This window comes from Lysinibacillus sp. NPDC056185 (assembly GCF_047737915.1).
Classification (GTDB): Bacteria; Bacillota; Bacilli; order Bacillales_A; family Planococcaceae; genus Lysinibacillus.
Genome location: NZ_JBLLLQ010000001.1, coordinates 60964 through 117068, shown reverse-complemented (window position 1 = coordinate 117068; position 56105 = coordinate 60964). Strand labels below are relative to the sequence as shown.

The 56105-nt window shown below is 36.7% G+C and carries 52 protein-coding genes and 2 riboswitches; of the genes, 40 read left to right on the top strand and 12 right to left on the bottom strand.

Annotation, left to right across the window (positions count from 1 at the left end; genetic code table 11):
• Positions 1-126: 126 nt before the first annotated feature.
• Positions 127-552: a hypothetical protein gene (locus ACMZ42_RS00570; protein ID WP_415730202.1), complete on the bottom strand. Its 426-nt coding sequence runs from the start codon at positions 550-552 to the stop codon at positions 127-129.
• Positions 553-734: 182 nt separating this feature from the next.
• On the opposite strand from ACMZ42_RS00570, the gene ACMZ42_RS00565 reads away from it, so the two are divergent.
• Both ACMZ42_RS00565 and ACMZ42_RS00560 read left to right on the top strand, forming a co-directional pair.
• Entirely contained in the window at positions 735-2243 is a 1509-nt protein-coding gene (locus tag ACMZ42_RS00565; RefSeq protein WP_415730201.1) for an MFS transporter, read from the top strand.
• A gap of 18 nt (positions 2244-2261) precedes the next feature.
• A complete protein-coding gene (locus ACMZ42_RS00560; protein ID WP_415730200.1) occupies positions 2262-2870 on the top strand; it encodes a TetR/AcrR family transcriptional regulator in 609 nt (202 codons plus the stop codon).
• A 258-nt stretch (positions 2871-3128) separates the two neighbouring features.
• Here the strand turns inward: ACMZ42_RS00560 and ACMZ42_RS00555 are convergent, their stop codons facing one another.
• Positions 3129-3557 carry a DUF2621 domain-containing protein gene (locus ACMZ42_RS00555; protein WP_415730425.1) on the bottom strand — a complete coding sequence of 143 codons (429 nt, stop codon included), beginning with the start codon at positions 3555-3557 and terminating at the stop codon, positions 3129-3131.
• A 118-nt stretch (positions 3558-3675) separates the two neighbouring features.
• Here ACMZ42_RS00555 and ACMZ42_RS00550 point away from each other — a divergent pair, with 118 nt between their 5' ends.
• The 7 genes from ACMZ42_RS00550 to ACMZ42_RS00520 all read left to right on the top strand — a co-directional run bounded on the left by ACMZ42_RS00550 (position 3676) and on the right by ACMZ42_RS00520 (position 7235).
• Positions 3676-3891 (top strand): DUF1659 domain-containing protein, encoded by a 216-nt coding sequence (locus tag ACMZ42_RS00550; protein WP_370077541.1) that lies wholly within the window; start codon positions 3676-3678, stop codon positions 3889-3891.
• 12 nt (positions 3892-3903) lie between these two features.
• Positions 3904-4128, top strand: a complete 225-nt coding sequence (locus ACMZ42_RS00545) for a DUF2922 domain-containing protein (protein WP_415730199.1) — start codon at positions 3904-3906, stop codon at positions 4126-4128.
• 87 nt (positions 4129-4215) lie between these two features.
• Positions 4216-4338, top strand: coding sequence for a YvrJ family protein (locus ACMZ42_RS00540; RefSeq protein ID WP_082337366.1), 123 nt, complete (start codon positions 4216-4218; stop codon positions 4336-4338).
• 104 nt (positions 4339-4442) lie between these two features.
• Positions 4443-5051 carry an SCO family protein gene (locus ACMZ42_RS00535; protein WP_415730198.1) on the top strand — a complete coding sequence of 203 codons (609 nt, stop codon included), beginning with the start codon at positions 4443-4445 and terminating at the stop codon, positions 5049-5051.
• 110 nt (positions 5052-5161) lie between these two features.
• Positions 5162-5680: a sigma-70 family RNA polymerase sigma factor gene (locus tag ACMZ42_RS00530; RefSeq protein WP_415730197.1), complete on the top strand. Its 519-nt coding sequence runs from the start codon at positions 5162-5164 to the stop codon at positions 5678-5680.
• Complete coding sequence (locus tag ACMZ42_RS00525) at positions 5673-6587, top strand: hypothetical protein (protein WP_415730196.1); 915 nt, start codon at positions 5673-5675, stop codon at positions 6585-6587. Before ACMZ42_RS00530 ends, ACMZ42_RS00525 begins: the two co-directional genes overlap by 8 nt.
• 111 nt (positions 6588-6698) lie before the next feature.
• Positions 6699-7235, top strand: coding sequence for a DUF1572 family protein (locus tag ACMZ42_RS00520; RefSeq protein ID WP_415730195.1), 537 nt, complete (start codon positions 6699-6701; stop codon positions 7233-7235).
• 49 nt (positions 7236-7284) lie between these two features.
• On the opposite strand, the gene ACMZ42_RS00515 is transcribed toward ACMZ42_RS00520, so the two are convergent.
• Positions 7285-7839, bottom strand: a complete 555-nt coding sequence (locus tag ACMZ42_RS00515) for a delta-aminolevulinic acid dehydratase (protein WP_415730194.1) — start codon at positions 7837-7839, stop codon at positions 7285-7287.
• Between the two features lie 330 nt (positions 7840-8169).
• Here ACMZ42_RS00515 and ACMZ42_RS00510 point away from each other — a divergent pair, with 330 nt between their 5' ends.
• The 3 genes from ACMZ42_RS00510 (at position 8170) to ACMZ42_RS00500 (ending at position 14634) form a co-directional block, all read left to right on the top strand.
• Complete coding sequence (locus ACMZ42_RS00510; RefSeq protein ID WP_415730193.1) at positions 8170-9849, top strand: methyl-accepting chemotaxis protein; 1680 nt, start codon at positions 8170-8172, stop codon at positions 9847-9849.
• A 279-nt stretch (positions 9850-10128) separates the two neighbouring features.
• Positions 10129-12090 (top strand): methyl-accepting chemotaxis protein, encoded by a 1962-nt coding sequence (locus ACMZ42_RS00505; protein ID WP_415730192.1) that lies wholly within the window; start codon positions 10129-10131, stop codon positions 12088-12090.
• Positions 12091-12672: 582 nt separating this feature from the next.
• Positions 12673-14634 carry a methyl-accepting chemotaxis protein gene (locus ACMZ42_RS00500; protein WP_415730191.1) on the top strand — a complete coding sequence of 654 codons (1962 nt, stop codon included), beginning with the start codon at positions 12673-12675 and terminating at the stop codon, positions 14632-14634.
• Positions 14635-14686: 52 nt separating this feature from the next.
• On the opposite strand, the gene ACMZ42_RS00495 is transcribed toward ACMZ42_RS00500, so the two are convergent.
• Positions 14687-16081, bottom strand: coding sequence for an alanine/glycine:cation symporter family protein (locus ACMZ42_RS00495; protein WP_415730190.1), 1395 nt, complete (start codon positions 16079-16081; stop codon positions 14687-14689).
• Positions 16082-16356: 275 nt separating this feature from the next.
• Between ACMZ42_RS00495 and ACMZ42_RS00490 the strand changes: the two genes are divergently transcribed.
• From ACMZ42_RS00490 to ACMZ42_RS00420, 15 genes are all read left to right on the top strand, one after another.
• Positions 16357-16635: a hypothetical protein gene (locus ACMZ42_RS00490; protein ID WP_415730189.1), complete on the top strand. Its 279-nt coding sequence runs from the start codon at positions 16357-16359 to the stop codon at positions 16633-16635.
• Positions 16636-16805: 170 nt separating this feature from the next.
• Complete coding sequence (locus tag ACMZ42_RS00485) at positions 16806-17504, top strand: aspartate/glutamate racemase family protein (protein WP_402869081.1); 699 nt, start codon at positions 16806-16808, stop codon at positions 17502-17504.
• A 1-nt stretch (position 17505) separates the two neighbouring features.
• Positions 17506-18549, top strand: coding sequence for a P1 family peptidase (locus tag ACMZ42_RS00480; protein WP_415730188.1), 1044 nt, complete (start codon positions 17506-17508; stop codon positions 18547-18549).
• Positions 18530-19516, top strand: a complete 987-nt coding sequence (locus ACMZ42_RS00475) for a hypothetical protein (protein WP_415730187.1) — start codon at positions 18530-18532, stop codon at positions 19514-19516. The genes ACMZ42_RS00480 and ACMZ42_RS00475 overlap by 20 nt, the downstream gene beginning before the upstream one ends.
• 371 nt (positions 19517-19887) lie before the next feature.
• Complete coding sequence (locus tag ACMZ42_RS00470; RefSeq protein ID WP_402869086.1) at positions 19888-20580, top strand: M15 family metallopeptidase; 693 nt, start codon at positions 19888-19890, stop codon at positions 20578-20580.
• Positions 20577-21371, top strand: coding sequence for a M55 family metallopeptidase (locus ACMZ42_RS00465; protein WP_415730186.1), 795 nt, complete (start codon positions 20577-20579; stop codon positions 21369-21371). The genes ACMZ42_RS00470 and ACMZ42_RS00465 overlap by 4 nt, the downstream gene beginning before the upstream one ends.
• 23 nt (positions 21372-21394) lie before the next feature.
• Positions 21395-22459 carry a dipeptide epimerase gene (locus ACMZ42_RS00460; RefSeq protein WP_415730185.1) on the top strand — a complete coding sequence of 355 codons (1065 nt, stop codon included), beginning with the start codon at positions 21395-21397 and terminating at the stop codon, positions 22457-22459.
• A 165-nt stretch (positions 22460-22624) separates the two neighbouring features.
• A complete protein-coding gene (locus tag ACMZ42_RS00455; RefSeq protein WP_415730424.1) occupies positions 22625-24448 on the top strand; it encodes a peptide ABC transporter substrate-binding protein in 1824 nt (607 codons plus the stop codon).
• Between the two features lie 161 nt (positions 24449-24609).
• Positions 24610-25554: an ABC transporter permease gene (locus ACMZ42_RS00450; protein WP_402869093.1), complete on the top strand. Its 945-nt coding sequence runs from the start codon at positions 24610-24612 to the stop codon at positions 25552-25554.
• The gene (locus ACMZ42_RS00445) at positions 25554-26528 is read left to right on the top strand and encodes an ABC transporter permease (RefSeq protein WP_370077589.1); all 975 of its coding nucleotides are present in this window, start codon (positions 25554-25556) and stop codon (positions 26526-26528) included. The genes ACMZ42_RS00450 and ACMZ42_RS00445 overlap by 1 nt, the downstream gene beginning before the upstream one ends.
• Positions 26529-26542: 14 nt before the next feature.
• Complete coding sequence (locus tag ACMZ42_RS00440) at positions 26543-27598, top strand: ABC transporter ATP-binding protein (RefSeq protein WP_402869095.1); 1056 nt, start codon at positions 26543-26545, stop codon at positions 27596-27598.
• Positions 27588-28535, top strand: coding sequence for an ATP-binding cassette domain-containing protein (locus ACMZ42_RS00435; RefSeq protein WP_402869097.1), 948 nt, complete (start codon positions 27588-27590; stop codon positions 28533-28535). The genes ACMZ42_RS00440 and ACMZ42_RS00435 overlap by 11 nt, the downstream gene beginning before the upstream one ends.
• The gene (locus ACMZ42_RS00430; RefSeq protein WP_415730184.1) at positions 28532-29464 is read left to right on the top strand and encodes a S66 peptidase family protein; all 933 of its coding nucleotides are present in this window, start codon (positions 28532-28534) and stop codon (positions 29462-29464) included. Before ACMZ42_RS00435 ends, ACMZ42_RS00430 begins: the two co-directional genes overlap by 4 nt.
• A gap of 9 nt (positions 29465-29473) precedes the next feature.
• Positions 29474-30259, top strand: coding sequence for a serine hydrolase (locus ACMZ42_RS00425; protein ID WP_370077597.1), 786 nt, complete (start codon positions 29474-29476; stop codon positions 30257-30259).
• Complete coding sequence (locus ACMZ42_RS00420) at positions 30256-31113, top strand: C40 family peptidase (protein ID WP_415730183.1); 858 nt, start codon at positions 30256-30258, stop codon at positions 31111-31113. Before ACMZ42_RS00425 ends, ACMZ42_RS00420 begins: the two co-directional genes overlap by 4 nt.
• 195 nt (positions 31114-31308) lie before the next feature.
• Here the strand turns inward: ACMZ42_RS00420 and ACMZ42_RS00415 are convergent, their stop codons facing one another.
• On the bottom strand, positions 31309-32055 hold the full coding sequence (locus tag ACMZ42_RS00415) for a glucosaminidase domain-containing protein (protein WP_402869103.1): 747 nt from the start codon (positions 32053-32055) through the stop codon (positions 31309-31311).
• A gap of 313 nt (positions 32056-32368) precedes the next feature.
• Between ACMZ42_RS00415 and ACMZ42_RS00410 the strand changes: the two genes are divergently transcribed.
• The 7 genes from ACMZ42_RS00410 (at position 32369) to ACMZ42_RS00380 (ending at position 39565) form a co-directional block, all read left to right on the top strand.
• The gene (locus ACMZ42_RS00410) at positions 32369-33427 is read left to right on the top strand and encodes an AAA family ATPase (RefSeq protein WP_415730182.1); all 1059 of its coding nucleotides are present in this window, start codon (positions 32369-32371) and stop codon (positions 33425-33427) included.
• A 3-nt stretch (positions 33428-33430) separates the two neighbouring features.
• Entirely contained in the window at positions 33431-35230 is a 1800-nt protein-coding gene (locus ACMZ42_RS00405) for a DUF2201 family putative metallopeptidase (RefSeq protein WP_415730181.1), read from the top strand.
• 225 nt (positions 35231-35455) lie between these two features.
• Complete coding sequence (locus ACMZ42_RS00400) at positions 35456-36415, top strand: ABC transporter ATP-binding protein (RefSeq protein WP_415730180.1); 960 nt, start codon at positions 35456-35458, stop codon at positions 36413-36415.
• Complete coding sequence (locus ACMZ42_RS00395) at positions 36408-37922, top strand: ABC transporter permease/substrate-binding protein (RefSeq protein WP_415730179.1); 1515 nt, start codon at positions 36408-36410, stop codon at positions 37920-37922. Before ACMZ42_RS00400 ends, ACMZ42_RS00395 begins: the two co-directional genes overlap by 8 nt.
• 428 nt (positions 37923-38350) lie before the next feature.
• The gene (locus tag ACMZ42_RS00390) at positions 38351-38881 is read left to right on the top strand and encodes a TetR/AcrR family transcriptional regulator (protein ID WP_415730178.1); all 531 of its coding nucleotides are present in this window, start codon (positions 38351-38353) and stop codon (positions 38879-38881) included.
• Positions 38882-38886: 5 nt separating this feature from the next.
• Complete coding sequence (locus tag ACMZ42_RS00385) at positions 38887-39213, top strand: DMT family transporter (RefSeq protein WP_415730177.1); 327 nt, start codon at positions 38887-38889, stop codon at positions 39211-39213.
• Positions 39214-39229: 16 nt separating this feature from the next.
• Positions 39230-39565, top strand: coding sequence for a DMT family transporter (locus ACMZ42_RS00380; RefSeq protein WP_370077615.1), 336 nt, complete (start codon positions 39230-39232; stop codon positions 39563-39565).
• An 84-nt stretch (positions 39566-39649) separates the two neighbouring features.
• On the opposite strand, the gene ACMZ42_RS00375 is transcribed toward ACMZ42_RS00380, so the two are convergent.
• Together ACMZ42_RS00375 and ACMZ42_RS00370 are read right to left on the bottom strand one after the other, a co-directional pair.
• Entirely contained in the window at positions 39650-40714 is a 1065-nt protein-coding gene (locus ACMZ42_RS00375) for a DUF4179 domain-containing protein (protein WP_415730176.1), read from the bottom strand.
• A gap of 2 nt (positions 40715-40716) precedes the next feature.
• Positions 40717-41259 carry a sigma-70 family RNA polymerase sigma factor gene (locus tag ACMZ42_RS00370; protein ID WP_415730175.1) on the bottom strand — a complete coding sequence of 181 codons (543 nt, stop codon included), beginning with the start codon at positions 41257-41259 and terminating at the stop codon, positions 40717-40719.
• 512 nt (positions 41260-41771) lie between these two features.
• On the opposite strand from ACMZ42_RS00370, the gene ACMZ42_RS00365 reads away from it, so the two are divergent.
• Positions 41772-42203 carry a hypothetical protein gene (locus ACMZ42_RS00365; RefSeq protein ID WP_370077617.1) on the top strand — a complete coding sequence of 144 codons (432 nt, stop codon included), beginning with the start codon at positions 41772-41774 and terminating at the stop codon, positions 42201-42203.
• Positions 42204-42314: 111 nt separating this feature from the next.
• On the top strand, positions 42315-44615 hold the full coding sequence (locus ACMZ42_RS00360) for a YheC/YheD family protein (RefSeq protein WP_415730174.1): 2301 nt from the start codon (positions 42315-42317) through the stop codon (positions 44613-44615).
• A 94-nt stretch (positions 44616-44709) separates the two neighbouring features.
• On the opposite strand, the gene ACMZ42_RS00355 is transcribed toward ACMZ42_RS00360, so the two are convergent.
• Positions 44710-45915 (bottom strand): ATP-grasp domain-containing protein, encoded by a 1206-nt coding sequence (locus ACMZ42_RS00355; protein WP_415730423.1) that lies wholly within the window; start codon positions 45913-45915, stop codon positions 44710-44712.
• Positions 45916-46064: 149 nt separating this feature from the next.
• Between ACMZ42_RS00355 and ACMZ42_RS00350 the strand changes: the two genes are divergently transcribed.
• Together ACMZ42_RS00350 and ACMZ42_RS00345 are read left to right on the top strand one after the other, a co-directional pair.
• Entirely contained in the window at positions 46065-47459 is a 1395-nt protein-coding gene (locus ACMZ42_RS00350; protein ID WP_415730173.1) for a UDP-N-acetylmuramoyl-tripeptide--D-alanyl-D-alanine ligase, read from the top strand.
• A 132-nt stretch (positions 47460-47591) separates the two neighbouring features.
• Positions 47592-48980: a UDP-N-acetylmuramoyl-tripeptide--D-alanyl-D-alanine ligase gene (locus ACMZ42_RS00345; RefSeq protein ID WP_415730172.1), complete on the top strand. Its 1389-nt coding sequence runs from the start codon at positions 47592-47594 to the stop codon at positions 48978-48980.
• Positions 48981-49035: 55 nt separating this feature from the next.
• Here the strand turns inward: ACMZ42_RS00345 and ACMZ42_RS00340 are convergent, their stop codons facing one another.
• The 4 genes from ACMZ42_RS00340 to ACMZ42_RS00325 form a co-directional block, all read right to left on the bottom strand.
• Positions 49036-50397 carry a C40 family peptidase gene (locus ACMZ42_RS00340; RefSeq protein WP_370077625.1) on the bottom strand — a complete coding sequence of 454 codons (1362 nt, stop codon included), beginning with the start codon at positions 50395-50397 and terminating at the stop codon, positions 49036-49038.
• A 381-nt stretch (positions 50398-50778) separates the two neighbouring features.
• Positions 50779-51141 carry a VOC family protein gene (locus ACMZ42_RS00335; RefSeq protein WP_415730171.1) on the bottom strand — a complete coding sequence of 121 codons (363 nt, stop codon included), beginning with the start codon at positions 51139-51141 and terminating at the stop codon, positions 50779-50781.
• Between the two features lie 59 nt (positions 51142-51200).
• A complete protein-coding gene (locus tag ACMZ42_RS00330; protein WP_370077629.1) occupies positions 51201-51599 on the bottom strand; it encodes a DUF5367 domain-containing protein in 399 nt (132 codons plus the stop codon).
• Positions 51600-51611: 12 nt separating this feature from the next.
• Positions 51612-52187, bottom strand: coding sequence for a TetR/AcrR family transcriptional regulator (locus ACMZ42_RS00325; RefSeq protein WP_402869113.1), 576 nt, complete (start codon positions 52185-52187; stop codon positions 51612-51614).
• Between the two features lie 206 nt (positions 52188-52393).
• Positions 52394-52573, top strand: a riboswitch (cobalamin riboswitch).
• A 182-nt stretch (positions 52574-52755) separates the two neighbouring features.
• Here ACMZ42_RS00325 and metE point away from each other — a divergent pair.
• Positions 52756-55050 (top strand): 5-methyltetrahydropteroyltriglutamate--homocysteine S-methyltransferase, encoded by a 2295-nt coding sequence (gene metE, locus ACMZ42_RS00320; RefSeq protein WP_415730170.1) that lies wholly within the window; start codon positions 52756-52758, stop codon positions 55048-55050.
• Positions 55051-55247: 197 nt separating this feature from the next.
• Positions 55248-55439, top strand: a riboswitch (cobalamin riboswitch).
• A gap of 213 nt (positions 55440-55652) precedes the next feature.
• Complete coding sequence (locus tag ACMZ42_RS00315) at positions 55653-55835, top strand: hypothetical protein (protein WP_370077635.1); 183 nt, start codon at positions 55653-55655, stop codon at positions 55833-55835.
• Positions 55836-56105 lie beyond the last annotated feature (270 nt).

Genomic DNA, 56105 nt, shown 5'->3' with positions numbered 1-56105 from the left:
AAGACAGAAACGACGGAAAGAAGAATCAAAGTGACGGATAGAAATTAGAGCGACGGATGGAGTTGCTGGAGCGACGGAAAGAATCGACCAAGCGACGGAAAGAAGAGTCAAAGTGAAGGATAGAAATCAGAGCGACGGATAGAATTGCCGAAGTGACGGAAAGAGTCGTCCAAGCGACGGAAAGAAGAGCCAAAGTGAAGGATAGAAATCAGAGCGACGGATAGAATTGCCGAAGTGACGGAAAGAGTCGTCCAAGCGACGGAAAGAAGAGTCAAAGTGGTGGATAGAAATCAGAGCGACGGAAAGAATTACCGGAACGACGGAAAGAAGAGTCAAAGTGGTGGATAAGAATCCTGTACTTTTATAGTACGGGATTCTTTGCGCATGTACGTTTTTAAATTCACATTTCCCTCGCAAAGCGAATGATAGAGCAGTCAAGTATATCGCTGAACCGGCTTTTATTGAACTGAAGGAAATTTTTCTAAAAACGCTGCACAAATCAGTGTGCAGCATATTATCAATCAAATAGATAATCATATGGGGTGATGTCAATTGCATTTCCTCTAATTTTTTGCGTAAAAATTTATGGTCGCGTTTAAGGAAAGTGAATGCGAAGTTTGTGCAAATTTGCGAAGGATTTTCGAATTAAGGTGAAGCCTTGTGTAGCATTTTTTATCAACCACACATATAATGATACTATACAGTATCGTATTATAAATGGAGGGGTGTAGAAAATGAATCAAAAAAATGTGTATAAACGTAGATGGTGGGCATTATCTGTATTGATCATTGGTTTGCTAGTGATAGGGTTTGATACAACTATTCTTACTGTGGCTTTACCTGTGTTTGTGAAAGAATTGGATGCAAGTACAACGGATCTACAATGGATTATGAATATTTATATTTTGTTTTTAGCAGCATTTCTTTTGTCCGCGGGCAGTATTGGTGATAAGTATGGAAGGAAAAAGGTATTGCTTATAGGATTAATTCTGTTTGGAATTACATCCATCATGGCTGGAATGTCGGATAGTACAGAAATGTTAATCGTCGCAAGAGCTTTAATGGGAATAGCAGCAGCTATTATGTTGCCATTAACGATGTCTATTGTACCCACTATCTTTCCTAATAATGAAAGGGGAAAAGCCATTTCTATCTGGGCAGCCGGAATGGGAGTTGGATTGTTAATCGGGCCTCTAGTTGGCGGATTTTTACTTGAACATTACGCATGGGAATCTATTTTCTTTGTTAATTTGCCAATTATCGCTGTCACTTTAGTAGGTGTTATTTTCCTTGTACCTGAATCAAAGGATACCGCTAGTCCTAAATTAGATTGGAGTGGCATGATACTTTCCGGACTTGGCCTTATGCTAATCGTTTATGGAATAACAGAAGGACCTGAAAAAGGCTGGCTTAGTTGGGAAACGTTACTTTCCATAATTATTGGTCTAATATTATTGATCTTCTTTGTTATGTATCAAAGAACAATCAAACATCCGATGCTTGATTTATCCCTATTTAAAAATAAACGTTTTACGTGGGCGACTGTAGCCGGTTGTGTTGTTATGTTTGTTTTATCTGGTTTACTCTTTTTTGTTACACAATATATGGTATTCTTCTTTAACCTTACACCTCTCGAAACAGGTGTAAGACTGATGCCATTTATCGGGGCATATGTTGTTGGTACATTAATTAGTAATGGGATTACTAGTAAGATTGGAACGAAGTGGATAATCGTGGCTGGATTATTTGTGACAGCGGTCGGTTTGTATATCATGTCTATGCTTAATGGTGACAGCACATATAGTAATCTAGTCGTAAGTTTCATCGTCATAGGTTTTGGAATGGGATTAATGCTTGCCCCTGCAATGGATGCAGTGATGGAATCGATGCCACTTCAGGAAGTTGGAATTGGTTCAGCTGTGAATAATGCCCTTCGGCAGGTAGGTGGTACTCTCGGAATTGCCTTAATGGGAAGTGTCATTACCTATAATTATGAACGTGATTTAGCTAACTCACTAAATCAAATGCCTAATTCATTATTAAAACATGCACAACAATCAATCGGTGCAGCTAAACAAATAGCACTAAAACTTGAAATGCCGATGAAGGAACAGTTATTAACACATGCAGGAAATGCCTTTCTTGACGGGATGAAAATAGCTTTGATAATTGGTATCATAGTTACTATCGTAGGTATCATTACAACAATACTATTTCTGCCATCATTTAAAGAAAAAAAGTAACTTGTAGGAGACTAAAATATGAAAATATCTGATTATACGAAAAAAAGTCCGGGTCGGCCCCGTAGTAAAAAATCACATGAGGCTATTCTTGCGGCGACAAGAGAGATATTAAGGAATGAGGGTGTACATGGGTTAAGCATTGAGGGGGTTGCAAAGGCGGCTAGCGTTGGAAAAATGACCATATATAGACATTGGAAATCAAAGGAGGAATTGATTTCCGAAGCAATTGGTACCATAGCTGATGAGATTGAGATACCCGACACAGGAAATTTCTTAATTGATTTTACTACGGTTCTCCATGGAATGGTTGATGTTGCGAACGATGCGGCAATTTCATCACCTCATACGTTGAAAAAAATAGTGTCTGGAATGATCGAAAATCCTGCCTTGATGGAAGTCTATAAGGAGCAATTCATCATCCCTAGAAGAAAAGTGCTCATAGAAATTATAGAAAAAGGAATAGAAAGAGGTGAAATTGATCGTGATATTAATATTGACCATCTTATCGATATTATAGGCGGATCCTATTTTTACACCATTTTAATTAATGACGAGCAAATATCGGCAGATGCTTGGATAGAACGAATTAAACCAATTATCGTGAATGGCATTGCACCAAAGAAATAGAAAAGAATTCGATTGTGAAGTGACCCCAAAAGTTTAACATAAATGCTATAAACCGTTTCTCACACCAATTGTTATGTTTGTTCGTTTAGCATTTGTGGAGATCAACTATGTAGCAATCATAAAAGCATTAAAAATACGAGAAGAGAGAGCTGTAAAGGCCTAAAATTATTCTAGACTACCAGAAGAACTAATTAAGTATTTGATCAAACTTAACTAAGGTCAGTAAAAACGCTGCACATATCATTGTGCAGCGTACCATTAATCAAACAAATGTTCATATGGGGCGATGTCAATTTGCATTTCATCTAATTTTTTGCGTAAAAATTTATGGTCGCGCTTAGGTGTTGCTTGGATATAGCCACGAATAATCAAATCATGGTTTATGGCAGGTGCCTTTTCTTCTAAAGCAAGCTCGCCAATTTTTCCTGCTATTTTTTCCTTAGCTACTTGTCTAAATAGCTCAGGTACAGGACTTACAAGTTCATATAAAAGCTCCTTCTCAGGTTGTCCCCATAAATGAATGGTTTTATCTAAATAATACTCTTGCCAATCTAAATCAGATTTACCGTCCTGCTTCGGTAATGCCTTTAAAAATTTGCGGAACATGAAAAATCCGCCTATCGCCATAAATGAAATAAGCACAACTACCCAAAATAGGATAAACCATAAAAACCAACCAGTTAACAAATCGTTCACCTCTTCGCCTTCTCTTACTCTATTATAAAAGCTTGCAGAAAAAAATCCATCCTAAATGTCCCTTTTTTAGCAATAAGTCAGTATATATTGTGTAAAGGAGGTGACGCTCATGGCAAAAGTCAATTTCGTAGGTGCTACACTACGCTTAAAGTATGTCGCTGGACACAATGCACAAAACGAGCCCATGTTTACAATTAAAACGTACCGCAATTTAAACGGCTCGCATTCAGCAGAAGATTTAGTAGAGGTAGCAAAGGCTATTGCAAGTCTATCTTCACACGCACTAGATAGCATTGTAAAACAAGAAACAACAGATTTATCCTAAGGGGGGAAAGCTATGACACAAGTTTTAGAGCTGCAATTTGAGACAGCAGCAGGGAAAACGACAACGATAGCGATTGATGCGCCGAAGCCGAATGTATCAGCGGAGGAAATTCAACAGGTCATGCAAACGATCATCGCTAAAAATGTTTTTGATGGACAAGCTAGTGCTCTGGTTGCAATGACTGGGGCTCGCATCGTTGATCGACAAGTAAGAGAATTTGAATTAGAGATCGAATAGTCACAAAATGGTCTTTGCAGAATTTCCTGCAAGGACCATTTTCGACAATAATGGTTTTAATAAGCTTAGTGTGAAGGAGGGGTCAACATGGAACAGTGGTTAAACATGATATCAGATATCGGTTTTCCTATCTTAGTGTCGTTTTATTTACTGCACCGAGTAGAAGTTAAATTAGATGCAATCCATGATGCACTGGTTTCCTTAAAGTGAAATCTATTTCACAAAGATGTACGAAAGCTGTCACTTGAGTGTCCTTGCCAATATTTACATCGTACGATAGGATGAGGATAGTGTAAGTAGGGAGCGTGTTAAAGATGAGAAATAAAATAATTGGGCTTGTTCTACTTTTTGCATTAGCTGCAGTGCTCAGTGCGTGTGGAAATACAAAATTTAAAGCAGATTATAGCTTGGAGTTACCAGATTTTGAACATGTCGATCAACGCGGAGAAAAAGTTTCTTTAGATAGTTTAAAAGGGAAACCGTGGATTGGTATGTATATTTTTACAAATTGTACATCGATTTGCCCACCAATGACCTTTAATATGACGCAAGTTCAAGAAAAGCTGAAGAAAAAAGGTGTGGAAGATTATAATATTGTTGCGTTTTCAATTGATCCTGATGTAGATAAGCCAGAAATATTAGCTAAGTATTTAGGCAAATATAATGTTCCAGATGAATCAAAATGGAATCTACTTACTGGATATTCACAAAAATATATCGAACAGTTCGCAGTCAAATCAACTAAAATATGGGTAAAAGATGATCCTAACACCGACCAAGTGGTACACGGAAATCAATTTTTCTTAGTTGATAAAGATGGCAAAATCGTAAAAATGTATTCTGGGTTTGCAGATAATGCCGAGGATGTCCCTATTGACACAATTGCATCAGATATAGAAACATATATTGATGAAAATTTATAATGGATAGAAGGAAACCGTCTCAATATTATGAAGAGACGGTTTTTTTTGTGGTTCAAATTTAATCTTTTATAACTTTAGCCTCGTTTATAGTGTAGAAGGAGGGAGAGATTTTGTCTGATACAGAATATTTAGAGCAACTAATGGAACTACATACAGAGCATTTATTTCGAATCGCTTACTACTATTCGAAAGATCTACAAATAGCTGAGGATATTGTTCAAGATGTTTTTATTAAATTTTATCATCATCAAAAGCATTATGAAGAAAGAGGAGAGATGAGGGCTTACTTAGCACGTATGACCATAAATAAAAGTAAGGATTATTTAAAAAGCTGGGTATATCGGAAAATTTCAGTTCAATCCAAGCTTTTCCCTAAGCAAAAATCCGTTCTAAAAGACACGCTTATTCAACAGGATGAACAAACGATTTTAGATGAAGCCATTTTGAAATTACCGTTAAAGCAACGAGAACCTATTGTGTATTTTTATTTAGAGGATATGTCGATTAAAGAAATTGCGAAACTACTTGAAATTCTTGAAGGTACGGTCAAATCACGGCTGAAAAAAGGTAAAGAGCTATTAAAAATTGATCTTCAGGATATCGAATGGGAGGTACTGTTTAATGGATAAGCATACATTAAGAGAGTTAAAGGATATATCTGTGCATAAAGAAGCAATTATTCGAAACGTAAAAATAAAAATTAATGAAGAACAATCTTCGCCAAAGAGACATCGTTGGTCCTATCGTATTGTCACATTGACCATTACCTGTTCCGTTTTATTGTTCGTCGCCTTGCAGCTAACAAAATATGATATTTTAAAAATGACAACTGATACTTCGCAAATAGAAGGGAAGGAAGTGTCTAAACAATTAACAGATCTATTTAACACCGAGGTCAAAGGATCTATGGTAACCTATAGTCAGTATTTTCAAACAGCTGATCGTCTCAATGACCGTAAAAACCCAAAATTTTACGAGCCTGTGAAAGGTTTTGAAGCAATGCAAGAGGTAGCCACAGTATTGGGGAATAACGTTCATCCGATTGATCCTAAGAAACTACCTTTTAAGGCCAATATACAGGAAGTTTATGCTGTAACTTCAGAAATGACTAATGGTCGCTTACAAAATCAATTGCAATTTACTTATTTACAAAAAGCATTAAGTGGTAAAGATCAACAATTTGCTATTTTTACAGTCACTAATGTAGATAGTAATCCATTAGCAAATTATGATATTACACATGATATTAGTGATTTTTTAGGCAATACTATTAAGAATGAGGGTTTAATCGGAGAAAGTCCATTATTTCATCCAATCGCTACACCTGATAGTGGTAGATTGTCTTATTTTTACTATGACTTTGATATAAAAAATAAGAAGGTTCGTCTAACTAGCAATGAAGCCAATGAGCTTTACACTTATTATCACGGTTATGTTTTCCACGTTGGATATCAATTAGAACATGCAGATCAGGAAGATATGCAAAAGAAAATGATTGAGCTTGTAAAAGAATTTATATTGGGTAACGATTTGTAAAGTAATATTTCCCTTCACAATCTTATTAAACTAGTTAAACTTAGATTTAAGGGGGAGACAATGTTTTCAGTAGCCAAGAAAGTTGATATAAAATAATGGGGGCGTTTACGAATGAGTATGGGGCAGACTTATTTAAATGTTATTCAGAAAAGGTTTAAAAGTGTGAAAGAACAAGGCGATAAAACACTCATACAATTGGATCACGAACAACTGCATTGGGCTTTTAACGAAGAATCCAATAGCATTGCCGTTATCGTAAAACATGTTAGTGGTAATATGATATCGAGATGGACGGACTTTCTAACGACAGATGGCGAGAAAGCAATGAGAAATCGTGACGGTGAATTTACCGATAGCCTTCAGACAAAAGAAGAGGTAATGATGGTATGGGAAAAGGGTTGGCAAGTATTTTTAGACGCTTTACAAGGATTAACGGAAGCTGATTTACAAGGATTTGTAACGATAAGAGGAGAGAGGCATTCAGTGATAGACGCTATCGAAAGACAAATGTCCCACTACTCACAACATGTCGGTCAAATTGTTTACATCGCTAAGCAACTAAAGGGCTCTGATTGGGAAACATTAAGTATTCCAAAGGGGCAATCTCAGGCTTTTACAGAGTCTATGGTAAAAAAACATCAACAATAAATAAAAAAATCGTAGCATGCATATGCTACGATTTTTTTTGATTTGTCTTCTAAGCAAAATAAAGTTGATACATTGAAGTTTCTTCGTCAATTGATTTTGTGATTTCAAAGGCTTCTTGCTGTGTTCGCTCATTAGCAATAATTTCGTACATAAATCTTATAAGAAACATTAAGTTTGCATTGCCATCTATGTAATCATCCGGTCCTAAATATGAATGGCAACCACTTTTTAAAAACGCAGTTGCTAGCTGTTTTTCACCTAAAGTACAGCCAGAGGCAATAACCTTCAGATCTTTTAATTTACTATATTTTAAGACCTCTTGAGGACCGAAAAATTCACCTCGTGGTTCATTTAACTCATAAATATCTGCACCTAGCTCAGGCATGCAAAAACGTCCTTCATCCCCGTGGAAGTTTAAAATTAAATAATCTACTCGATCATCTAAATCTTCTCCAGATAAAACATCAATAAAATCATTTGGTCTTCCTATTAAATGAAGTGTTACTCGAACACCAAATGATTCGAGTACTGAGCGCAATGCAAGTGATTCGATATCACAATTTGAGCCTACTACTAAACTAACATACAAATCTGGCTTACTCATTTCTAATATTCTCCTTTATTTATACTTATGGTAATAGTATATCTAAAATTGGAAGTTATAACCAAATGAATGATAAAAGCTCACTGACTATTTTTTTAAAACCGGATAGCCGTAGGAACATTTTTGGTTGAGTGACTTGCTATGTGTTCATTTTTGCAATACTAATACTGCGATATAGAATTTAGAGAAGTCAAGACATTTGGTGATGTGTTTTATTTTTGTAAAATTTTTGTGTTAATTTATGATAAAAGACGCATTTCTCGTGGGAAGATTGGGATATTTAGTCTATACTCAAGATGATTAATGTTAAAAGGGAATAGAGGGAGTCGTATGAAATCAACGGTAGAACGAAAACTGCAATTTTCTTTTGGTATAGTGTTAGTATTTCTATTACTAATTACTAGTATTGCTATGTACTTTTTAAATGATAATAAACAAACACTTGCGGAAATCGAAAAAAAGACGGAATTAATCAACTTGTATAATGATATTTCCTTCCAAACGGTTCGGGCAAACGCTGCCATCCGGGGGTATATGTTATATGGTAAAGAAGACATGCTCAATAATCATCTCGAAATAAGAGATACTTTACATAAATCTATTCATCGTATTGAAGAACTTGGACATAAAAATATGGACTTTGAACAGTTTTTAAAGCAGTTAGAGGAATGGGAAAAACCTATAGATGAACAAATTGTACCGCTTTTTCAAAGTGGTGAAAAACAGCAAGCTCAGGAGTTGGCATTACCGATTTTAGGAAAAGGCTCGCTAAAGCTTGTTGAGTTTGGGAAAACGATGGCAACGGCTCAACAGGACGAAATGCAGGCGCGTATAGAGGCTACTAAGCAAAAAGGCGACAACAGTGGCAAAGAAATTGCCGTACTAGCAATTGTTTCCTTACTTATAAGCATTATTATTGCGACAGTTTTTGGTCGTAGAGTCGCGAAAAATATTCAACAAACTGTAGTAGAAATGGACAAATTCTCAAATGGTAATTTACAAACGCACCTGCAATTTAAAACAAAAGATGAGTTTGCACAGCTGGCAGCTTCGTTTAATTCGATGTCCGAAAAGCTTAGCAATACTATGAAGCATGTCGCTAATTCATCCGAGCAGGTAGCGGCAACTTCCGAGCAACTCACAGCGAGTAGTATGGAAGTGACACAAGCAACAGAAGTTGTCTCAGAATCGATTCAAGATATTGCCCATGGTATTGAAGAACAGGATACATTGACAGGTGATGTACGTAACTTATCCTCTCACATTTTGAAAAAAATGAATGACATATCAACGAGTATTGATCATGTGAACGGTGCAACGGTAGAAACTAAAAATATGGCTAGCATAGGACGTTCCTCAGTTCGTAATGTCATTGAACAGATGAATGAAATTGCGGATAATACAGCAGAGTTAAGTACACGTGTTAAAGACTTAGACGAAAATACAGCAGCAATCGTCTCAGCAGTCAATGTTATTAAAAATATTGCTACCCAAACAAATCTATTGGCTATCAACGCCTCTATAGAAGCAGCACGAAGCGGTGAGCATGGCAAGGGCTTTGCCGTAGTAGCAGAAGAGGTACGGAAGCTAGCAGATAAATCGAACTTAGCAGCAGTAGATATTGAAAAGGTTGTTTTGCAAATTACTGAAGATACAAGAATTATCGAGGAAGATATGATCAGTAGTAATGATTCAGTAATGCTTGGTCGTGAAAAAGTAAATGTAGCAAGAGATAATTTTATACAAATTGACGATGCCATTAATGATGTACAAACTCAAACCGAATCAGTTACAGCTGCTATTCGAATGATCCATCAAGATATCGAAAAACTTGTAAAAGAAATTGACTACATTAGCGAAGTATCAATGCAATCGAGTAGCAATGTTCAAAGTGTTGCAGCATCCTCTGAGGAACAAAATGCAGCGATGGAAGAAGTAGCTGCAGCCTCTACACATTTGGCAAAAATGGCGATTGACTTACAAGAATCAATTCAGGCATTTAAATATTAACGCATAGAACCCCTATGAATCATACATAAAGAATGATTCATAGGGGTTCTATCTTTAGTGGATAGTGGCGCGGAGAGATCGATTTATGTCGAGAAAATCAAAAAAATGAAAAAAGGTGTTTGAATTTAAGTATTTCGACCGATAAAAACAAAAGAAGAAAATTTAATCGATATGAGAAGGGGAGGTTGTGTGCTGGGGGATTCTTTGAGTCTAAAAAGAAACCACAAAATTGGATAAAACACATTTAAAAACTAGTAAAGACAAAAGGAGAGCTGTTGCATGAAACGATTATTTGGAAGCTTAAAGGGTAAGCTCTACACATTATTTGCTCTTATCTTATTAATCCCAGTTATTTCTGTAGGAAGCTTATCGTATCTTTCAGCAAAAGATTCGTTAAAGGAAGAAATACTTTTTAGTGCAGATGAAAGTGTTAAAATTTTGAATACGTTGATTGATAATACCATTAGTGAAAAAATAAACGACATGAATGTGTTTAGCGAGGAAATAGATTCTTCTAAATATGAACAGCAGGGATCTGCAGTACATACAAAATTCCAACAATATATAAAGCTACATCCAGATGTTCTGAGCATTTATATTGGAACAAATGAGGGAACATTATTTCTAGAACCAAAATCGAATAGCGCCGAATATAATCTTTTGGAACGAGACTGGTATAAAGAAACTACAGCATTAAAGGGAGAAGTTTTAATTACGAATCCCTATATAGATGCTGGAACTGGAGATATGGTCGTAACAATTGCTCGTCAGTTAAAGGATCAATCTGGGGTAGTTGCAATTGATATAAAATTGACAAACCTTCAAAAAATCGCAAGCTCTATTAGTATCGGAAAAAATGGATATTCTTCTATTTTTGGTGAAGATAAGATGGTCATTTCACACCCGACTTTAGAACCGGGTAGCGAGTTAAAAGAAAGCTTCCTCGATCAGCTGTATGACAGCAAATCTGGCACGTATGATTATGTCTTTGACGGTGATGACCGTATTATGTTCTTTACAACGAATGAACTGACAAATTGGAAAATCACAGGGACAATTTTTGCAAAGGAAATTGACCAATCAGCATCACCCATTTTGAAAAATACGTTTCTCGTATTAATTGCTGCGATTGCAATCAGTTCGATTGTATTCTTTTTTGTTATGAAGACCATTATAAAACCGATTAGATTACTAAAAGATAGTGCAGTAACCATTAGTAAAGGTGATTTAACAGAGAAAGTGACAATCACTTCCCATGACGAGATTGGACAGCTAGGTCAAGCTTTTAATGATATGCAAGACAGTTTAAGAACTCTTATTCAAAAAATTGAACAAAATGCCGAAGAGGTAGCTTCGTCAGCAGAAGAGCTAACAGCCAATGCTAACCAAACGAGCATTGCTACAGAAAAAGTGGCCATTTCAATTCAAGATGTTGCTTCAAGCGCAGACACGCAAACGACGAGTGCGAATAAGAATGCAGAATCGTTACAGGAGCTTTCTAAGGCTATTCTTCATATTGCGGAGATCTCTTCTACTGTGACAGATCTTTCACAGCACGCGACGCTACAAGCAGATGAAGGTGGACAGGCAGTCCAGGATACAAAAGATCAAATGCAGTCTATTCATGTATCTGTGACCGATTCAAATACGAAAATTCAAACACTACATGAACGCTCTAAGCAAATTACATCCATTTTAGATGTAATTACAAGCATTGCAGATCAAACGAACTTACTTGCACTCAATGCAGCGATAGAGGCAGCAAGAGCAGGGGAGCACGGAAAAGGCTTTGCTGTTGTTGCTGATGAAGTAAGAAAGTTAGCGGAGCAATCGCAGGAATCTGCAAAGCAAATTTTCGAGCTAATTAATAGTATTCAATTAGAAACAGAACAATCCGTAAACATCATGGCAAAAGTTACAGAAGATGTTCAAAATGGATTACAAGTATCAGATGAAGCCATTACTAAATTCCAAATGATTAAAACAAGCATGGATAAAATTACTCCTAAAATGGAAGAGGTATCTTCTGCCTCTGAACAGATGTCAGCAAGTGTACAAGAAGTAACAGCCGTTACGGAGGATTTGGCATTCTCAGCACACGGAAATGCGACTGCTTCAGAGGACGTTGCAGCGTCTACAGAGGAACAATTAGCTTCAATGGAAGAGATTAATGCTTCTGCACAAGCGCTTGCGTATATGGCAGATGAGTTAAAACAGCTCATTAGTCAATTTAAATATTAATAGATATACGAAAAGAATGCCATTCCTCATTTGAGGGGTGGCGTTCCATATTATTAAAACTATTGTGTCAATGAGATGAAGGTTTCATTTTTAATAAAGTATGGCTCTTCGGCAAAGAAAAAGAGAAATCGAAAAGTAACGATTTCTCTTTTTTCTTGTTTGACCAAGTCATTCTATGTTCTTTACCTTATTTAATAATGGTAGTCTATTTCCGGAGAATTAATGGCGTCAATACAAAGCCTATTTCGTTTTCAACCTTTTATTTACTACGGAAAGAAAATCGAATGAAACGAAAATTAGTCTTTAAGAATCTAAAAACAGATTCTACATTGATTTTTCGTTGTCGATAGATGGCACCTGGTTTTTCTTCTGAAAGCTTATAATGAAGCCTAGTTAAATCAAAAAAATGAAAAAAGTTGTTTTAAATTTAAGTATTTTGTCCGATAAAAACATAAGAAGAAAATTTAATCGATAAGAGAAGGGGAGGTTATGTGCTAGGGGCTTCTTTGAGTCTAAAAAGAAACCACAAAATTGGACAAAACACATTTTATGAACTAGTAAAGACAAAAGGGGAGCTGTTGTATGAAACGATTATTTGGAAGCTTTAAGGGTAAGCTCTACACGTTATTTGCTCTTATCTTACTAATCCCAGTTATTTCTGTAGGAAGCTTATCGTATCTTTCAGCAAAAAATTCGATAAAAGAAGAAATACTTTTTAGTGCGGATGAAAGTGTTAAAATTTTGAATACGTTAATTGATAGTGCTATTAGTACAAAAATGAATGAAATCGTTACTTTTAGCGAGGAAATAAATTCTTCTAAGTACGATCAGAAGGAAACTAAAATACTACCAAATTTTCAGGAATATATGAAGCTGAGTCCAGATGTTTTAAGCATTTATGTTGGAACAAATGACGGAACATTTATTCAAGAACCAAAAATAAATAACGCGGATTATAATCCTTTAGAAAGAGATTGGTATAAAAAGGCTAAGGAATTAAAAGGTGAGACTTTAATTACGAACCCTTACATAGATGCAGGGACTGGAGATATGGTCGTAACAGTAGCTCGCCAGGTAAAAGATCAATCTGGGGTAGTGGCCATTGATTTAAAATTGACAGACCTTCAAAAAGTTTCGGACTCTATAAAAATAGGGAAAAATGGATATTCTTCTATTTTTGGTGAAAATAACTTGGTCATTTCACATCCTACATTAGAAGCAGGTAAGGAATTAAACGAGAGCTTCCTTAATCAAATGTATGACAGCAAATCTGGCACGTATGATTATGTCTTTGACGGTGATGACCGTATTATGTTCTATACAACGAATGAACTGACAAATTGGAAAATCACAGGGACAATTTTTGCAAAGGAAATTGACCAATCAGCATCACCCATTTTGAAAAAAACGTTTCTCGTACTAATTGCTGCGATTGTAATCAGTTCGATTGTATTCTTTTTTGTCATGAAGGCAATTATAAAACCGATTAGATTACTAAAGGATAGTGCAGTAACCATTAGTGAAGGTGATTTAACAGAGAAAGTGACAATCACTTCTCATGACGAAATTGGACAGTTAGGGCAAGCCTTTAACGATATGCAAGATAGTTTAAGAACTCTTATTCAAAAAATTGAACAAAATGCCGAAGAGGTAGCTTCGTCGGCAGAAGAACTAACAGCCAATGCTAACCAAACGAGCATTGCTACAGAAAAAGTGGCCATTTCGATTCAAGATGTTGCAACGAGCGCGGACACGCAAACGACGAGTGCCAATAAGAATGCAGAATCGTTACAGGAGCTTTCGAAGGCCATTCTTCATATTGCAGAGATCTCTTCTACTGTGACCGATCTTTCACAGCATGCAACGCTACAAGCAGATGAAGGTGGAAAGGCAGTCCGAGATACAAAAGATCAAATGCAGTCTATTCATGTATCGGTAACTGATTCAAACACGAAAATCCAATCACTATATGAACGCTCTAAGCAAATTACGTCCATTTTAGATGTGATTACAAGCATTGCAGATCAAACGAATTTACTTGCTCTCAATGCAGCGATTGAGGCAGCAAGAGCAGGAGAGCACGGGAAAGGCTTTGCAGTAGTGGCTGATGAAGTAAGAAAACTGGCGGAGCAATCACAGGAATCTGCAAAGCAAATTTTCGAGCTAATCCATGGCATTCAATTAGAAACAGAACAATCTGTAAACATCATGGCAACAGTTACAGAGGATGTTCAAAATGGACTACATGTATCAGATGAAGCCATCACGAAATTCCAAGTGATTAAGACAAGCATGGATAAAATTACGCCTAAAATGGAAGAGGTATCTTCTGCATCTGAACAAATGTCGGCAAGTGTACAAGAAGTGACAGCCGTTACGGAGGATTTGGCATTCTCAGCACAAGGAAATGCAGCTGCTTCAGAGGACGTTGCAGCGTCTACAGAGGAACAATTAGCTTCGATGGAAGAAATTAATGCTTCTGCACAAGCTCTTGCGCATATGGCAGATGAGCTAAAACAGCTAATTAGTCAATTTAAATATTAATACAGACATAATAAAAACGCCATTCCGCTTGAGGAATGGCGTTTTTGACTAATTATCGATCTTCTTCCCAGCAATCAGTATTTTTCAATGTTGGGATTGATTTTGCATAAAATACAGGATTTTTTCCTGCTTTCTTTTGCTTTGTAAAGTCGTCTAACACGAGGAAGGCAATTTTACCAAGTAACAGGATGATTGTTATATTGATTATAGCCATTAGTCCCATGAACAGATCTGCTAAGTTCCAAACAAGCTGTACCTGCGCAATAGAACCAAACATCACCATAGCAAGAACTAAAATACGGTAGATAAACATCCAGCCTTTATGAGCATTCATAAACTCAATATTAGATTCACCGTAATAGTAATTTCCAACGATGGAACTAAAGGCAAAGAAAATAATAGCAATGGCGATAAAGTAAGGAGCCCATGAACCTACATGTACAGCTAAAGAATTTTGTGTAAGAATAATTCCATTACTTTCACCAGTATTATATAGACCCGCTAAAATAATGATAAACGCTGTTGCAGAACAAATCATAATTGTATCAAAAAATACACCTAAACTTTGCACTAAACCTTGCTTCGCAGGATGTGAGGTATTAGCTGTCGCTGCAGCATTAGGGACACTACCCATACCGGCTTCATTGGAAAATAAGCCACGGCGTACACCTTGCATAATAGCAGCTCCAATCGCACCACCAGCAGCTTCCTGAAGACCAAATGCTTGTGTGAAAATCAACTTGAAAACAGCAGGTATTTCAGTCAGATTCGTTACAATAACAAATAAGGCTACAGCTAAATAGAAAACCGCCATCACGGGTACAAGTACTTGCGTAACTTTTACAATTCTATGTACGCCTCCAAAAATAATCATGGCCGTTAACACAACTAACATTATACCAATGATATAAGGCTTAATATGAAATGCTTCACCTACAGAAGTTGCAATCGTATTCGATTGTACCGCATTAAATATAAAGCCAAAGCTTAACGTTAAAAGAATACCAAAAATAATCCCTAATTTACGTTGACCTAACGCTTTTTGCATATAATAAGCTGGTCCACCACGGAACGTATTGCCGTCCTTTACTTTGTACACCTGTGCGAGCGTACTTTCTATAAAGGCAGTCGCCATTCCTAATATGGCGATAATCCACATCCAAAATACCGCTCCAGGTCCACCTACTCCAATTGCTAATGCAACACCTGTAATATTCCCAGTACCTACACGCGAGGCAGCGCTAATCGTAAAGGCTTGGAACGGAGAAACACCTGACTCTCCCTCTCTTTTTTCAACTATTAAACGAAACATTTCAGGGAAAAGTCGAATTTGCACAAACTTTGTGCCAAAGGAAAAATACAATCCTGCAACTAATAACAATATAATGAGGATATATGTCCATAAAACATTATTAGCATCATTTACAATATTCGAAATCCATTCCATTTGCTTACCTCCAATCTCAATACGCTTCAGTTTACACTGTTTTTTTGTAATATATCCACTTTTTGAAAATACTGAATTTTAGAAAATGATTTTATTAATAAATATTTTTCCAATAGTTGAAATATCTAGTTTGAATGCAAGTGCAGTGAAGGACTTACTTATACATTAGAGTAGAAATAGATTATTGTGATGAACCATTTGTCGAAACTTTACAGCGAGAAAATAATATAATGATGTGATAGAAAAATGCATGTGTAATGAAAAGGAGGTTAAGTATGGCATTTTATTTTCTTATATATTGGCATTTTCTGCTGATGGTTATGGTGATTATGATAGTTGCAGGAATTGTCACTTTTTTATTCCCAAAGTTTCCATCTATCGTTGTATTGATCATTAGTGGTTTAATGGGCTTTGTGTATTCTATATGCATTGATTTTAAGGATGGTATTTACTTTTTTATTAGTATAAATGTTGTTGTTGCTTCTATACCCATCTTGTTAATTAGATATTTGCTATTTTTGAAAAGAAAAGCTGAAGAAATGGAAGTGGAATAAAGCTAGTAAAGTTTATTTTTTTTGAAAATTCCCTTATTTGCCCTTGGATTTTTAGTATAATAATTAAAATTAAAGGTTCATCACCAAAAGGTGGGGATGACGTTTGTTAAAACCTATATCAACCGTATGCAGGTATGATGATAGTCAAATAAATAAATGGGGGAATATGCGTGAAAACAATTGGCATGATTGGCGGTATGAGCTGGGAGTCTTCGGTAGAGTATTATCGTCTGATGAATGAAGAGGTAAAGCAACAATTAGGTGGCTTACATTCAGCAAAATGTATTTTGTATAGTGTAGATTTTCAAGAAATCGAGCATTATCAAGCTGAAGGAGCATGGGAAAAGGCTGGGCAAGTTCTTGCAGAGGCAGCGCAATCTTTAGAAAGTGCAGGGGCAGATTTTATTGTTATTTGTACAAATACAATGCACAAGGTTATTGATATCATAACGGCAAAGATCACCATTCCAATTTTACATATAGCTGATGCGACAGCAAATCAAATAGAAAAAGCTAGTTTACAGAAAGTTGCCCTTCTTGGGACAAAGTACACGATGGAGCAAGATTTCTATAGAGCAAGAGTAGAGGGTTTTGGCATTGAAGTGCTTGTTCCGATTGCTGAGGAGCGCGCTGAGGTCAATCGTATCATCTATGAAGAATTATGCTTGGGTCGAATTGAACAAGCATCGAAGGACTATTATTTACAGGTGATTGGAAACCTTGTTCAATCTGGAGCACAGGGAATTATATTAGGTTGTACAGAGATTGGATTACTTATTAAACAAGAAGATGTGAACGTACCTGTTTTTGATACAACAGTTTTACATGCACAGGCTGCTGTAAATATGGCGATTCATAAGGAGGACTAATATGCCAAAAAAAGTACGAGAAATGGGGATCGTCGTTGGCACGTTATCAACTGGTGAGAAAAATTGTATTACTGATGTAGCTGGCGTGCGTGTAGGTCATATAACGCTTGATGAGAAAATGAATCAAGACGGCGCTTATGCTTGTACAGGAGTAACTGCAATTTTACCGCATGAAGGCAATTTATTTCAGCAAAAAGTTACTGCTGCAAGCTATGTGTTAAATGGTTTTGGAAAAACGACAGGGCTCGTGCAGGTGAATGAGCTTGGGGTTATTGAATCACCAATTATGTTAACGAATACATTTGGCGTTCCAGCAGTCACACAGGGAACGCTGCAATTTATGCTAGATACGAATAGTGAAATAGGTCATTCAACAGGAACTATTAATATCGTTGTTGGGGAATGTAACGATAGTTATTTAAATTCCATTCGAGAATGTCCAATCACACCTGAGCATGCTTTGGAAGCGATTCGTAAAGCATCAACTGAAACTGCAGAGGAAGGGGCAGTTGGTGCGGGAAAAGGAATGATGTGCTTTGGCTATAAAGGTGGGATTGGCTCATCTTCCCGAATCGTGACACATGGGTCAACGAACTATACGGTAGGCTGTATGGTCCTTAGTAATTTCGGGCAAAGCTCTGAGTTTTTAGCACACCAATATCTTTCTTCTAACGGTCAAAGCGAATCGACATTATCTCCAACAGATGGCTCCATTATCATCGTACTTGCCACAGATGCTCCGCTTAGTAGTCGTCAACTGACACGAGTCATTAAACGTTGTGGTATTGGACTAGGGCGTACAGGAAGTCATTTTTCACATGGCAGCGGTGATATTGTCATTGGCTTTACAACAGCACATCATATCGCCCATCAATCAGATCAGCTTGTCGAAACACGGACACAACTACGTGAGGATCATCCTATCATGAATCAATTATTTGCAGCAGCTGCAGAAGCAACAGAGGAAGCCATTTTAAATTCACTTTCACAGGCACAGACTACAATTGGTCGAAATGGACATAAGGTTGAAGCATATCAATTTTAACTGGGGATGTGAAAATATCATTACACATAAATTATTAGATGAAATTGTAAAGCATATTAATTTTAGCCCTTTACTACCGAATGATAAACAAATACAAAATATCTATAATTTTTCATTGCGCCCGGAAACAAAAGATGATCGTAGTTCTCTTTACTTTTATGCAAAACTTCAGAATGGAATTATTCGAGTAAAACAATTTTTCTATGATTGGGCTTGGCCTTTTATTTATGCAGATACAAATTTAGTTAAACAAGGTAATCCTTTTATCATTAATAATAGAGTAGGTTTTGTTGGAATTGATTATAAAAATAACAAGGCTTTAAGCTATTCTGTAGGATTTACAACTGTGGAGATATCTGTTTTTGAAGGTGATGCTACGGATGATGAGATAATAGAATACCTTGCAAATTTAATGGTGATAAACCTGGATTTGGCAAAAAAATCATTTGCTACTGCAAGTTATACAGCTAGATATGATCAAGGAAAATGGGGAGAAGATGAAGTAACGAGGGTAAAATGGTTTAAACCAGAAACAATTAATTTGAAAAACTCTTTCTCAGAGACATTGCTAGATTATAAGCTAGATTCGGTTGGGATTGGTAAAGAAACGAATGAAGTTCAATTACTATATCGACAAAAAGTAAACCTTACAGATGGGTGTTGGATATCAATAGCACCGCATACTTTAGAACAGGATTTACCGAAAACTTTAGGAAGAAATATTGGAATTCGTCAAAAATGGAGATTTAGATTATTGAAAATTCCATATGAAAATAGAAAAATTGAAGTATATTATGGAGTTCAAGAAACTAAATATCCAGCAAGATGGTTCTGGTTTAGCTTTGATAATAAAATTATTCAATGTCATATTCGTTCTTCAGTATATGAAACCTCATCTTTAGTACGTGAAATATTAATAAAAATACTATTTACTTGGCAATTGGACTGTAACGTAATTTCGAAATAATTAGAAGAATTTACCTCCATTTTGATTAATATCAAAATGGAGGTTTTTTTATAACCGAATAAGTCTGAGTTCAATTCGTCATTTTTTATTAAGTTTCGGTAATCTTCTATCCTCTCCGTGAATAAAATTCCTAAATAGGTGAAGAAATATTGTTTTTCGACTTCTTGCATCAATTATTTGGCGGATATTGTTTGAAAAACAGAAAATAGCTAGTACTCTGTAATATTTCTTTTTTTATCTAGTCAATAAATATAATGTATGATACATTCATTAAAAACTGAATTATCCAAAAATTTTATCGAAATTTGAAATTGGAGGTGTGTACTATACATGACGCTGTTTTTTATCCTATTGAAGTAAATAAAACTTCAATGGGGGACTCAACGCCGGTAATTCGCGAAAATGGCGAGCCATTCATTCAAATCGGAGAAGAACATTCGAGGATTTTTATTAAACCAATTTACTATCATCAAAAAATACCAAACAGTTTACAAGCAATTTATTTACGACAGAGTGTGTATGAACGATTAACACAAGCGCTGTTATTATTGTCTAAAAATTATAGCCTTATCTTATATGATGGCTATCGTCCGTTCCAAGTGCAGCAATTTTTGTTTAAGAGTTTTTCAAAACAAATCGCACAGCGTTTTCCCCATTTTACTGAGCAAGAGGTTGTAAAAGAAACGCGAAAGTATGTTGCGTTTCCTAGCATTGGTCATGCTCATTTTGCCCCTCATTTAACAGGTGGAGCGATTGATGTGACGCTAGGAGATTTAGAAGGTAATGCTTTAAATTTAGGTACCGCATTTGATGAAATCAGTGAAAAGTCTGCGACACGCTATTTTGAACAACATCCAGAGGAAGATTGGGAAGCCTGTGTTCATCGACGTCTTCTATATAACTGTATGACAATGGTTGGGTTTACAAATTATTCAGAGGAATGGTGGCATTACGATTTTAATAATGTTTCATGGGCAAGACGTGTTGGGGCGCAAGAAGCTAGTTATGGAGCTGTGGAAGCAATGATCCAAGACAATAAAGTAAAGGAGTTTCGATTTCTATGAAGGTCTATATTAGTGCAGATATTGAAGGGATTACTGGCACAACAGCTTGGAGCGAGACGGAGCTAAATGCGCCAGATTATCAGTTTTTCCAAAAGCAAATGACAAAGGAAGTAGAAGCCGCTATAGAGGGGGCTATTCTTGGTGGAGCAACCGAAATTTTATTAAAGGATGCTCATGATTCAGCACGTAATCTTGATATTTCTAATTTGCCAGTAAACTGCAAGGTCATTCGTGGGTGGACGTATGACCCGATGTGTATGGTTGCGGGACTTGATAAGAGCTTTGATCGCGCTATTTTTATTGGCTATCACAGTAAAGGAGGAAGTGCGCGTAATCCTTTAGCACATACGCTATGTGTTTTTGCCGATGTGAAAATAAATGGTGAATATGCAAGTGAATTTTTAATTAATACGTACGCGGCTGCTTTACACGGTGTTCCCGTTTCGTTTGTTAGTGGAGATGTGGGATTAACAGAGGAAATTCAATCTATCAATAATAACATCATCACATTTGCCACGAAAGAAGGGATAGGAAATGCGACTATTAGCGTGAGTCCACAACTGACGATTAAAGAAACGAAGCGACTTGTTGAGGACTCGATGAAGGTGGCACGTGAAGATTTACAAGTGACATTACCGGAGCACTTTGTAGTGGAAATCATTTATCGTGATCATACACGAGCATATCGAAATTCTTTCTATCCGAATGCTACGTTTAAACCACATAATACAGTGGAATTCGTAACGGATGATTTTTATGAGGTGCTTCGACTTTTACAGTTCTTAACATAAGTAACTTAAAGGTAGGTGAATGGATGAAAATTAAAAATATTGTCGTGGGGAAGGTGGAGGCCCCGCTTATAACACCGTTTAAAACAGCACTGAGAACAGTGCATAACATTCACAATATTGCCGTCTATGTTCACACTGATGATGGGCAAATAGGCATTGGTGAAGCGGCACCGACTGCAGCCATTACTGGTGAAACACTCGGGTCTATTTCGCACGCTATAGAAGAGTATATAAAGCCAGCCATTATTGGGATGGATATTGAAGAATTGACAGAAATCATGGAGCGAATTGACAGCAGTATTTATCAAAACACAAGTGCAAAAGCTGCGATAGATATGGCGATTTATGATTTATTTGCTAAGCACTATCAAACACCTCTGTATAAATTATTAGGGGGCTTTCGGAAAGAATTAATAACAGATATTACGATAAGTGTAAATGATTCTGAAGAAATGGTGAAGGATAGTATTGCCGCTGTACAACGAGGTTTTCAAATTTTAAAAATCAAGGTGGGGAAAGATCCAGGAGGTGATGTAAAGCGAGTTGTTGCCATTCGTGAAGCAGTTGGACACGCCATAACATTGCGAGTTGACGCGAATCAGGGCTGGACACCGAAGCAAGCTGTACAAATTATTAGTGCACTGGAAGATGCAGGTGCAAATGTTGAATTGGTGGAGCAGCCTGTTCATTGCCATGATTTAGTAGGAATGCAATTCGTAACGGCTAATACATTGACAAATATTTTGGCAGATGAAAGTGTTTTCTCTGCAAAAGATGCCTATGAAATTATCGAAAAGCGAGCTGCAGATTTGATTAATATTAAGCTCATGAAAACAGGAGGCATTTATCAAGCACAAAAAATTTGCCACATTGCGGAGGCAAATGACATACCATGTATGATTGGCTGTATGCTTGAGACAAAAATTAGCGTAAGTGCCGCTGCACATTTTGCCGCATCACAGAAAAATATCACGATGGTAGATTTAGACGGTCCTAGTTTATGTTTGAAAGATCCTATTGATGGTGGTCCAATATTTGAAAATGATCGAATTAGGATGACGGATGCAGTTGGAATAGGATTTTCATAATAAAGTGTTGCTTTAATCAGGGCGGGGGTTCGTCACCCTTACTGACTGTAAATAGAACAAATCTGGCTTTATGGATAGTTGATCTCTCACTTTTTTTTTCGCTATAGTTGGGTTTTTAACTGTCACTTTATGTAGATAACTAAGATTACTAGGGGGATGCTTATGATGAAAAGGTATTGGTTGCTTTTCGTGTGTCTTGTTGTAATGCTTTGTGCAGCCTGTAGCGATGATTCTTCAAGTGAAAAAAAATCAGAGTATCGCGTGGTTTATTCAGGGGAAATAAAAACGTTAAATTACTTAAAGACCTCTGAAACGAATGAGTTTGCTATGGCTGCGAACTTGGTCGATGGATTAATTGAGTATGATAAGTATGGTGTTGTACAACCAAGCATAGCCAAAGAATGGTCATCAAATGACGATGCTACAGTTTGGACGTTCAAGCTACGTGACGATGCAAAATGGGTTACTCATGATGGGAAAGAGTATGCGGATGTTGTTGCTCAAGATTTTGTAGATGGCTTACATTATGTACTTGATGCAAAAAATGAATCATCAACAGCTTGGATTGCTACGGTCGTAAAAAATGGGGAAGCCTTCTATAACGGTGATATGACAGATTTTACGAAGGTTGGCATAAAGGCAATAGATGAACATACAGTAGAATATACTTTAGAAAAGCCAACACCTTACTTCCTATCTATGTTGAACTATGTCTGTTTCTTCCCTGTTAATGGTAAGTTTATAGCGGAAAAAGGTGATAGTTTCGGTACAACTAATGATAATTTCCTTTATAACGGATCTTACATTTTAGATAAATTTGAACCGCAAAATGAGCGAGTACTTGTGAAAAATGATAAGTATTGGGATAAAAACAATGTTCTGATTGATCGTATTCGTTATAAATACAATAAAGAAGCGGCTACAGTTGAACCTGAATTATTTTTACGAGGAGAAGTCGATTCAGCGATTATTCCAACTTCTATTATTGATGAGTGGTTTAAAGATGAAAAGAAAAAATCACAAATTCGTCAAACACAAAATAACTTCTATACGTATTTCTATGCATTAAACTTTAACCCGCAATTTGATGCAGAATATGAGCCTGATAATTGGAAGAAAGCGGTCAATAATAAAGATTTCCGAAAATCATTGTTCCATGCATTCGACCGTGAATCTGCAATGCTAACTTTAGAACCTTATAATCCAAAAGATTTGCTTAGCAACACGATTACTCCGAAAAACTTTGTCAATGTAGAGGGGGTTGACTATACACAGTTAGCACCATTAGCTGATATTACAAAGAACGATTCCTTCAACAAAGAGAAGGCATTGGAATACAAGGAAAAAGCGAAAAAAGCGCTAGAAGGAAAAGTAACTTTCCCAGTAAAAGTGTTGATGCCTTATAACTCCGGTATGCCAGATTGGGCAAATCGTTCACAAGTAGTGAAACAGCAGATTGAAAGATTATTAGGTACTGATTATGTGGATATTATCATAGAGGCCGGACCATCTACAGGCTTTTTATCAGAGGTTCGTAAACCTGGTAAATTTGCATTGCTCGAAGCAAACTGGGGTCCAGACTATGCCGACCCATCAACGTATACGGATCCATTCACTGCAGAAGGTACTTATAATAAACCGGAGCTAGCTGAAGGCTATACCGAAGCAAACGGAAAATCAAAATATCAAAGCTTAGTGGACGAAGCAAATGCGACGATTGATACAGCAAAACGTTACGAACTGTTTGCCAAAGCGGAAGCTTTTTTAATTGATGAGGCATTTGTTATTCCTTATTCAGTAGGGGGTAGCGGCTATGTTGCTTCTAAATTAAATCCATTTGAAGGTCAATATTCTCCATTTGGTGTGACTTCCGAGAAATTTAAAGGTCAGCAAATTTTAGACAAACCAATGAGTAACGATGAGTTTAAAGCAGCTTTAGCGAAGTGGGAGCAAGAACGTGCGGATGCGTTAGCTAAAGCAGCGAAATGATAGTTGAAACAATCGGGCATTAGGGCAGTTAATGCTGGAATAAATATTAGGATCATTGCTACATTCAAGAAACAGTCAAAAGCGGTGAGTATTGATGAAGGAGATACCGAAAAAACAAGTCGGCATCTCCTTCTGTCTTTCTGAAGAAGGAGGATGAAATGATGCTGAGGTATATAGGGAAACGTTTATTACAATCAGTTTTAACACTATTTATTATTATTACGATTGTTTTTTCATTACTACGTTTAATGCCAGAAGAAGGTTATTTAGGAGCAGCAGCGAATAAAATGTCACCTGCACAACAAGAAATATATTTAACGAATTTAGGTTTGCGTGACCCGTTACTTGTACAATTGGGGAATTTTTACGCTAAGCTGTTTCATGGTGATTTAGGTAAATCCGTTACATATCGGACAGATGTACCAGTCGTTACGATTATTGCAGATAAGATCATGTATTCCTTGCTATTTGGTTTAGGTGCAGTTGTGCTATCTCTTCTAATTGGAGTTCCGCTCGGCATATTGATGGCCCAGATGAAGGGACGTTGGCTAGACCGCTTAGGGACTGGCTATATTGTCATTGTCGTTGCAGTGCCAGCCGCCGTCTATTATTTAGTCATTCAAATGTATATTACAGAAATTTTTCATTTACCAATGCTTTTTGATGAGTACAATCCTATTACTTGGATTTTACCACTGATTTCAATGGCGTTAGCACCGACTGCTTCCTATGCCATGTGGATGCGTCGTTACATGGTGGATGAACTAAACAAAGATTATATTAAGCTAGCGAGAGCAAAAGGGGTTAAAGAGCGTACATTAATGTTTAAACATGTACTACGAAACGCTTTTATTCCGATGGCACAGTATTTACCAGCAACTATTCTTTTTACCATTACAGGTTCCATCTACATTGAATCCTTATATTCCATTCCTGGTATGGGGGGCTTACTCGTAGATGCTATACAGCGACAAGATAATACGATTGTACAAGGCTTAGTGCTTGTGTTCTCTTCACTTGGAATTATCGGACTAATTTTAGGTGATATTGCAATGGCCCTTGTTGATCCGCGCATTAAATTAGGGAAAGGGGAGAGTGTACGTTAATGGGAATGTATTCAGAAGAAATAAACAATATCTCAAACAAATCACGTGAAACATTGTTCGATTTTGCGGAAGTAGATGAACGTCAAGCTGAAGAAACAGCCTATTCTAATTATTCCTATTGGCGTTCAACGTGGAAATCCTTTTTGAAAAATCGCATCGCTGTCTTTTTATTAGTTGGCGTGCTAATTATCGTAGCTTTTACCATTTTACAGCCGTATTTACCAGCGCAAAAATCACCAACTGAAATATATTTAGATGAGCAGACAGGTTTCCAAGCGCGTAATGTTGCACCAAACGCTGAATTTTGGTTTGGGACAAATTCCATTGGGCAGGATTTATGGTCACGTATTTGGGCAGGGACAAGGACCTCGTTATTTATCGGCTGTGTGGTTGCTTTAGTAGAGGCTATCGTCGGTATTACGATAGGTACGCTTTGGGGCTTTTCACGGAAATTAGAGGTGCCTATCACACAGCTTTACAACGTCGTGGATAACATACCGACAACGATTGTACTTATTTTAATGTCCTATATTTTGCGCCCAAGTATTTCAACCATTATTATTGCCATGTGTATTACGGGCTGGGTAGAAATGGCAAGATTTATACGCAATCAAATTGTTATTTTGCGTGATCGTGAGTATAACTTAGCCTCAAAATGTTTAGGAACACCTGATTATCGAATTATTTTAAAAAACCTATTACCCTATCTCATTTCCGTCATTATGTTACGAATGAGTCTAGCCATCCCATTTGCTATTGGCTCAGAAGTATTTTTAACATATATCGGATTAGGACTACCGATTAGTGAGCCGTCTTTAGGAAATTTAATTAATGAAGGACGAGTACTCATGATGTCTCCAGAATTAAGATATCAGCTCATTTTCCCAAGTATTGTATTAAGTATCATTACAATTGCATTTTATATTATAGGAAATTCATTTGCAGACGCAGCAGATCCGAAAAATCACGTATAAGGGGGATGATGGAAATGACACAAAATAAATCACCTATTTTAACCATCCAAAACCTTGTCATAAAATTTACACTTCGTGGCAGAGTACTAACGGCCATTCGTAATATTTCCCTTGATTTATACAAAGGTGAAAGTCTAGCAATCGTTGGCGAGTCAGGTTCAGGAAAATCTGTTCTAATGAAATCAATCATGGGCTTGCTCGATAAAAATGGCTACATCGATCAGGGGGAAATTATCTACAAAGATCGGGATTTAGCGCAGTTTAAAACCGAGCGGGAGTGGCTAAGCATTCGTGGAAAAGAAGTGGCAATGGTTACACAGGATCCAATGACATCATTAAATCCACTGAAAACGATTGGTAAGCAAATTGAGGAATGTGTTATTTTACATCAGAATTTAAAGGGCAAGGCAGCATACGAAGAAACTTTAAAATTGTTAAAAGATGTTGGCATTCACGATGTTGAAAAGCGTTATAAGCAATATCCTCACGAATTTTCAGGTGGCATGCGTCAACGAATTGTAATAGCTATTGCGCTAGCGTGTAAGCCTAAGATCTTAATATGTGATGAGCCGACAACTGCATTAGACGTAACAATTCAAGCACAAATTTTGCAACTTTTAAAAAATCTACAACAAAAATATGGACTAACGACCGTTTATATAACGCATGATTTAGGCGTTGTAGCGAAGGTTGCTGACCGTATTGCAGTGATGTATGCAGGTGATGTCATCGAAATAGGGAAGACGCATGAAATTTTCTTTAATGGCAAGCATCCTTATACATGGGCACTCATTTCTTCTTTACCGCAACTAGGCTCAAAAGGGCAGCAGCTTTATTCTATCAAGGGTACTCCACCAAATCTTTTTCAAGAAATTAAAGGAGATGCCTTTGCTCCTCGCAATCAATATGCGTTAAAGATTGATTTTGTGGAACGTCCACCATTTTTTCAGGTCAGTGACACGCATTATGCTCGTACATGGCTATTAGATCCACTTGCGCCGAAAGTAGAGCCTCCTGAAGCGCTACAAGCCTTTTTCGAAGAAGGGAGACGATACGCGCATGAGTCATAAAGAAGTATTAGTTGAGGTGAAAAATTTAAAGGTTGTTTTTGGGAAAGGTAAACATAAATTTATAGCGATTGATGATGTCAGCTTCGATATTTTTAAAGGTGAAACATTTGGTTTAGTAGGTGAATCAGGCTCTGGAAAAACAACAATCGGCAGAGCTATTATGCGTATCAATGAAGTCACTGAAGGACAAATACTGTATCACGGTAAAAAACTAAATGGCAAAATATCGAAAGAGTGGGATCGAGAAATTACACAGAAAATCCAAATGATTTTTCAAGATCCTATGGCTTCGCTAAATGAACGCGCAAAGGTAGACTATATTATTTCAGAGGGACTTATTAATACAAAAAACTTTAAAAATGAGGCTGAGCGTCAACAGAAGGTACGCAATGCCTTATTAAATGTAGGATTATTACCGGAGTTTTCTAGTCGCTTCCCACATGAATTTTCAGGAGGGCAGCGTCAGCGTATCGGCATTGCGCGTGCACTTGTAATGGAGCCAGAGTTTATTATTGCGGACGAACCAATTTCAGCATTAGACGTATCCATTCGTGCACAAGTATTAAATTTACTAGCAAACCTACAGCAGCAAAATGATTTAACCTATTTATTCATAGCGCATGACTTATCTGTAGTCCGATTTATTACGGACCGAACAGCTGTTATTTATAAAGGGAACATTGTTGAGCTAGCAGAGACAGAAAAGCTGTTTGCTAATCCCCTTCATCCTTATACAAGGGCGTTATTATCGGCAGTACCGGAGCCAAATCCTTATAAGGAGCGTGATAAAGTCGTAGAAATCTATGATCCGTCACAGCATAACTATGATATTCAGCCACCATCATTTACCGAAATAGAAGAAGGTCATTTTGTATTGGCTAATGAAGAGGAATTGGAGAAATATCGAACTTCACTAAAAATGGAGGTAAGTAAATGATTCGTCCAAAGGCATTAAAAAAAGGTGACACAATTGGTCTAATAAGTGCTTCGGGTGCAACCCCAACTGAAAAATTTCTCCCAGCCGTTCAAAGTATTGAAAAGCTAGGTTTTAATGTTGTAGCTGGGGAAACATGTCGGGCAAGGCATGGCTACTTAGCGGGCTCTGATGAATTAAGAGCTTCTGAAGTTAATCAAATGTTTAGGGACTCTAATATTGACGGCATCTTCTGCATACGTGGAGGTTACGGGGCGACGAAAATTTTACCGCTTCTGGATTTCGATATGATAAAGGCCAACCCAAAAGTATTTGCTGGCTATAGCGATGTAACGGCATTACATATCGCTTTTAACCAACAATGTGGCTTCGTCACGTATCATACACCAATGCCCTCTACAGAATTTATTCGGCCGGAGATGGATCAGTATACTTGGAAATCCTTTATCGAAAGTGTGACAGCAACAGAACGTACGGACTATTGTCTAGTAAATCCACCTGGACGTACAATGACGACGCTTGTAGCTGGAAAAGCGACAGGGCCACTTATTGGAGGGAACTTAACACTGGTGACGGCTTCTCTTGGGACACCTTATGAAATAGATACAAGGGGCAAAATTTTATTTTTAGAGGATGTAGATGAGAGTGAGCAACGTGTTGATCGGATGCTTACACAGCTAAAATTGGCAGGCAAACTAGATGAAGTGGCAGGTATCTTATTAGGAGCTTGGACAAATTGTGGTCCTGAAAATCCAAAACATCCCGAACACAGCCTATCACTACAAACAATTTTTCAAGAAATTTTAGGTCCACTTAATATACCTATCATTAAGGGCATTACTTGCGGTCACTGTTTACCAACGATGTCCCTGCCATTAGGCCGAACGATCACAATGGACACGGAGAATCAGTTGATAAAAGTCATAGAGTAGGTGTGAAATATGAAGCAAACGATTACACACATTCTTCAAAAAGCTCCCTATAAAGTGCATATGTTTGTGAAAGATTGTAAGACTGAGCATTTTTTCATTAGCGAAAAACTAGAAGACACATTTTCCAGTGCAAGTTTAATTAAGGTGCCTATATTGCTTGCTGTTCTAAATTATGTAGAAAGCAACAACCTATCATTAGAGCAAGAGATTAAGATAGCACCCGAAGAATGGGTTGATTTTAGTGTTATTAGTGAACAGCGTCTAGAGCAAAGTACTATATATGAGCTTTTAGTTTGGATGATTATTACGAGTGATAATACAGCAACAAATGTATTAATCGATTATCTAGGGATGGAGGCACTCAATCAATATTGTCGTAAAATTGGGCTGCTGCAAACTACCATTCAACGAAAAATGATGGATTTCGAAGGGCTAGCAAAAGGCTTTGATAATACAACGACGGCAAGAGATATGGCACTGCTATTTTCAAGAATTTACCGCGGGGACTTGTTATCATCAGCATTTAGTGAGCTAACGATAGATATTTTATGTCGTCAACGTGTACACGAATCACTAAAGCGTTATTTAGTAGATGATGTGAAACTTGCTCATAAAACAGGTGGTCTTGATACGGTAGATCATGATGTTGGGATTGTCTACAGCAACTCGGGGGATTATCTTATTGGCGTTTTCATAACAGAGGTTACTAATAATGATCAAGCGAGACAGCTAATTGGTCGTCTTTCCAAAGTTGTTTACGATTACTTGGTGAAGCGGAAGGAGATGATAGAATGAATGCCATTGTGACGTCAATGATTGCAAATTTACATGCAAAGCCAGATGCGGCCTCAGAATTAGTGGATGAGGTACTATTCGGAATGACGGTTCAAATCACGGAAGAAATAGACGAGAGCTGGGTACGCATAGAAACTGCTTATCGCTATGGAGGTTATTGCCAAAAGGATAACCTATTAATTGATGAAGCCAAAACGGATACTTGGTTACAAGAAGCAAATCATTTTATTAGCCAAAGTTTCGCCGATGTTTTGCAGGAGCCTCGAATCCAGAGTAGCAAAATGATGACAATCGTTAAAGGCTCAATCATCTGTTCGATAGCTATTGATGAGCTAGATCCTGAATGGGCAGCAGTGCAATTAGTATCGGGCAAGATCGGTTATGTACGTAGGCAATGGCTACAAGAAAAAATTCCAGAAAACAGCTTATCTGAGCAACTATTACGAGAAAATGTTGTTCAAACGGCGCTTAGCTATTTAGCAACACCCTATCGCTGGGGAGGTAAATCGCCGCTAGGTATTGATTGCTCAGGTCTATGTTCGATGGCATATATGCTAAACGGGGTAAATATTTATCGCGATGCCAAAATCGTTGAAGGATTTCCTATCAAGGAAATATCTCTAGAGCACATAAAAAAGGGAGACTTATTATACTTCCCAGGACATATGGCTTTATATATAGGCGACAACCTTTATGTACATTCATCACTTGGCGGGAACGAAGTTAATATAAACAGTCTGGACGAACAGCATCAGCAATATCGACAAGATTTGGCAACATCTATTACCGCTGTTGGTAGCTTGTTCTATGGCGAAAGCAAAGGAACAACTAGCATTACCCCAAGGTTAAATTGATATAAGTTGATTGGAGTGGAGACTGGACGACGCCCCCAGGAAAGCGCCCTGTCGGAACAGAAATCAACCACACGTTATGGTGTTAAGCATGAAAAGTTTAGAGAAGCTTGACTTGGCTTCTCTTTTTTAATTTTTGAGATGAATCGGGAAATAAAAAAATCTCCATGTCAAATTTATACATGGAGATTTTTTGCATTAATATTTATAAATATTTAATTGTTGACCGGCTTCAAGTCTATCAGATCGAAGCTGATTCCATTGTTTAATGGATGTAACTTTAACATTATGAGCCTCTGCAATATGCATAAGAGAGTCACCGTCAGCTACGGTAATTGTTTTTTTATCTTTGACTGGACTGTCATACTGTTGTAAATCATACTTTGCTATCACGGCATTAAGCTTTTCATTGTATTGTGAATCTGTTGCATAGGAGCCTGTTAAAAACTTCGTAGCATCTGTATAGGACTTTGCATTGCTTTTAAAAACTCCTGCATAGAAATTTTTGTTCCAGGAAACCCCATTACGCATTAATTTCACATAATCTTGTATGGAAGCTTCATAGGAAGGGTATTTACGAAATGCAGCCATCACCCTTGTCATATTACCTGAACCATCATCCTCAGATGTTTCCAATGTTACGGAGTTATTTTGGTAACTGCCTTTCATACCAAATAAATTGTTATTTGGTGCGGATCCAAGGCCACTTTGTCCATGCTCACTTTCTAACACCGCTTGCGCAATGATAACCGATGCATACAAGTCATTATCGGAACCTTGTTTCCGAGCAATTTCAGCAATAGAGCCAATAAACTCTTCTACACTAGGACTATTATCGACAACTACAGGCTCTTCAGTTTCATGAGTATTGAAAAATTGTGTCACCATAAAAAACGAAATACAGATAACAATAACAGTAATCAGAAGACCTTTGAAAAAATTCATGAAGTATTTCATTGTTCATTGATGTTGGTAGATTACCACATCTCCCTCCTTTCTTTTCAATAACGAGTTTCATATATTTCTCATTATACAGAGTCATAAATAGAAATAAAGACATGTATATTTTTTTATCTTCATTCAGCAAATTTTTTGCAAGCATAGAGTACATCATTCATAGAACGAAAAAAGCTTTCGTTTTGTTCCTCGATTACCAGCTATTTTTGAAATGAGAAGAAGTTTACAATAGTTCCATGAAAAAATAAAAAATGATATTATTAACCTTTCATAAGCTATTAATCTCGAAAGGAAGTCTTTATTGAATACTATTTTTAACGTTACTCAAAAACAATTATACGATTTTTTATTAAATATCGCGCCGGTTAGACCAGTTTTTATTTGGGGAGCTCCAGGTATTGGAAAGTCAGCGATTGTAGAAAATTTTGCAGCAGAATTAGGCATGAATTGTGTTTCTTTATTAGGCAGTCAACTGGCGCCAGAAGATATTATTGGTGTGCCTCAAATAAAGGACGGTTACAGCGTATTTTGTCCACCAAAAATGATTGCACGCAATGAACCATATTGTTTATTTTTAGATGAATTAAATGCTTGTTCACAAGAGGTTCAAAAAGCCTTTTATAGTTTGATTCATGATCGAAGAATCGGAGAATTTATACTACCAGAGGGAACAATTGTGATTGGTGCAGGAAACCGGGCACAAGATAGTGCCATCGTAAAGCCAATGTCATCAGCTTTAATCAACCGTATGGTTCACGTACAGCTAAGAGCATCTCATAAAGATTGGCTTGAATGGGCGTATGAACATGAAATTCATCCGTATGTCATCGAATATATTCAGATGCGCCCCGACCATTTATGGAGTGAGCCTCCTAAAACCGAGGAGCCCTTTTCAACACCGAGATCATGGCATATGCTCAGCGATTGCTTATATGCATATGGTAAGAGCCTACAAGAAAAAGATATTGAAATACTAGCAAGTAGTTGCCTTTCTCCACATGTTGCAGGTCAGTTTAAAGCATTTATTAAACAAGTTCAAAGTAAATACGATTTAGCCAAAATAATGAATGGTGAGTTGCGTTGGCCAGACCAACCTGAAGAAAGAGATCTGTTATATTTTATGGCCCAATCTTTCCGGGCACAGCTTATAAAGGAACTTCCAAAAGAAAATACAATGCTGAAGGGCAATCAAAGAGAACTGGCATTCCGTTCTAAGGATCTCATTAAAGAATTATCCTCAATAAGTCTAGAAATAGCTCAAATGGTTGTCTCTGAGCAAAAAGGTGAGGTATTACCTGCATGGTTTATGCTTGAGGTTATAAGAGATTTACCACGTTTAGTAGCTAAAAAGGGTGATTAGCAAATGGCGAAAAAAAAGAGTAAATCGAATACTGAACATAAAAATGAAAAGAATATTGCTCGAGGAAAAGCGATCGTAAGCGAGCATCCTTTATTTGAAGCATTATTTGAAGCTGTTTATGTTCAGTACAAAGAAATGCCATTAAAAGATTGGGCGTATGTAACAAGCTCTGGCAATATATATATTAATAATGAGAAAAATGGCCAGCCAAATGAATGGGCTTATGTTATAGCTCATTGCTTATTGCATTTAGGTTTAAACCATAAGCAACAAAAAGAACATCAGGAACTTTGGAATATTGCCTGTGATTGTTACATTACAAAATTTCTTGCAGAATTAAAATTTGGGCAGGCACCACGAGAAATGAATGAACCTATTTTTGATTCTTTCGCCAATGAAGAGAAATTGTATGAAAGATTTATTAGAGATGGGGTTCCAGAACATTTAAGGAACTATAGTACATCACCAGGAGAAGCTGATTTTTTTATTTCTCAGGAAAAAAAAGAATACTACTTTTATAGAGGGAATAGCAATTTCTCTGTATTATTTGCGGAAGGATTATCCAGAGCAGTTCAAAGTGCCATTCGAGTAGCAGGAGGGGTAGACAGCTCTCTTTCTGGCTCTGCCATTAAAACACAAGCAGAGAAGGCTAAAGCTTGGTTTATGAGCTCATATCCACTTTTTGGTGCGCTTGCTTCTGATTTTAACATTATTGACGATCCACTTGTCTGTACAAGAATGGATATTTCTGTTGCTGCCATTTCGGTTGATACAAAGGAAATTTATATTAATTCCTCGGTACCTATGACGGATGAAGAAATGAGATTTTTAATAGCCCACGAACTTCTTCATGCGGGTTTAAGCCATGCTACTCGAAGACAAGGGCGTGATCCCTATTTGTGGAATGTTGCTTGTGATTATGTCATCAATGGCTGGCTTATTGAAATGAAAATTGGAGACATGCCAGAAATTGGAGGCTTATATGATCCAGAGCTGAAAGGGTTATCCACAGAATCCATCTACGATCGAATTGTGACGGACATCAGGATGTATCGAAAATTACGCACCTTTAGAGGGCAAGGGGCAGTGGATCTCATTGAAACAAAAAAACCAGACTTTTGGCAAGGGAAAGTGGGAATTGACCTTGATACCTTTTATAGAAGAGCCTTAAGTCAAGGATTAAGCTATCATATCTCTCAAGAACGAGGATATTTACCTCAAGGTTTAATTGAAGAAATTCGAAGTCTCTCCCAGCCGCCTATTGCATGGGATGTAGAGTTGGCGAAATGGTTTGATCGTATGTTTCAGCCTTTAGAAAAAATTAGAACCTACGCGCGTCCAAGTAGAAGACAAGCTTCAACACCTGATATTGCAAGGCCAAGATGGATTCAACAAAGTGGGGAAGAGGACGGACGTACTTTTGCGGTAATCATTGATACTTCTGGTTCGATGGATCGTGTATTATTAGGAAAAGCACTAGGAACAATTGCGAGCTATAGCATTGCAAGAGATGTTCCGTTAGTACGAGTCATATTTTGTGATGCAATCGCCTATGATGCTGGATACTTGCCACCTGAAGACCTTTTGACAAAAGTGAAAGTCAGAGGTAGAGGTGGAACCGTGTTACAGCCTGGAATTCGTTTGATTGAAGAAGCACCTGATTTCCCGAAAAATGGCCCGATTCTTATTATTACGGATGGGGAATGTGATCGGTTATCTATTAAAAGAGAGCATGCATTTGTCATCCCTCAAGGTGCAAAACTTCCTTTTGTACCTAAAGGTGAGGTTTTTAGAATGAAATAGAATCTTAAAAGAAAATCCATAATGATTTTAAAACAATCATTATGGATTTTTTTGAAAGAGGGGCTAGGTAGTTGATTGGAGGGAAGAGAGGCATACTGACGGGATAGACACCCCAGGAAAGCGCCCGGCCGGAACGGAAATCAATCACACATTATGGTGGATGAGCCCTTTAGTTGGTGAATAATAATAAGTAAAATAATGTTTCTTTAAAAAGGAGCTTATACAATGATAGCATTTGAAAATGTTACAAAAAAATATGTAAATGATCAAGTCGCAGTAAAAGCTATTAATTTAGAGATCCATAAGGGAGAATTTTTTGTTCTTATTGGACCTAGTGGTTGTGGAAAAACAACATTATTAAAGATGATTAATCGATTAATTCACTTAACAGAAGGAGCCATCCGAATTAATGGTAAAAGAATTAGTGATTACAATATTCATGAATTGCGATGGAATATCGGCTATGTCCTTCAACAAATTGCACTTTTCCCCCATATGACGATTGAAGAAAATATAGCTGTTGTACCTGAATTGAAGAAATGGAGTAAACCGCAAATTCAGCAACGAGTTCGTGAATTATTGGATATGGTTGGACTCGAACCAGATAAATATAGTCAGCGTAAGCCAACAGAGCTTTCTGGTGGTGAGCAACAAAGGGTCGGTGTTATTCGTGCACTAGCAGCTGATCCCGAAATCATTTTAATGGATGAGCCTTTTAGTGCTTTAGATCCGATTAGCCGCACGAAATTACAAGATGATCTTCTTGAGCTTCAACAAACGATACAAAAAACAATCGTCTTTGTTTCGCATGATATGCAAGAGGCCTTAAAACTTGGTGATCGCATATGTGTCATGAAGGATGGAGAGATTGTACAGATTGGTACCCCACATGAAATCATACAAAATCCTGTTAATGATTTTGTTCGAGAATTTGTTGGGATAAAAGAGTATGGGACTTTCCATATCCAGACTGTAATTGAACCAATTGCTGATGAGGTTCATCAAAAAAATCGAGAGAACACCATTTCTTCCAATGATTCTTTGCATACCATTCTTCAAAAACTAGCTCAATATGAATGTTTAGGTGTGGAAGAAAACGGGGAAATAATTGGCATTGTCACGAGAGCAACCATGCTTCGGTATTTAGCACAGGATTCCTTAGAAAGAGGTAATTTAAATGGCTAATTTTTTTGATGTGTTTAGCGAACGTAAAGGCCAACTATGGGCATCTTTATTAGAGCATATTCAAATTTCATTCATTGCATTATTTCTTGCGGTAGTGATTGCTATCCCTCTAGGAATCTATTTATCGAATAAAAAGAAAATAGCAGAAAGTATTATCGGTATTAGTGCAGTTTTGCAAACGATTCCTTCATTAGCGTTATTAGGATTATTGATCCCGTTGTTTGGTATCGGAAAGGTTCCTGCAATTATAGCTTTAGTTGTTTATGCACTTCTTCCGATTTTACGTAATACATTTACTGGGATAAATGAAGTAGATCCTTCTTTAAAGGAGGCAGCGATGGCGATGGGGATGAATACTCGAAAGAGATTAGTGAAAGTAGAATTACCTCTTGCTATGCCTGTTATCATGGCAGGGATTCGAACAGCTATGGTATTAATCGTCGGAACGGCAACTTTAGCGGCATTAATTGGAGCTGGGGGATTAGGGGATATCATTTTGCTTGGAATTGACCGAAATAATACCGCACTTATTATTTTAGGGGCTGTCCCTGCGGCGATTTTAGCATTAGTGTTCGATTTCTTACTAAAAAAACTAGAATCACTGTCGTTTAAAAAAACAATGACATCATTGAGCATTATTAGTGTAGTGGCATTAATAATGTTTTTCTTTCCGCTACTAAACTTCAAAGAGAAAGAAGAAATTGTCATTGCAGGTAAGCTTGGATCTGAGCCAGAGCTTCTTATTAATATGTATAAATTGCTTATTGAAAATGAAACAGACTTAAAGGTGCAATTAAAACCTGGACTTGGTAAAACTTCCTTTGTATTTAATGCCCTTAAATCTGGCAGTATCGATATCTATCCAGAATTTACTGGAACGGCAATTTCAGAGTTTTTAAAAGAGGAAGCCATTAACAATAATCAGGAAGATGTTTATCATCAGGCAAAAGAAGGCATGATGAATAAATTTGGCATGGTGATGCTTAGTCCGATGAAATATAACAATACGTATGCATTGGCAGTATCAAAACAAATGGCTGATACTTATCATTTGCAAACAATTTCTGACATTAAGCCCATTCAAGAAATGATAAAAGCCGGTTTCACATTGGAATTTAATGATCGAGAAGATGGTTATTTAGGCATTCAAAAGCGTTATGGTATTACACTTTCTAACATAGCAACAATGGAGCCAAAGCTTAGATATCAAGCGATCGAATCAGGAAATATAGATTTATTAGATGCGTACTCGACGGATAGTGAAATACGTCAATATAATCTGCAAGTTTTAGCAGATGATCAGCAACTATTTCCACCTTATCAAGGAGCTCCTTTACTAAGGAAAGAGACGCTAGAGAAATATCCTGAGATAGAAACAGCCTTAAATAAGCTGGCAAATCAAATAACAGATGATGAGATGCGCGAAATGAATTATCGAGTAAATGTAGAAGGCCAAAACATAGAAGAAGTGGCACGCGACTATTTAACAAAGGCAGGATTGTTGTAAGACGAAAATCATAGTACAAGAGCTAGAAAAGAGATGCTTATTTTTTATTAACGGGTTCGGTTGATGGGGAGAAAAAACCTAAAAGCAATGTAAATAACAAGCCAATTAGCGTACATTTCAACAGTAAATTTACAATATAAATGGCAAGCAAAAACGCTCAGAAGCTTAATCTGAGCGTTTTTCGTATAATTTACTTTACTTGAGGGTTTCATGTGTGAGCAGTACGTTTTTCTAAGTTAAAGCGAGTGTAAGGTATTAGGCTCTCAACCTGGAAATAGTATAGAGGATGAAGAATAATTGAGACTCGAAAAGTAAATGCTAATCGGGTCTCGAAATTTTTTGACAATATAATTGACGATGTGAATTAAGAGTTATAAAATAAAAAAGACCGTCCAGACGGTTTTTTTGTTTGAAAAGGGGGCGATTTTATGTCATCAAAAGCAGATTTAAAACGTTCACATATTGTCCAAACGGCGATCGATTATTTAAAGGACAGTGATTTAAGTACGTTAACTTTAGATAAAATTGCCAGCAAGGCGAACATTAGCAAAGGTGGATTATTGTATCATTTTAATACGAAGGATGCGCTTCAATCAGCAATCGCTGAAACGATTTTGAACGAGGTTGTACAATCTTATGAACATTTAGCAAGCCTTGAGCAAGGGACAGGGAGATTAACGAGAGCATTTATCTTAACGTCTCAAAAAGATCTTGCGAATGGGGCATCCTTAAATATTGCGATTCAAATTATGCAAAATGACCATTCATCCATCTCAACAGTTTATGAATGTTTACTAGACGAATTGTTCCAAGATGGTTTGGAGGAATCTATTGTTCATTTGATTCGGTTAACGATTGATGGATTGTATTATTCGAAACTATTAAATATCGCACCGATTTCCGATAAGGCAACAGACGGTGTCTTTAAACAATTAATGCACATGACAAGGAAGGACTAACATACATGAGTGCTTTTGGTTTTTTATTCATTTCAATTATCTCAGAAGTTTTTGCAAGCTCGATGCTGAAACTTACAAATGGCTTTAAACGACTATTCCCTTCAATAGGTGTAGTGGTTGGATATGGAACGGCTTTTTATTTCTTTTCCCTAACATTACAATCTTTAGCAATAGGTACTGCTTATGCGATATGGGCAGGGATAGGAACGGCGCTAACGGCCATCATCGGTATAATCTTTTATAAGGAATTATTCAATCTAAAAAAAATGATGGGTATTCTATTAATTATTGTCGGTGTGGTTATTCTTAACCTTGCTGGTAGCGGACATTAAGGGGGGATTTGTAAAAATGAAGGGTTATTTATTTTTAGCGTTATCCATTGTCAGCGAGGTAATTGCAACAACGATGCTTAAGTTTTCAGAAGCATTTACAATTCTGGGTCCATCCATAGCTGTCGCAGTAGGATACGGCATTTCGTTTTATTCATTGTCTCTATGCTTAAAAACGTTACCATTAAGTCTTGCCTATGCCATTTGGTCTGGCGTAGGTACAGCATTAACAGTTATTGTAGGTATCGTTGTATGGGGAGATATTTTTAATCTTTACTCTGCGATCGGAATTACTATGATTATTGGTGGTGTTATTCTGCTAAATCAGGGAGATCATCATAATGCGACAACATAACGTCAAAAAAAGAAAACGTCCAAATTAAATTGCATTTCAAATTGGACGTTTTTTTTATATTTACAAGATTGGTAGACTTAGATATTATTTGTTCAATTGTGTAGTAATTGTGTACTCATGAAACACTTTGACAACATCCTTGTCAGGAACACCACTTTTTACATTAATAGAGTGCGGAACGAGTGTGATATTTGTTATTGGCTCCATGTTTTCCTTCTGGAATCGAAGTGAAGAGTTTTCAAGCATTGTTTGAGAAGAAGATTGACCTAACTGATTATTATTCTGGTCGTATAATCTAAATAGGACATCATAATCCATTGTCTTATCAGGCGACGGAAACATATGATAATAAAGAATTAATGAAACTGGTGATTGAGTAATTTTTTCAACTATAACTTTCTGTCCGTTCGGCAAGGAAAAAGATTGATTGATCATGGTTTCTGTTGTTTTAGCCGCAATGGCTTCACCTGTGGCAGTGAAATTAAATTCCCAAGGGTCATTAATTTTATCGTTTAATGTGTTAAAAGAAAACTGAATTTCATGTGGCTTAGAAAGCTCTATATTTGGAATGCTAATCTTACTATAAATGACAAATGTTTGGTCATCGATTTTATCATTACCTGCTCCTCCTCCTCCAGACTCTACTTCCTTCCCATCTAATTTTATTTCAGGGAAAAGGGGCAGGTAATCTGTGTCTGGAAGGTGCTTATTAACTTGAAGATATTCCGAGTTTGGAACGGGTTTATTGCTATGATAAGTAGTCTTGATGAAAAGTTCTCCTTGATCTAACATAACTTCATTTAACGTTAAGGTTCCATATTTATTTTCTTTTGTTTGTCCGATAATATTTTTATACGTAGTATACATATCGTCATTAACATCTGGGTGATTTATATATTGTTCAATGAAATTACCTATTATCGGCAATTTAGCAAGTGCATTTGGGCTATTAATGGCTATTGTAACGGCAAGCAAAGCAACACCTACGCCACTTAAAAATGTAATCTTCTTCTTCTTTGATGTTTTAGTTTTCAATTTTGGGTTTAGTCGTTTTTTAATGCGTGCTATTTCTAAATCTGACAACTGTGTTTCATCATATTGTTCTGTTTGAATTTTTGCTCGATTAAAAAGTTTAAATAATTCACTCATTCTTATAGCCTCCCTGTAATCCATTTTTGTTTTAATGCACGAAGTTTATGACGTCCGCGAGAAAGTCTGTTATGTATAACGGGGACAGACACATTTAATTCTTCCGCAATGTTCTTGGAATTGATATTATCTAAATAATATTTTTTAAATAAAAATTGATCCTCAACAGATAAATGTTGTAAAAGCTCTTCTACGTCTTCTAATTCTGTCCTCTCCGTATTTGTGAAAGACTCTTCAAATTCTAAAGTTGAAATGTAGCGTTCATTATAACGTTGTAATTTTTTTCTTCGATCAAGCGCTTTATATTTTGCAATGATCGCAATCCAATTTTTAAAAGACCCTTTCGCTTCATCGAAAAATTCACCATTCTGCCAAATAGCGAGTAGTGTGTCATCCAAGCATTCATCAACTTCTTCTAAGTAAGGAAAGAGATGTTTAGTGATGATGCTTTTTAGTAATCCACCATATTGCTCAATGATGAAATGTAAAGCATGTTCATTGTGATTTTGTAGTTCATAAACAACATTTTCAGCTTGTATGTTCATAACAAGCTCCTTTCTAAATTAAGTTGCTTCTTACCAGTTTGATTGAATGATCAGTGAATAAAAATATTGTTTATCCGAAAACTCATCAAGGCAAACAGGTGAGACATCTATGAATTTCATCGTTCACTATTAAATACGTTTTTTTTAATTGAAAGCTATCCTGGATTTAAAAATTTTTTAAATTAATTTGATTTTTCAAAGAAAGAGTATAAACCGATGTCCTTTTTTACGAAGATGGCGTAAAAATAGTGTAAATGTTTTCCCTCTACTATTAAGCATACATATTAAATCAAAAGGACCAGTTTTATGTAAAATGAAAAAAGTCGTCATATTTCTTGTCTTTACATATTATAACGAGAGGATGTTGAATAAAGTGAAACTTCGTTCAGGACAGTTAATCTCCCAATAGTGTCTTTTGTTTTTTATCTTGTAGGGGAGACTGCTCGTTTATGCTAGTAAATTTTAATAATTATTGGGAAATGGCTCATTAAGATTTGGAAGGAGCGGAGGAAATGAATAATGAAAACAAAAAAAACCATTTTCTATGTGAAGCGCTCTACGACATAAAAGCACTCCAGGATGTGATAAAGGATTTTCATTCTAAATATTTTGGTCAGCTGCTTGTGAAAATAGTGGGAAGCGATACGATTCCCTTTTTTTTATTAACACACAACGGTACTCACTTAAGGCTTATGGATACTGTAAAGCAGTTTGAAACAGAGTTTTTTCGCATAGAGGCTATTGATAGAGAACGGTGTCGTGGAACTGTTTCGCTTTTGCGAGGCTATGATTATGAAGGGCATGATACGAATTTGATGGCTGAGGTTGTCCGATTAGAGCGAACATCCTCAGAAAAATCCATTGATTTAAGTGGTATATCTGCGATTCAGTTATTAAAGCCTGACATGTTAAAAGGGAAATTTATCATTGAGCCCAAATGGTGATTAAATTTTTAACTATTAAAATAACATGAAAATTAGAGCATCTGTCTAGGTGCACGTTGTAGTCATTGAATTTATTAGAGAGAGAATCCTATGAAGGGAAGAGATTAATGGATGACAATTATAGGAATGTTGCATCATCGGCTAGATCCTAGAACTGTTCTTAAGTCATATGCATTTGCGGCCGTTGCACAAGCAGAAGGAGCTCAATTTTTTTACTTTACACCAAAAAGCGTTGACTTTGATAAACGTTCCATTAGAGGAAAGGTATATGAAAATGGTGATTGGCATGAAAAAATGATGCCCTTTCCGGATGTTATATACAATGCAGGAAGTCCAGAAAAATTATCTGTATCAAAGGACATTATTGAGAAATTGAAAAAGGAAATACCTTTTACAACTCATTCTATAGGTAATAAATGGAATGTTATGAAGCGACTTAAAGAAGCAAAGGAATTTGATAAGTATTTAATTCCATCTGAGGTTGTTGAAAATGTTGATTTACTGCATAAATTTATGGCTTTTTATAAAAAAGTCGTATTTAAACCGATAGATGGCCGGAAGGGAAAAGGGATTTATTTTATTTCAAAAGTAGGAAGAACTAACTTTGAGGTAAAGAAGGATAGGGAAACTACTTTCTGTACACAGTCACAGCTAGATGAGTTAATTAGAGGGCAACTTTCTACAGGCACCTTTATCGTGCAGCCCTATATTCAATCAAAAACAAAATCAGGTCAAATTTATGATTTTCGTCTACATGTTCAAAAAAACGGTGAGGGTGAATGGGTTATAACGACGGTTTATCCGCGAATTGCACCAAATGGCTCGATTATACCGAATATTAACAATGGTGGTTTTACGAATTATTTAGATCCTTTTTTAGAGCAGGAATTTAAAGAAGATGCTTATGATATTCGACGTATGTTAGAGCATTTTTCCTTGTCATTGGCTCGCCATTTAGATGAAATTCAGATGGCGCAATTTGGAGAAGTTATTGATGAAATTGGCATTGATGTAGGCTTAGATGAACAAAGAAAAATTTGGATGTATGAAGTGAACTGGCGACCAGGTTGTCCTCCTGCTTTTTATTTAGAATTAGATGTGGTCATCAATACTATAAGGTATGCAATGTACCTTGCTAAGAATCAAAAGCAAATTAAAAGGGAAATTAGGCAATATAGGAAAGATAGAGATTCGTCCGAAGAAAGGGATTTAGTAGAAGAAAAGGCTTTACCAGTAGAAAAAAATTTAGCAGAAGAAAAGGCTTCACCAGAAGTAAAAGCTTTGCCAGAAGTAAAAGCATTACCAGAAGAAAAAACTATAGCAAAAGGAACGGCTTTACCGATTATCGCGATTACCGGCAGTGCTGGAAAAACGACATCAAAAGCATTCCTAGCCTCCATTTTATCGGTAAAATGGAACATCTTTGAGTCAAAAGATTATTGGAATACAACAGAGCATACGAAAAAACATAAAGAAGAAATTAATGCTTCACATGAGGCTGTTGTGCTTGAGTACGGGATGGCTTATCCAGGTATCATTACAAATCACTGTAGCATTATTCAACCGAATATTAGTATTATCACAAATATCGGTTTAGCTCATGTGGGCAACTTTGATGGAGATATTAAAGGAGTGGCCAAGGCAAAATCGGAATTAATACATGGCATGGACCAAAACGGTTTATTAATCCTGAATAAGGACGATGATAATTCTAAGTATTTAGAGACTCAGCAGTTTAAAGGAAAAATCTTAACAGTAGGTATTCATAGCACAGCGAACTATCAAGCTTATGATATTCAATATAAAGACATCGGTATGTCCTTTAAAATAAAGCTACATGGACAGGAAATTGCCATGTATATCCCAATTTTAGGAGAACATCATGTTTATAATGCGCTAAATGCCGTTGCGGTTGCAGATTATTTAGGGTTTAGTCCAGCAGATATTAAAGCAGGGCTAAATTTCAAAAAACCACCTAGACGATTAACGATTTATAACTGTCGTGATGATATTACGGTTATTGACGATACCGTTCACTCTCATCCGCAGGGCGTACGTGCTGCTATTGATGTTCTGACAAATATAGCGAAGAAACGTAAAATTGCTATTATTGGTCAAATGCGAGAATTAGGGGATTTGAGAGAAGAGGAATATCGTAAATTGGGCGAATACATTTACGAGCAAGACATAGATTTATTCATCACTTATGGTTTTAGAACGGAGGAAATGGGAGCAGCAGCGAAGGCAATAGGGATGGATCCTTCTAAAGTTTATCATTTCTTGAATAAGGATGAATTGCATGCACTCTTAGAGAAAGTGATACAACCTCACGACACTATTTTAGTAAAGGGTGCTAGTAAAACGAATATGTTTGATACGGTTAAATTTTTAGATCAAAAATTTCAAGAATAAATAAAAAAGCCCGAGTAATTGACCTTTTGAAGGAAACAATTATTCGGGATATTTTTTTGCTAAAGAGATCATCGTATGAGAGCATTTTCAAAATCTAAGATACTTTTAGAATGAACTTTATTTCTTTTGCGGCGTTAATGGCTTTATTTTTAGCTTCCGCTAATGTTGCGCCTTCCGCAATTACATATGCATAACGATGTCCCATCGATAAAGGGGGGGTCAACAATGTCCCTCTTTTCGGTTTCACATATACATCCACAACTCCTGGTGAATTCGTTGCTCTATTTCTTCCAATAACTTTTTCTAAAATCCCTTTACTTTCAACAATGACGTATTTTGTATAGACAAACTTTCGATGCTTTGGATTGATATCGGGGCGCTCACCTAAAAATAATTTAAGTGTTTCTTCCACTAAATTAAATCCAAAAGCGGCGTGAAGCATAGTATTCATTGCTCCCCCTGAGATTCGTGGGTTAATCTCAATAAGCTTCCAGCCATTCTTTGTTAAACGAAGCTCTAAATGCAGTGCACCATTTTCGATGTTAAACGCTGTAACAATAGATTGGAGAACTTCCTCAAGACCAGCTTGAATTTCTTTGGGAGCTTTAACGAGAACACCATAACCAGTAATGATAAAACGTTTACCTTGAGTAATTTCTTGTTCAATAATACCGATGATATTAGCTTGTCGTTTATAGACAAGTGCTTCTACTAAATATTGCGGACCTTCGATATATTCTTCAATCATTATGGTTTCACGAGGATTTTTGCTTCGCAGATGGCTCAGGTGTTTCTTCAGTTGGTCTGAGTCGTTTGCTAACAAAACATCTTTAGAGCCTGTTGATTTTGGAGATTTCACAATAAGTGGAAATGCCAAGTTATTAGAGAAGGACTCATTTGGCTTGAGAAGAAAAAATTTAGGAGAATAAGGTTGGTTCTTTAAAAAGTTTCTAGTTTTTTCTTTATCCTCCATCATTTCAATAGCTGTTGAAGACGTATAGTTGACACAAAATTCATCACATAAAATTGAGGCAATATGGACAAAAGGATCGACAAAACTAACAATAGATTTTATTTCTAACCCAGTTTTAGTTAAATTATAAATTTCTTCTTTCATGTCTTCTATATTCGAAGTATCAATAAGAATCATTTTATGAATATCTGGGTAGGCTTTTCTCTGCTGTAACTGCTTTTCGTTGTTTGTAAAAAGGACTGTAAAATAACCTAATTTTTCTGCTGCTATTGTTGCTTCACGACTTGACCCGGATTTGTTAGTGCCGATAAATATTATTGTTTTCAGGTATATCACTCCTTCTATTGTTCGTTAGATACTTTATCAACTATATATATATGCGAAGAAATAGATTTCCTCTAGTTATGTATCTCGCATACATCCAAGCAACTTTTAAGAAGCTACATATACTAGAGTGGAAAGGAGGGGAAAATAATATGAAGCCTCTTACGGTGCAGAATTTAACAGTCATTACTGCAGGCCATTTAGTGCAAGGGTCGGGGGAAGTGTTGATTCAACATGGCGCTTATCGACTGAAGCAAGTGAAAAAACCAAATACCGCCCTTTTTACAAATAAGCGTATTGTGAACTGGAAAGATTATGAGTCACTTTATCCTATAGTGGTTGTAACCGATAGATTATACAGTCAAAATGAATTACCTGAGCAAATAATCATCATTAAAGTAGAAGATACAGATGAGGCCTATTGGAAGTTCGTAAATTTTTATCGCAATCAATTTAATATCCCTGTTGTAGCCATTACTGGTACTTCTGGTAAATCGACGACGAAGGAAATGATCAAACATATACTTTCTGCAGAAAAAAATGTAGCATCCACGCCACTTAGTAGTAATTCTAGAACTGCTTCTTTGCAATATTTACTGAATATTGATGATCATACCGACGCAGCCGTTTATGAAACAGCTGTTGGTTCACCGGGGGACATCAAACTTGCGGGGCAATATTTCAAGCCGACTATTGGGATTATTACAAATATAGGAGCACATCATTTAAATTATTGTAAAACTTTAGAGGGGTATATCCAAGCAAAGGGTGAAATGTTGGACATTATTAGTCCTACAGGCTCCTTAATCCTGAATGCTGATGATAGCAACTCAAGTAAAATAGATTTATCGAAGTTTCAAGGACGCATTATTAAAGTAGGTAAGCATGAATCCTGTGATTTTCAAGCAAGAGATATTCGCTACCACAAAAATGGTATGCTGTTCAATATTCATCACAAGAAGAAACTCTATGAAATCTATGTACCAGGTTTTGGCGAGCATCAAGTATATAATGCGCTCACTGCGATTGCAGCTATTTGTGAAATGGGTTTGCCGATTTCTTTAGCAGCTGAACAACTGCCATCATTCCGAAAATTGAATAAGCAGCTTCAGGTGTTTAAAGGCATTAATAATTCCATATTACTAGATGATACATGGAATATTACGACTACTTCTTTGGAGGCAGGATTAAAAGTTTTGAAAGCGCTCGGAGAAGGCAAGAAAACGATTGCCGTTATTGGGACGATAACAGATTTAGGGTCTTGGGGATATATCATTCACGAACAAGCGGGAGAATTAATTAGTGAAATTGGGGTCGATGTACTTATTACGATAGGGGAACATGCAAGTATTATGGCGCTTCATGCCATTGAGGCAGGAATGAGTTCACCTGTGTATATTTTTAAAAATAGTACACGCGTCTATAAATTGTTAGAAGATATTGTAGATGAAAATACGGTTCTTTTCATTAAAGGAGATATGTATAGTAAAGAAGTTTCTAAGTTGGCAGATGATTTAAAAATAAAAAAATCATCTACTTCCGAATAGATTTCACCTAAATAAATGTTATTTTTCATCATTTACTAGAATGAGCATATTTATAGTCAATTGCTTGAAATGCATAAACTATGATACTCATTTATTCAGAAATATACTATATAGAAAGGGGGCGTAGTTAACTTGCAACATATAAGTGTGAGCGATATAAGAAAATTATTACAAGGAGAATTATTAAGCGGTTCTGAACACTGGTCTGTTAAACATGCAATTTATTATAACCGACATGATCTGACTCAAAATCATACACTTATGTTTGTTAGTAAAAGTGATCAAATTAACTGGCAAGAAATAGATCGAAAGGGACCATCTCTAGTCATTTCTGATAAATCTTCAGAGGAATTGAAAAATGCGCTGAAGAATACGGCCGTTATACGCGTCAAAAGTATTTTGCATGCCTATTGGAAATTCATGGGGCATTACAGAAATCTATTTCAAATACCAGTCGTTGCTTTAACCGGAACATGTGGTAAAACGACAACGAAAGAAATGATTAAACACATAGCTAGTAAGGAATGGAATGTTCAAGCATCTGTCAGCAGTAAAAATGAGCCACGGCAATCCTTACCGTACTTGACTGGAATCGATCAGAATACAAAAGCAGCTATCTTTGAATTAGGATTGGGGAATATAGGGAATATTAAACACCAATGTATGATCTATCAGCCTACGATTGGTATTATTACGAATATTGGTGTCCATCATTTAGATGGATGCAATAATCTTGATGGTTATATCAAAGCAAAGGCAGAAATTGTAGAAGGAATAAGAAAAGATGGCACGTTAATCATTAATGGTGATGATGAAAACATTAAAAAAATCCCCCTAAATAAATTTAAAGGAAAGATTATTACCTTTGGCGTCAACGAAAAGGCAGATTATCAAGCTACGAATATACAATTCACAAAAGGCGGCATGAAATTTGTACTAAAAGTGTCAAATAACAAATACAATTTATTTGTTCCAGGATACGGAGAACACCAGGTATATAATGCATTAGCGGCTATAGCTGCCATAAAGGAAATGGGACTTTCCATGGCTGTCGCAATTTCGCAATTAAAAACGTTCAAAGCGATGGCAAGACACTTAGAATTTTCTACGGGCATAGGTGAATGTACTATCGTAGATGATACTTGGACAAATAACCCGACTTCTGTTGAAGCGGCACTAAAGGTTTTAGATACTATAGGAAAAGGGAAGAAAGTAATTCTTATTTTAGGTGATATTAAGAGGTTAGGAAATTTCGAAGAAAAATATCATCGAGAGATTGGCACAATGGTCGCGAAAAGAAATGTTGATACGCTTATTACTATTGGCAATAGAGCAGAAAATATTGCGAATCAAGCGTTGAAGGAAGGCACCAAGGCAGATGTTCATATGTTTAAAGATGTTTCAGGCGTTTTAGATGTACTAAAGCATAAGCTCGATAATGAAACCATTGTACTTATTAAAGGTCCAATGTCTAGCAAATCTATGATAGAATTTGCGAATCAGTTAAAAAATAAAAAATAAGCTAGAAAAAGAAGTATTCTCAATAGAAGAATACTTCTTTTTCTTTGTATTTATATTATAAAACACGACGAGCTGTTACATAGTTTTGATTTGCCCATGTTGAAGTTAGGCTTTGTTTTACAACATTATTAGATGTCATACTAATAAACTGATTATTACCAAGATAGATGCCTGTTTGTGTAATATCTTTTCCTCCATTGTTAGTAGAGAAGAAGATCAGATCTCCTTTTTGTAACTGTGCTTTTTCCACTTTAGTCCCAACTAATGCTTGTCTACTTGCTAATTTATCTTTTAAATCAATCCCATGCTGTTTAAAAACATAGTAAGTAAATCCTGCGCTCGTAAACGTAAGTGAGCTTTCGTCATACGAATAACCAAACTTTGCTTTACTACTCAAATTTGAGGCAGTAGAGATGATTTTATCAGCAGAAGTAGAAGGCGTGCTAGGGGCTGGATTTGGAGCCGGAGCTGCAGTTGAGTTATCTGACGTAACACGTTTTGCAGTAATATAATGCTCTTTATAATAGTCAACGAACAGTACTCTTGTCGTAATACCACTTGAACTTGGAATCATTATTCGTTGGTCCCCAGCATAAATGGCTACAAGTGAAGGTGTTTGAGAGCCAGCGACACTATTAAAGAAAATTAAATCACCTTTCTTTAAATTAGCACGTGAAACCGTCGATCCCAGATTCATTTGTTCCTTTAAGGTTGTAGTACCAAGGTTTACGCCACTCTTACGATAAACATATTCTACAAACCCAGGCCCGGTAAAACGTAGACTCTGCTCACTAATTGTTGTACCCATAGTTACTTTATCTTTATAGTTATAAGCGTTTTCAACGATTTTATCGCCTTTTGTTGCAGGATTAGCTGAGAGTAATGTAGGTAAAACTCTGCGGGCACCTACATAATTATCTGTATAATATGGCTTACTATTTAAATCAGAAATAACAATATTCTGTTGGGAATCAGCCATGTGAATCATTTTATTGTCCCCGATATACATACCAACGTGGTCAGGGTCTGTCCCAGTTTTTTTACTCTTAAAGAATAGTAAATCACCTTTTTGTAATTGATTTCTATTAACAGCTGTTCCTTGCTGTATCATATAATCTTCATTATAAGTTGCAAGGTCAACACCATTTTTCTCGAAAATGTACATAATAAATGATGCGCAAGAGAATTTATAAGGATATGTAGCCTTGTATTCTGTATTACTATATGTCGCCTTACCAATTAAGCTTTTTCCAGCTTGAATTAGTTGATCCGCTTTCGTATTAACTGCTTGTGAGTTATTCAGGGCATTTGTTGTTGCAGCCTCTACTTCTATAGGTTGAACAGTTGGTTGTACCATCCCCACTGTGCTAAAACCTATCGTCAATGCTAATGTTGTTGATAAAAATCGTTTATTCATGTTGTTATTTCCTCCTGAAGCTATTGTTAGGATTAATCCTGATTTGGTTTGTCACTGGAATTAATCGTAGCATGAAAAAGTAGGGCTTCTTTGAGGTAATTGTTACCACGGTGGATGGGAAATTGCTGTAAACACCTGATATAAAAGGCTTCATCGCCTTAATTTACAGTTGTATTACAAATGTTTCAGTTGGCTGAAGTGTTTTTTAGTATCGAAAGAAGGAGGATGTCGATAAAATTCAGAAGTTAGGTGATAAAACGTGAAAGTTAGTCGATAAAATTCAAAAGTTGGGCGATAAAATGTAAAAGTACCCCGGCAAAATTAAAAAGTTGGAAGACATGCCAGTTGAATAGAAAATAACTTCTATTCAACTGTTTTCTTTTAGATTTCTTGAATCATCTCAACTCTATTACCGAATGGATCTCTAAATTCAAAGCGTTCAAAATGAGGAATAGGAACTGAATCGAAAATTTCTATATGATGTTCGGCTAGTACCTTCTTCCAATGTTCGATATTTTCAACTTGATAGGCAATATGAGCCTTCGTCGTTAATCTATCAAAGCCATCCTCTGTACCTACATGTACCGCTCTATTGCCGACCTGTAACCAAAATCCACCTCGTCCTTTCAGCGAATCAGGCTTTTCAATTTCTTTTAGTCCTAATACTTGACAGTAAAAATGTCTTCCTTTTTCTTCTTCACCTTTTGGTATTGTTATTTGAACGTGATGTAAGCCTATAATCATTTTTTCTCCTCCTTTAATTCTAATCATTACTTACTTCTAGGATAATAATGTAAAATCCTTTAATTTGATGAATGAATAGTATTCTTTTTCACGAATGAAGCATTTGTAAAACCAGTAATGAGAATTAGGGAGTAAGCCCATAATAGCCATGAGGCGAAATATCGATCTAAGTCAGCCGATAAATTCGGGAAAATATTGTCGAAAACTAACAATACGACTGCATCGATGAGCATTCCAGGTAATACGATACAAATAGCAGCCAGTAACCGTTCTGTACCTTTTGTCTTTTTCAAAGAATAAATAGGTATTGTCGCTATCCAAACGATTGGAATAGCTAAAATGTAAGTAGCTATCATGAGGAAAGGTTCTTCAAGGGTAAAAAAGTAGTGCCCTACAAATCGAAATACGGCACTTGCTACAAGCCAAATCCCAAAACCCCAGCATAAAAAGAATCGCATAGTTTTCCTCCTCTAATTATTTTCTAGACGATGCAATGTCTGAAGGATTTTTTCTAATTGCTGATAGAAGACATCTACATCGAAATCGTCCCTCATCATCACTTGTAAAGCTAAGCCATCAATAAGGGCGTTGAAAAAAATGCTCCAAGTTTCCATCGACACGCCATCAATTGGTGATGTATCCCATAATTTATTTAAAATGTTACATAAATGTTCATTTTCAGCCGCTAAAATTTGTCCAATTTGCTGTCTAATAGTTGGGTTCGTAAAGCCGAAAACGATTAAGGTGAAAAATAATTTATGATAAAACGCATCATTTTCATATCGACTTTTTGCAGAGAAAAGTGCAGATTGAATCATTTCTCGATCAGTCATCAGAATCTCATTCCAGGAATTTTCACAGATGTCTTGGACAATTTCTAGAATGATTTGCTCTTTTGATTTGAAATGATAATAAATAGTTCCTTGTGTCACCCCAGCTTGCTCAGCAACAGCCTTTAAGGTGAATTTCTCAATCCCTTTTTCTACTAAACTTTGCTTGGCAGCCATTAATAAATCTGACTTTTCAATACCAGTAGGTTTTGCCATTTGTTTACACCTCCTTTGTTATTAGTTAGTTGGATAACTAACTATAAAATAACAGAATATCCCACTATTTACAAGTTTGTTTTGGTAGCGGGGCTGCTAGTCTTCGATGATTCCATATGTTCGGAATAATAGCAGTATGAAGAATCAAACAAATCTGAAAATAAATCTACTTTTCAGAAAAATATATGTTATAGTAAAACATAATTAAATATTGTGTAAGAGTTGGTGCCGAATGAAAGTTTGGCTTAAAAGGGAAGTCGGTGTAAATCCGACGCTGTCCCGCAACTGTAAATCGGAGCAAATCACAATTGCCACTGGGAAACTGGGAAGGCTGTGAGGCGTGTTGATGAGAAGCCAGGAGACCTGCCAATATCTAGTACACACCAAATACCTACGTGGAAATAGGTGGTGAGATGTGACCATATCGGCCCTGTGCGACAATAAATCATGCGATATTTTGAAAGAATTTCGTATTGTTTCTTGATAGCTAATTTTGATATGCAATGACAGCCATTTTCCAAAAAAGGAGGGTGGCTTTTTTTTATTTTGATTGATAGGAGAGATAAACATGACGTATACAAGTACTACAGTTGGTTATCCGTATATCGGAGAAGATCGTGAATGGAAAAAGGCTTTAGAGGCATTTTGGAAAAAGGAGCTTTCAGAGGATGAGTTTTTACAGCATTTAAAGGATATTCGCCTAGCTCGAATAAACAAGCAGATTCGTCTCGGCATAGACATGATAACTGTCGGAGATTTCACACTCTATGACAGAATGTTGGATACGGCAATGATGTTTGGCTTAGTTCCAAAGCGCTTTGATTGGCAGGGAGACAAAGTTGATTTACAAACTTACTATGGGGTAGCTCGTGGTAGTAAAAAAGCCGTGGCTAGTGAAATGACAAAATGGTTTAATACAAACTATCATTATATTGTGCCAGAATATGAGGGACAACCTTTACAATTAACAGAAAATAAAATATTGGCAGACTTTTTAGAGGCTAAGGAAGCGTTTGGTATTACAGCAAAACCTACATTGATTGGCCCATATACATTTTGTAAATTAACAAAAGGCTATGACAAACTATCGCAGATTACATTTATTTTAGCATTACTACCACTTTATACGCAGGTCTTAAAGGAGTTAGTGGATGCTGGTGTAGAGTGGATTCAATTAGAGGAGCCTGCTCTTGCCACAACACTAGATGAAGCGGAGGTTAAACTTGTTCAAGAAATTTATAGACAATTAGTTGCATCAGTACCCGAGGTTAACATTATGCTACAAACATATTTTGAGTCATTATCGGCATACGAGTCAATTGTGACACTTCCGGTTCAAGGAATTGGGTTAGACTTTGTGCATGGCTATGGCGAAAATATGGAGGCATTACGTCAATTTGGCTTCCCACAAGATAAAGTATTAGCGGCCGGTATTATAAATGGACGAGATATTTGGCGCTCCAATCTAGCAGAGGCTAGCTCAACTATTAAAGCTATTGAACAGCTAAGTGGTGCTAAAGAAATATGGATTCAATCTTCGTGTAACTTACAGCATGTTCCAATTACAACTACTCTCGAAACAAAGCTCGATCCAGTTCTAAAAAATGCCCTTTCTTTTGCAGATGAAAAATTAGTTGAGATCAATGAAATAACAAAATACTTACAAGGCACAGGAAGCCCCTCAAATCAAAAAACATCTGAAAGTATGAGGGCGATTGAAGCGTTGAAAAATCACCCGGCTCGTCAAAATAGAAGTATTCAACAAGCCATTAAAGCAGTGTCAGCACAAGATTTTGAACGCCAGAGTGAATTTAAAACACGTCAAAAGGTTCAACAACAAGCCTTGCAATTACCGCTGTTCCCAACGACAACAATTGGGAGCTTTCCGCAATCAGACGAAGTCAAACGTACACGAAGTGCATGGCGAAAGAAACAACTATCTGATGAGGATTATGCAGCGTTTGTCGAACAAGAGACAAAACGTTGGATCACTATTCAAGAGGAATTAGATATCGACGTTTTGGTACACGGTGAATTTGAGCGCACAGATATGGTTGAATATTTCGGGGAAAAACTTACTGGTTTTGCATTTACGGAGAAAGCATGGGTTGTATCATATGGCTCTCGCTGTGTGAAGCCACCAATTATTTATGGTGACGTTGCATGGGAAGCACCGATGACAGTTAAAGAAACAGCCTATGCCCAAAGCCAAACGAATCGCTATGTAAAGGGAATGCTAACAGGTCCTGTGACAATTTTAAATTGGTCCTTTGTACGGGATGATATTTCACGGGAGGATGTATCCTATCAAATTGCTTTGGCACTTCGAAAAGAGGTGGAAGCGCTAGAAGCTGCGGGTATTTCAATTATTCAGGTTGATGAACCAGCATTACGAGAGGGCTTGCCACTGTGTGAAGAAAATTGGGGAGCTTACTTAGAGTGGACGGTGAATGCTTTTAAACTTGCTACATCTAGTGTGAAGGATCAAACACAAATTCATACACATATGTGCTATTGTGAGTTTAATGATTTTATCGAGCCAATTAGTGCATTGGATGCTGATGTTATTTCAATTGAAACGTCACGTAGCCATGGCGAGCTGATTTCTTCTCTGCAAGTCAATCCGTATGAAAAAGGAATTGGGCTAGGCGTTTATGATATTCATAGTCCACGTGTACCGAGCGAAGAAGAGATGCTGAGTATTATGCAGGATAGCTTACAGGTTTTATCAAAAAATCAATTTTGGGTGAATCCTGACTGTGGTTTAAAAACAAGGAAGGAAACAGAAACAGTTGCAGCACTGACACATATGGTAGCTGCGGCAAAAACTCTCCGTCAACAAGTCCAACAGTCCATACATTAAATAGAAACTTGACTTCTTTTTAAGAGGTCAGGTTTTTCTTTTTATTCGACAGAAATTTTTATAGAAAAAGTGAAGTGACAGCTACTGAAGAAATTTAAGCGAAGGTAGCGTGGTCCAAGCGATGGATAGACTAGTCAAACAGATGCTTAGATGGTGAAGTACTCGATTATACAAGATACTATGGTATAATAATATAAACGGAATAATAAGATAGAGGTACAAATCGGAATTCCGATTTGTTTAAAAGGGAAGATCGGTGTAAATCCGGCGCTGTCCCGCAACTGTAAATGTGAGCACGTTTCAAAAGACCACTGTTACGCATTGTAATGGGAAGGTGAAAAGTGTGATGAACATAAGCCAGGAGACCTGCCTTTATCTAGTACAACCAAAAAACCTACGAGGATAGGGGGTGTTGAGTGTGACTAGAGAAATTCTCCTGCATGCTCATAGTACGATGATTGCTAAGAAGGTAGCTTCTATTACCAATAGAAAGCTTTTTTCACCGTGTCAATCACCGTATTATGTCGTGTATTTGTCATAGTAGGCATCTTCCTGATGAAGGAAAGATGTTTTTTTATGCTAAAATTGAAGGAGTGTTACACATGAATCCACAAGTAATCGAGTATTATGAAAGTCTATTAAAATTTGAAGTCATGGAAACGCAATATACAAGTACTTCTCAAACATTAAAGGACACAGTTGAACAGTATGTAGAACAAGATGCTGTCCATGAAAATGATATTTTAACAGCTTATACGAATGTAATGAAAGAGCTAGTTGGATAAAGTGAAACTTTAATCAGTGGGACGTATTATCCCCACTGATTATTAGTCTTCACCAATCGGGCTTTTACGGGCAGTTAATCCCGCACCAAACTTCTTTGCATTGCTAATTTAAGATTTGGTATTTTTTACCTGAAGTCGCGCTTTCGGAATAGATAAATTACTGCCCGTTAAAGCGGGATAAAGTGAAACTTTAATCAGTGGGACGTATTATCCCCACTGATTATTAGTCTTCACCAATCGGGCTTTTACGGGCAGTTAATCCCGCACCAA

Coding starts and splice junctions, on each gene's coding strand:
- ACMZ42_RS00565 (WP_415730201.1), top strand. CDS start 735: ATGAATCAAAAAAATGTGTATAAACGTAGATGGTGGGCATTATCTGTA.
- ACMZ42_RS00560 (WP_415730200.1), top strand. CDS start 2,262: ATGAAAATATCTGATTATACGAAAAAAAGTCCGGGTCGGCCCCGTAGT.
- ACMZ42_RS00550 (WP_370077541.1), top strand. CDS start 3,676: ATGGCAAAAGTCAATTTCGTAGGTGCTACACTACGCTTAAAGTATGTC.
- ACMZ42_RS00545 (WP_415730199.1), top strand. CDS start 3,904: ATGACACAAGTTTTAGAGCTGCAATTTGAGACAGCAGCAGGGAAAACG.
- ACMZ42_RS00540 (WP_082337366.1), top strand. CDS start 4,216: ATGGAACAGTGGTTAAACATGATATCAGATATCGGTTTTCCTATCTTA.
- ACMZ42_RS00535 (WP_415730198.1), top strand. CDS start 4,443: ATGAGAAATAAAATAATTGGGCTTGTTCTACTTTTTGCATTAGCTGCA.
- ACMZ42_RS00525 (WP_415730196.1), top strand. CDS start 5,673: ATGGATAAGCATACATTAAGAGAGTTAAAGGATATATCTGTGCATAAA.
- ACMZ42_RS00520 (WP_415730195.1), top strand. CDS start 6,699: ATGAGTATGGGGCAGACTTATTTAAATGTTATTCAGAAAAGGTTTAAA.
- ACMZ42_RS00515 (WP_415730194.1), bottom strand. CDS start 7,839: ATGAGTAAGCCAGATTTGTATGTTAGTTTAGTAGTAGGCTCAAATTGT.
- ACMZ42_RS00510 (WP_415730193.1), top strand. CDS start 8,170: ATGAAATCAACGGTAGAACGAAAACTGCAATTTTCTTTTGGTATAGTG.
- ACMZ42_RS00505 (WP_415730192.1), top strand. CDS start 10,129: ATGAAACGATTATTTGGAAGCTTAAAGGGTAAGCTCTACACATTATTT.
- ACMZ42_RS00500 (WP_415730191.1), top strand. CDS start 12,673: ATGAAACGATTATTTGGAAGCTTTAAGGGTAAGCTCTACACGTTATTT.
- ACMZ42_RS00495 (WP_415730190.1), bottom strand. CDS start 16,081: ATGGAATGGATTTCGAATATTGTAAATGATGCTAATAATGTTTTATGG.
- ACMZ42_RS00490 (WP_415730189.1), top strand. CDS start 16,357: ATGGCATTTTATTTTCTTATATATTGGCATTTTCTGCTGATGGTTATG.
- ACMZ42_RS00480 (WP_415730188.1), top strand. CDS start 17,506: ATGCCAAAAAAAGTACGAGAAATGGGGATCGTCGTTGGCACGTTATCA.
- ACMZ42_RS00470 (WP_402869086.1), top strand. CDS start 19,888: ATGGGGGACTCAACGCCGGTAATTCGCGAAAATGGCGAGCCATTCATT.
- ACMZ42_RS00465 (WP_415730186.1), top strand. CDS start 20,577: ATGAAGGTCTATATTAGTGCAGATATTGAAGGGATTACTGGCACAACA.
- ACMZ42_RS00460 (WP_415730185.1), top strand. CDS start 21,395: ATGAAAATTAAAAATATTGTCGTGGGGAAGGTGGAGGCCCCGCTTATA.
- ACMZ42_RS00455 (WP_415730424.1), top strand. CDS start 22,625: ATGAAAAGGTATTGGTTGCTTTTCGTGTGTCTTGTTGTAATGCTTTGT.
- ACMZ42_RS00450 (WP_402869093.1), top strand. CDS start 24,610: ATGCTGAGGTATATAGGGAAACGTTTATTACAATCAGTTTTAACACTA.
- ACMZ42_RS00445 (WP_370077589.1), top strand. CDS start 25,554: ATGGGAATGTATTCAGAAGAAATAAACAATATCTCAAACAAATCACGT.
- ACMZ42_RS00440 (WP_402869095.1), top strand. CDS start 26,543: ATGACACAAAATAAATCACCTATTTTAACCATCCAAAACCTTGTCATA.
- ACMZ42_RS00435 (WP_402869097.1), top strand. CDS start 27,588: ATGAGTCATAAAGAAGTATTAGTTGAGGTGAAAAATTTAAAGGTTGTT.
- ACMZ42_RS00430 (WP_415730184.1), top strand. CDS start 28,532: ATGATTCGTCCAAAGGCATTAAAAAAAGGTGACACAATTGGTCTAATA.
- ACMZ42_RS00425 (WP_370077597.1), top strand. CDS start 29,474: ATGAAGCAAACGATTACACACATTCTTCAAAAAGCTCCCTATAAAGTG.
- ACMZ42_RS00420 (WP_415730183.1), top strand. CDS start 30,256: ATGAATGCCATTGTGACGTCAATGATTGCAAATTTACATGCAAAGCCA.
- ACMZ42_RS00415 (WP_402869103.1), bottom strand. CDS start 32,055: ATGAATTTTTTCAAAGGTCTTCTGATTACTGTTATTGTTATCTGTATT.
- ACMZ42_RS00405 (WP_415730181.1), top strand. CDS start 33,431: ATGGCGAAAAAAAAGAGTAAATCGAATACTGAACATAAAAATGAAAAG.
- ACMZ42_RS00400 (WP_415730180.1), top strand. CDS start 35,456: ATGATAGCATTTGAAAATGTTACAAAAAAATATGTAAATGATCAAGTC.
- ACMZ42_RS00395 (WP_415730179.1), top strand. CDS start 36,408: ATGGCTAATTTTTTTGATGTGTTTAGCGAACGTAAAGGCCAACTATGG.
- ACMZ42_RS00390 (WP_415730178.1), top strand. CDS start 38,351: ATGTCATCAAAAGCAGATTTAAAACGTTCACATATTGTCCAAACGGCG.
- ACMZ42_RS00385 (WP_415730177.1), top strand. CDS start 38,887: ATGAGTGCTTTTGGTTTTTTATTCATTTCAATTATCTCAGAAGTTTTT.
- ACMZ42_RS00380 (WP_370077615.1), top strand. CDS start 39,230: ATGAAGGGTTATTTATTTTTAGCGTTATCCATTGTCAGCGAGGTAATT.
- ACMZ42_RS00375 (WP_415730176.1), bottom strand. CDS start 40,714: ATGAGTGAATTATTTAAACTTTTTAATCGAGCAAAAATTCAAACAGAA.
- ACMZ42_RS00370 (WP_415730175.1), bottom strand. CDS start 41,259: ATGAACATACAAGCTGAAAATGTTGTTTATGAACTACAAAATCACAAT.
- ACMZ42_RS00365 (WP_370077617.1), top strand. CDS start 41,772: ATGAATAATGAAAACAAAAAAAACCATTTTCTATGTGAAGCGCTCTAC.
- ACMZ42_RS00360 (WP_415730174.1), top strand. CDS start 42,315: ATGACAATTATAGGAATGTTGCATCATCGGCTAGATCCTAGAACTGTT.
- ACMZ42_RS00350 (WP_415730173.1), top strand. CDS start 46,065: ATGAAGCCTCTTACGGTGCAGAATTTAACAGTCATTACTGCAGGCCAT.
- ACMZ42_RS00340 (WP_370077625.1), bottom strand. CDS start 50,397: ATGAATAAACGATTTTTATCAACAACATTAGCATTGACGATAGGTTTT.
- ACMZ42_RS00335 (WP_415730171.1), bottom strand. CDS start 51,141: ATGATTATAGGCTTACATCACGTTCAAATAACAATACCAAAAGGTGAA.
- ACMZ42_RS00330 (WP_370077629.1), bottom strand. CDS start 51,599: ATGCGATTCTTTTTATGCTGGGGTTTTGGGATTTGGCTTGTAGCAAGT.
- ACMZ42_RS00325 (WP_402869113.1), bottom strand. CDS start 52,187: ATGGCAAAACCTACTGGTATTGAAAAGTCAGATTTATTAATGGCTGCC.
- metE (WP_415730170.1), top strand. CDS start 52,756: ATGACGTATACAAGTACTACAGTTGGTTATCCGTATATCGGAGAAGAT.
- ACMZ42_RS00315 (WP_370077635.1), top strand. CDS start 55,653: ATGAATCCACAAGTAATCGAGTATTATGAAAGTCTATTAAAATTTGAA.